33 protein-coding genes and 1 riboswitch are annotated in these 45,010 nt (G+C 71.6%); of the genes, 14 read left to right on the forward strand and 19 right to left on the reverse strand.

Going from position 1 to position 45,010, the window contains the following annotated elements:
- Nucleotides 1-226: 226 nt before the first annotated feature.
- Entirely contained in the window at nt 227-2,818 is a 2,592-nt protein-coding gene (locus tag ABT025_RS29800; RefSeq protein ID WP_351001150.1) for a SpoIIE family protein phosphatase, read from the reverse strand.
- Nucleotides 2,819-3,436: 618 nt separating this feature from the next.
- On the opposite strand from ABT025_RS29800, the gene ABT025_RS29805 reads away from it, so the two are divergent.
- On the forward strand, nt 3,437-4,762 hold the full coding sequence (locus ABT025_RS29805; protein ID WP_351001153.1) for a geranylgeranyl reductase family protein: 1,326 nt from the start codon (nt 3,437-3,439) through the stop codon (nt 4,760-4,762).
- A gap of 102 nt (nt 4,763-4,864) precedes the next feature.
- Here the strand turns inward: ABT025_RS29805 and ABT025_RS29810 are convergent, their stop codons facing one another.
- Nucleotides 4,865-5,578 (reverse strand): TetR/AcrR family transcriptional regulator, encoded by a 714-nt coding sequence (locus ABT025_RS29810; protein ID WP_351001156.1) that lies wholly within the window; start codon nt 5,576-5,578, stop codon nt 4,865-4,867.
- Between the two features lie 79 nt (nt 5,579-5,657).
- On the opposite strand from ABT025_RS29810, the gene ABT025_RS29815 reads away from it, so the two are divergent.
- Entirely contained in the window at nt 5,658-7,115 is a 1,458-nt protein-coding gene (locus ABT025_RS29815) for a DHA2 family efflux MFS transporter permease subunit (RefSeq protein ID WP_351001159.1), read from the forward strand.
- 375 nt (nt 7,116-7,490) lie between these two features.
- On the opposite strand, the gene ABT025_RS29820 is transcribed toward ABT025_RS29815, so the two are convergent.
- Nucleotides 7,491-10,058: a SpoIIE family protein phosphatase gene (locus ABT025_RS29820; RefSeq protein ID WP_351001235.1), complete on the reverse strand. Its 2,568-nt coding sequence runs from the start codon at nt 10,056-10,058 to the stop codon at nt 7,491-7,493.
- A gap of 98 nt (nt 10,059-10,156) precedes the next feature.
- Between ABT025_RS29820 and ABT025_RS29825 the strand changes: the two genes are divergently transcribed.
- The gene (locus tag ABT025_RS29825; RefSeq protein ID WP_351001160.1) at nt 10,157-10,327 is read left to right on the forward strand and encodes a hypothetical protein; all 171 of its coding nucleotides are present in this window, start codon (nt 10,157-10,159) and stop codon (nt 10,325-10,327) included.
- A 192-nt stretch (nt 10,328-10,519) separates the two neighbouring features.
- Here the strand turns inward: ABT025_RS29825 and ABT025_RS29830 are convergent, their stop codons facing one another.
- Complete coding sequence (locus ABT025_RS29830; RefSeq protein WP_351001163.1) at nt 10,520-10,708, reverse strand: antitoxin; 189 nt, start codon at nt 10,706-10,708, stop codon at nt 10,520-10,522.
- A 193-nt stretch (nt 10,709-10,901) separates the two neighbouring features.
- Here ABT025_RS29830 and ABT025_RS29835 point away from each other — a divergent pair, with 193 nt between their 5' ends.
- A complete protein-coding gene (locus ABT025_RS29835) occupies nt 10,902-12,545 on the forward strand; it encodes a GMC oxidoreductase (protein WP_351001165.1) in 1,644 nt (547 codons plus the stop codon).
- A gap of 96 nt (nt 12,546-12,641) precedes the next feature.
- Here ABT025_RS29835 and ABT025_RS29840 read toward each other — a convergent pair whose 3' ends face one another.
- The 7 genes from ABT025_RS29840 to ABT025_RS29870 all read right to left on the reverse strand — a co-directional run bounded on the left by ABT025_RS29840 (nt 12,642) and on the right by ABT025_RS29870 (nt 20,367).
- Nucleotides 12,642-13,121, reverse strand: coding sequence for a carboxymuconolactone decarboxylase family protein (locus ABT025_RS29840; RefSeq protein WP_351001168.1), 480 nt, complete (start codon nt 13,119-13,121; stop codon nt 12,642-12,644).
- A complete protein-coding gene (locus ABT025_RS29845) occupies nt 13,118-14,197 on the reverse strand; it encodes an NAD(P)H-dependent amine dehydrogenase family protein (RefSeq protein WP_351001170.1) in 1,080 nt (359 codons plus the stop codon). Before ABT025_RS29845 ends, ABT025_RS29840 begins: the two co-directional genes overlap by 4 nt.
- A 113-nt stretch (nt 14,198-14,310) precedes the next feature.
- Nucleotides 14,311-15,804, reverse strand: coding sequence for an FG-GAP repeat protein (locus ABT025_RS29850; protein ID WP_351001172.1), 1,494 nt, complete (start codon nt 15,802-15,804; stop codon nt 14,311-14,313).
- A gap of 232 nt (nt 15,805-16,036) precedes the next feature.
- Nucleotides 16,037-16,915 (reverse strand): LysM peptidoglycan-binding domain-containing protein, encoded by an 879-nt coding sequence (locus ABT025_RS29855; protein ID WP_351001175.1) that lies wholly within the window; start codon nt 16,913-16,915, stop codon nt 16,037-16,039.
- 3 nt (nt 16,916-16,918) lie between these two features.
- A riboswitch (cyclic di-AMP (ydaO/yuaA leader) is annotated at nt 16,919-17,104 on the reverse strand.
- A 284-nt stretch (nt 17,105-17,388) separates the two neighbouring features.
- Nucleotides 17,389-18,234, reverse strand: coding sequence for an ABC transporter ATP-binding protein (locus ABT025_RS29860; RefSeq protein WP_351001178.1), 846 nt, complete (start codon nt 18,232-18,234; stop codon nt 17,389-17,391).
- A gap of 7 nt (nt 18,235-18,241) precedes the next feature.
- Nucleotides 18,242-19,291 carry a FecCD family ABC transporter permease gene (locus ABT025_RS29865; RefSeq protein ID WP_351001181.1) on the reverse strand — a complete coding sequence of 350 codons (1,050 nt, stop codon included), beginning with the start codon at nt 19,289-19,291 and terminating at the stop codon, nt 18,242-18,244.
- Nucleotides 19,288-20,367 (reverse strand): FecCD family ABC transporter permease, encoded by a 1,080-nt coding sequence (locus ABT025_RS29870; protein ID WP_351001184.1) that lies wholly within the window; start codon nt 20,365-20,367, stop codon nt 19,288-19,290. Before ABT025_RS29870 ends, ABT025_RS29865 begins: the two co-directional genes overlap by 4 nt.
- A 160-nt stretch (nt 20,368-20,527) precedes the next feature.
- Between ABT025_RS29870 and ABT025_RS29875 the strand changes: the two genes are divergently transcribed.
- The 7 genes from ABT025_RS29875 to ABT025_RS29905 all read left to right on the forward strand — a co-directional run bounded on the left by ABT025_RS29875 (nt 20,528) and on the right by ABT025_RS29905 (nt 30,346).
- A complete protein-coding gene (locus ABT025_RS29875) occupies nt 20,528-21,523 on the forward strand; it encodes an ABC transporter substrate-binding protein (RefSeq protein WP_351001187.1) in 996 nt (331 codons plus the stop codon).
- The gene (locus ABT025_RS29880) at nt 21,520-22,317 is read left to right on the forward strand and encodes a 2,3-dihydro-2,3-dihydroxybenzoate dehydrogenase (protein WP_351001189.1); all 798 of its coding nucleotides are present in this window, start codon (nt 21,520-21,522) and stop codon (nt 22,315-22,317) included. The genes ABT025_RS29875 and ABT025_RS29880 overlap by 4 nt, the downstream gene beginning before the upstream one ends.
- A gap of 169 nt (nt 22,318-22,486) precedes the next feature.
- The gene (locus ABT025_RS29885) at nt 22,487-23,704 is read left to right on the forward strand and encodes an isochorismate synthase (RefSeq protein ID WP_351001191.1); all 1,218 of its coding nucleotides are present in this window, start codon (nt 22,487-22,489) and stop codon (nt 23,702-23,704) included.
- Nucleotides 23,701-25,545, forward strand: coding sequence for a (2,3-dihydroxybenzoyl)adenylate synthase (locus ABT025_RS29890; RefSeq protein ID WP_351001194.1), 1,845 nt, complete (start codon nt 23,701-23,703; stop codon nt 25,543-25,545). The genes ABT025_RS29885 and ABT025_RS29890 overlap by 4 nt, the downstream gene beginning before the upstream one ends.
- Nucleotides 25,546-25,557: 12 nt before the next feature.
- Nucleotides 25,558-26,190 (forward strand): isochorismatase family protein, encoded by a 633-nt coding sequence (locus tag ABT025_RS29895; RefSeq protein WP_351001197.1) that lies wholly within the window; start codon nt 25,558-25,560, stop codon nt 26,188-26,190.
- 5 nt (nt 26,191-26,195) lie between these two features.
- Entirely contained in the window at nt 26,196-26,423 is a 228-nt protein-coding gene (locus tag ABT025_RS29900) for a phosphopantetheine-binding protein (protein WP_351001200.1), read from the forward strand.
- Nucleotides 26,420-30,346, forward strand: coding sequence for a non-ribosomal peptide synthetase (locus ABT025_RS29905; RefSeq protein WP_351001202.1), 3,927 nt, complete (start codon nt 26,420-26,422; stop codon nt 30,344-30,346). Before ABT025_RS29900 ends, ABT025_RS29905 begins: the two co-directional genes overlap by 4 nt.
- A gap of 27 nt (nt 30,347-30,373) precedes the next feature.
- Here ABT025_RS29905 and fes read toward each other — a convergent pair whose 3' ends face one another.
- Nucleotides 30,374-31,642, reverse strand: coding sequence for an enterochelin esterase (gene fes / locus ABT025_RS29910; RefSeq protein WP_351001205.1), 1,269 nt, complete (start codon nt 31,640-31,642; stop codon nt 30,374-30,376).
- A 368-nt stretch (nt 31,643-32,010) separates the two neighbouring features.
- Here fes and ABT025_RS29915 point away from each other — a divergent pair, with 368 nt between their 5' ends.
- Together ABT025_RS29915 and ABT025_RS29920 are read left to right on the forward strand one after the other, a co-directional pair.
- A complete protein-coding gene (locus tag ABT025_RS29915) occupies nt 32,011-33,735 on the forward strand; it encodes a hypothetical protein (RefSeq protein ID WP_351001208.1) in 1,725 nt (574 codons plus the stop codon).
- 136 nt (nt 33,736-33,871) lie between these two features.
- The gene (locus ABT025_RS29920) at nt 33,872-34,933 is read left to right on the forward strand and encodes a YncE family protein (protein ID WP_351001211.1); all 1,062 of its coding nucleotides are present in this window, start codon (nt 33,872-33,874) and stop codon (nt 34,931-34,933) included.
- A gap of 76 nt (nt 34,934-35,009) precedes the next feature.
- On the opposite strand, the gene ABT025_RS29925 is transcribed toward ABT025_RS29920, so the two are convergent.
- Genes ABT025_RS29925 through ABT025_RS29945 form a run of 5 tightly spaced genes read right to left on the reverse strand, consistent with a single transcriptional unit; the run spans nt 35,010 to nt 42,308 of the window.
- Nucleotides 35,010-37,808, reverse strand: a complete 2,799-nt coding sequence (locus tag ABT025_RS29925) for a hypothetical protein (RefSeq protein ID WP_351001213.1) — start codon at nt 37,806-37,808, stop codon at nt 35,010-35,012.
- Entirely contained in the window at nt 37,805-38,917 is a 1,113-nt protein-coding gene (locus ABT025_RS29930; RefSeq protein ID WP_351001216.1) for an ATP-binding protein, read from the reverse strand. Before ABT025_RS29930 ends, ABT025_RS29925 begins: the two co-directional genes overlap by 4 nt.
- Nucleotides 38,918-38,929: 12 nt before the next feature.
- Complete coding sequence (locus tag ABT025_RS29935) at nt 38,930-40,450, reverse strand: VWA domain-containing protein (protein ID WP_351001219.1); 1,521 nt, start codon at nt 40,448-40,450, stop codon at nt 38,930-38,932.
- A complete protein-coding gene (locus ABT025_RS29940; protein ID WP_502972060.1) occupies nt 40,447-41,838 on the reverse strand; it encodes a hypothetical protein in 1,392 nt (463 codons plus the stop codon). The genes ABT025_RS29935 and ABT025_RS29940 overlap by 4 nt, the downstream gene beginning before the upstream one ends.
- On the reverse strand, nt 41,838-42,308 hold the full coding sequence (locus ABT025_RS29945; protein ID WP_351001225.1) for a hypothetical protein: 471 nt from the start codon (nt 42,306-42,308) through the stop codon (nt 41,838-41,840). The genes ABT025_RS29940 and ABT025_RS29945 overlap by 1 nt, the downstream gene beginning before the upstream one ends.
- A gap of 299 nt (nt 42,309-42,607) precedes the next feature.
- Between ABT025_RS29945 and ABT025_RS29950 the strand changes: the two genes are divergently transcribed.
- Nucleotides 42,608-43,039 carry a DUF6083 domain-containing protein gene (locus ABT025_RS29950; protein WP_351001228.1) on the forward strand — a complete coding sequence of 144 codons (432 nt, stop codon included), beginning with the start codon at nt 42,608-42,610 and terminating at the stop codon, nt 43,037-43,039.
- A gap of 87 nt (nt 43,040-43,126) precedes the next feature.
- Here ABT025_RS29950 and ABT025_RS29955 read toward each other — a convergent pair whose 3' ends face one another.
- Together ABT025_RS29955 and ABT025_RS29960 are read right to left on the reverse strand one after the other, a co-directional pair.
- The gene (locus tag ABT025_RS29955; protein WP_351001230.1) at nt 43,127-43,909 is read right to left on the reverse strand and encodes an SGNH/GDSL hydrolase family protein; all 783 of its coding nucleotides are present in this window, start codon (nt 43,907-43,909) and stop codon (nt 43,127-43,129) included.
- Nucleotides 43,896-44,465 carry a PadR family transcriptional regulator gene (locus tag ABT025_RS29960; protein WP_351001233.1) on the reverse strand — a complete coding sequence of 190 codons (570 nt, stop codon included), beginning with the start codon at nt 44,463-44,465 and terminating at the stop codon, nt 43,896-43,898. Before ABT025_RS29960 ends, ABT025_RS29955 begins: the two co-directional genes overlap by 14 nt.
- Between the last annotated feature and the right edge of the window lie 545 nt (nt 44,466-45,010).

Consider the following 45,010-nt stretch of genomic DNA (forward strand, 5'->3'; position numbering starts at 1 on the left):
TTCGAAGCACCGGTGAAGCCCGGCGTGAAGTTCCACGACCTGCTCGTCGTCTCACTCGGCGGCCAGGGCCAGTACGAACACGTCATCAACAACACCGGATCCCCCACGTCCGGTACGTCCACCGTCCCGTCGAACGTGGTGTCGTTCCCCTGACGCATCGCGTGAAGCGAACGAACACGTCGGGGCCCGGCAGTTGCTGCCGGGCCCCGGCCCGTCGTGCGTGCGACTACTCGGACGGCGGCCCGTCGAGCGCCTGCTCGGACCAGATGACCTTGCCGCGCTCGGTGTAGCGGGTGCCCCAGCGCTCGGCGAACTGGGCGACCAGGAACAGGCCACGTCCGCCCTCGTCCGTCGTCGCGGCATAGCGCAGGTGCGGGGAGGTGCTGCTGCAGTCCGACACCTCGCAGATCAGGGCCCGGTCGTACAGCAGCCGCACACTGATCGGCTCGGAGCCGTACCGGATCGCGTTGGTGACGAGCTCGCTCAGGATCAGTTCCGTGACGAAGCCCTCCTCGTCGAGGCCCTGCTCGGCGAGCCAGCGCATGGCCTCCTTGCGGACACCGCCGACGGCCGAGGGATCCGGGTCCACCTGCCACTCGACGCGGCGTGCCGGGTCCAGGGTGCGGGTGCGCGCGACGAGCAGGGCGACGTCGTCGCCCGGGCGGGTGGGCAGCAGGGCCTCCAGCACGTCGTCGCAGGTCTCCTCCGGTGTGCGGTCGCGGCCTTCCAGTGCGTTCCGCAGCTGCTCCACACCCTCGTCGACGTCCCGGTCGCGACGCTCCACCAAGCCGTCCGTGTACAGCACCAGACGGCTGCCCTCGGGCACCTCCAGCTCGGTCGCCTCGAAGGGCATGCCGCCGATCCCGAGCGGCAGACCGGCCGGGATCTCGGGGAACTCCACGGTGCCGTCCGGCAGGACGAGGGCGGGCCCGGGGTGACCGGCCCTGGCGACACAGACCCGCCCGGAGACCGCGTCGTAGATCGCGTACAGACAGGTGGCCCCGGTGATCGCCCCGCTGCCCGTCCCCTCCTCCTGGTCCATTCTGAGGACGAGTTCGTCGAGGTAGCCGAGGAGCTCGTCGGGCGGCAGGTCCAGCGTGGAGAAGTTGTGCACCGTGGTGCGCAGCCGGCCCATGGTGGCCGCGGCGTGCAGACCGTGCCCGACCACGTCGCCGACAACGAGCGCGACCCGGGCGCCGGACAACGGGATCACGTCGAACCAGTCCCCGCCCACCCCCGCCTGCGCCGGCAGATAGCGGTAGGCGACGTCCAGGGCGTTCTGCTCGGGCACACCGCTGGGGAGCAGGCTGCGCTGCAGGGTCACCGCCATCTCGTGCTCACGGGTGTAGCGCCGGGCGTTGTCGACGCTGACCGCCGCCCGGGCCACCAGCTCCTCGGCGAAGGACAGGTCCTCGGCGTCGAAGGGGGCCTCGTTCTGCGCGCGCCAGAAGTTGGCCATCCCGAGGATGACGCCGCGCGCGTGCAGTGGCACGGAGAGCAGCGAGTGGAATCCGTACGCCAGGATCCGCTCGGCCTGTTCCGGGTCGGGCAGGCGCCACTGCTGGGACGCGGTCAGGTCCGGCACCAGCCAGGTGTGTCCACTGCTGCTGCCGATGCCTTCGGCACTGGTGGGCACGAAGCCGATGACACGGCCCAGCGGGTAGAGCGGATGGTCCGGGCCGACGCCGCTCACGGCCGTGCGGCGCATGTCCATCACGTCTCCGGAGGGGGGCTCCGGTTCCTCTCCGCGCAGTACGGAGTCGGCGAGGTCGACCGTCACGCAGTCGGCGAATCCGGGCGCGGCGACCTCCGCCAACTCCTGCGCCGTCGTGGTGACGTCGAGTGTCGTCCCCAGGTGGGCCCCCGCCCGGTACAGGAGCAGCAGCCGCTCGCGCACGGTCTCCGCCCGGCCCATCACGGCCTGGAGCTCCGTGGCATCCCGGAGGGTGGCGACCATGCCGGGCGGGCCGCCGCGCTCGCCCGTGGGGCGGAGGTTGACGGCCAGCAGCCGGTTCCCGGCGGTCCGCACCTCGTCCGTGGCACCCCGCCCGGAGGACAGCAGCTCCGCCGTACGGGGGTCCAGCCCCAGGTCCGTCACGGCTCGGCCCTCGGCGTCGGTGGGCAGTTCCAGGAGCCGGCGGGCCTCGTCGTTGGCCAGGACCAGCCGGCCGTCGCCGCCGATGATGAGGACGCCCTCGCGGACCGCGTGCAGCACCGCGTCGTGGTGTTCGTACATCCGGGTCATCTCGGCCGGGCCGAGGCCGCGCGTCTGGCGGCCCAGGCGGCGGCTCACCAGAGCCGCGCCGCCCGCCGTGAGGGCGAGTGCGGCCACCGCGGCGCCCAGGGCGAGCGGGATGCTCGGATAGGCCAGCTTGTTCACGGTTTCGACCTTGATGCCGACGGAGACCAGCCCTGCGGCCGTGCCGTCGGGCCGCTGGACGGGCACCACCGAATTGACCGCGAGTCCGCGGCTGCCGGTGATCGTACGGGTGATGGGCTTGCCCTCCAGGGCCTCCTTGTACGGGCCGAGGATGTGCTTCCCGATCAGTGCGATGTCGGGGTGGGTGTAACGGATGCCGTTGGCGCCGGCCACGACGACGTACTCCACTCCGGTGCTCTGCCGGATCTCCTCGGCGCGGGGCTGCAGGAGGGTGGTCGGGTCCTTGCTGTCCAGGGCCGCCGCGATGCCGGGCGCGTGCGCGAAGGTCTCCGCGACACTCAGCGACCGGGCCCGGGCCACGTTCATCGAGTCGCGTCTGCCCAGCACCACCAGGGCGACGACGGCTGCCACGACGAGCAGCGTCACGATTCCCAGCATGAGGAAGAAGACCTGGCCGGCGACGGTGTGGACCCTGAAGAAGGAGCGCAGCCGACGGCCCGGTGAGGACCGCCCGGGATTCGGGCCGGAAGGCGCAGGCTCGTCACCGCCCGGGCGTCCGTCATCGTGCCGATGCGGCTGCCGGGCGGAGTGGTGAAACCGCGTCCGGAACCGACCTGTACCACCCACATATTCAGGTTTAACACGATTTGGCGGACCCGCCTGTTCGGGGCCGGCTGGGCCCAAGACCGCCGAACGTCCGCCGGACGTGTGAACGGCGCACCGCCAGGGCATATGACGGATTACCGACAGGAGGTGGTGTCAGTGGGCCGCATCAGGATCGTCCGACGTCCCCAGCTTCCGTCCCGGCCGTCGCCGCCGCTGGACCTGCGCACGCCCTCCGGGCGCCCGCTGCCGTACTGATTCACCGCTCAGCCGTTGCCCTCGGGGCCGCACTCCGTGCGGCCCCGAGGCGTGTCCGGGGCGCGTTCCCGGCGCGTTCCGGCGCAGGTGACGACGTGTCGACCGCCCCTGCCGCGGAGCGGCGCGAACCGGCAGGATGTCGGTGTACAGGTCGCCGTCCGCGGGCGGCGCAGGCCGTACCAGGAGAGGGTTCCCATGCGGGAAGCGCACGCAGACCGGTCCACCCCCGATGAGCACTCCGCCCCCGGCCCGGCCGAGGAGGCGGAGGTGATCGTGGTGGGTGCGGGGCCGGCCGGTTCGTCCGCCGCCTTCCATCTCGCCAGGGCGGGCGTCGATGTGCTGCTGCTGGAGAAGTCCGCGTTCCCCCGGGAGAAGGTGTGCGGCGACGGCCTCACCCCGCGCGCGGTGCACCAGCTCATCCGGATGGGCGTCGACATCAAGGCCTCCGGCTGGACGCGGTCACGCGGGATGCGCTGGGTGACCGGGGACCGGCAGGTGGAGATCGACTGGCCCGCGCTGGGCGGCTACCCGGACTTCGGCCTCACCCGCAGCCGGCACGATTTCGACGACATCCTGGCCCGGCACGCGGTCGCTGCCGGGGCCCGGCTGCGCACCGGCGTGAAGGTGACGGAGCCGGTGACCGACCGGACCGGCCGGGTCATCGGTGTCACCGCGCTGTCGGGAACGGCGGAGCCCGTGGTGCACCGCGCTCCGGTCGTCATCGCCGCCGACGGCGCGTCCGCGAGGCTCGCACTGGCGATGGGGCTGCAGCGGGACACGAAGCGGCAGATCGCCACGGCTGCCCGTCGCTACTACCGCAGTCCCGAGCGTTCCCGGGAGGAGTTCCTGGAGCTCTGGGCCGACCTCCGCTTTCCCCGAAGCGACCACTATCTGCCGGGGTACGGCTGGATCTTCCCGATGGGTGACGGCCGGGTCAACGTGGGACTCGGCGCGATCCCCCACCGCCGCCACGGCAAGGCCGACCTGCGGGCCACCCTGGACCGGTGGCTGGCCCGGACGCCGCAGGAGTGGGGGCTGCGCGAGGAGAACGCCGAGGGGCCCGTCCGCAGCGCCGCGCTGCCGCTGGGCTTCAACCGTCACCCGCTGTACACCAGAGGGCTTCTCCTGGTCGGCGACTCAGGGGGCATGATCAGCCCCTGGAACGGCGAGGGCATCGGCCAGGCGCTGGAGGCGGGAGAGGTGGCGGCCGAGGCGACGGCGCTCGCACTGGCCCTGCCGGCCGGCCCGCGGCGGGAGAGGGCGCTCCACCACTACCCGGTCGAGATGAACCGCCGCTGGGGCAGCTACTACCGGCTCGGCAACACGGCAGCCGACCTGGTCTTCAGCCGCTCGGGCTTCCAGCCCGTACTCAACCGCTACGTGATGGGCTCCCCGTTCCTGCTCAACACCCTGGCCCGACTGCTCACCAACCTCACGGACAAGCCCTCGCGCGATGTGATCGACCATGTCCTGAACACCGCGGTGCGTCTCGTCCCCGCTCCGGACGCCCGACGCCGCTGACCGCAACCCCCGGCACAGCACGCACCGGCGGAGCCCGGGGTACGGCGTACTCGCCGGGCCCCGCCACCCCGCCGCCGTTCTTCCGCGGCCTGTACGGGCGGCTCAGACGCCGACGTCACCGGTGCGCGCCTGCGCCGCCCGCCCAGGGGTGGCACCGGCGGACCGCTCCGTGCCGAAGGCGCGCAGAAAGGTGTCGACTCCGGCGGTGACCACCTCCGCCACGTCCACCGGGTCGAGCGGCCGGGTGCCCAGTGCGCTCATCCCCGGCAGCTCCTCGTAGACCAGTGCGATGAACTGGTTGGCTGCCCTGACCGGGTCCTCGACCCGCAGGTGGCCGGCGTTGGCCAGGCGCGCGAGCCGGCCCGCGAGCGCCTCGGTGAACTGATTGGGCCCACTGGCCCGCACCGCGTCGAAGAGGTCGGGGAAGCGCACGGACTCCGCGTACAGCAGCCGGCGCACGGACTCGGACTGCTCGTCGCAGTAGCAGTCGACGAGCTTCGTGGCGAGGTCCTCGAGACCCTCGCGCAGTGCGTCCGGGCCGGTCGGGAAAGCGGTGAGGACATCGAGGGTCTTGGCGTTGGCGCGGGCGGCGGTCTCCGTCATCACATACCGGAACAGCTTCTCCTTCGACCCCAGGTGGTTGTAGATCGTCGGTTTGGACACCCCGGCCTCGGCCGCGATCACGTCCAGGCTCGCCTGTGCGTATCCGACCTGCGCGAAGACCCGCAGGGCGGCCTCCACGATCGCCCGGCGCTTGTCCAGTCGCCCTCGGCCCGCCGGCCCGCCGGCCGTCTGTTCGTTCTCGCCAACGCTCATGCGCCCATGCTACCGTGCCAGCCACCTAATTTAACTACCCAGTAAAACCTTATGGATTGACCAGTCAAAGGGAGCTGCCGTGGCTGTAACAAAAGCGGCGGGGGGCGAGCCTGCCCGGCTCGACGCCGCCCTGCTCACGCTCGTCGGCGTCATGGTGCTCGGCGGGATGATGTCCTACCTGGACGCGACGATCGTCAACGTCGGAATCAGCACGCTGGGCGGCGAGTTCCACGCGACCCTGGCCACCATCGAGTGGGTCACCACCGGCTATCTGCTCGCGGTCGCCCTGGCGATTCCGCCGGCCGGCTGGGCAGTGGTCCGTTTCGGCGCCAAGCGCATGTGGCTGGTGGGCCTGTCGGTCTTCCTGATCGGCTCGACGCTGTGCGCCTTCGCCCCGAACACGGAGAGCCTGATCGCCTTCCGCGTCGTCCAGGGATTCGGCGGCGGCATGGTCGACCCGATCATGATGACCGTCGTCGCAGGCGCCGCGGGACCCGCCAGGGTCGGCCGGGTCATGGGCCTGGTCTCCGTACCGATCACGCTGGGCCCGGTGCTCGGCCCCCTCATCGGAGGCCTGCTGCTGGACAACTTCTCCTGGGAGTGGATGTTCCTGGTCAACATCCCCTTCGCGCTCGCCGCGATCGTGCTGGCGATCCGGGTGCTGCCGGCCGACCCACCGCCGAGCGGCGACCCCGTCCCGTTCGACGCCCTGGGTGGCGCCCTGCTCTCCCCAGGCTTCGCCGCGATCGTCTTCGCCCTGTCCCGGGCAGGCAGCGACGGTTTCGGCAGTACCGAGGTGATCACCGGGCTGGCCGTCGGCGTCGCCCTGTTCGCCGCGTACGCCGTGCACGCGCTGCGCACCACCGTCACCCCGCTGCTCGATCTGCGGCTGTTCAGCAGCAAGGGCTTCAGCGCCGGCGTGACCACGATGTTCCTGCTCGGCGGCGGTCTCTTCTCGCTGCTCTTCCTGCTGCCGCTGTACTACCAGCAGGTGCACGGCCACAGCGTCCTCGAATCCGGTCTGCTGCTCGCCCCGCTGGGCCTCGGCACCCTGATCGGCATGCCGGTCGCGGGCAACCTCGCGGACAGGGCCGGGGCACGCCGGCTGGTGCCCGCCGGGGCCCTTCTCATCGGGGCCGGCGCCCTGGTCTTCACCGGGTCCGGCCCCGGCACCTCACAGGTCGCGCTGACCGCGGCGCAGTTCGCCGCCGGCTTCGGCATGGGCCTGGTGGGCGCGCCCACGATGGGCTCGGTCTACAGGACGGTGCCGGGCGACGCGGTCGCGGGGGCCACCGGCGCGGTGTTCATCCTCAACCAGATCGGTGCCTCGCTCGGCATCGCGGTGGTGGCGCTGATCCTGCAGGGCGGCGGCTCGTACACGACTCCCACCGCAGACACCTTCGCCCATGCCTTCTGGTGGCCGGTCGCCGCGGCCGTCGTGGTCTTCGTCGCGGGTCTGCTGCTGCCCGGCAGACCCGGGCCCGAACCGGCCGTGGGCGCAGCGGCCGGGGCGGAGCCGGCCGCCGACCACGCCTGAGCCACCCGTCCCGCCACGGATGCGCCCGGACGGTCACGCCCTGGCCGCCACCGCCGACGACGGCGTAACCACGCTCTGGAACCTGAGCGCCGAGCCCGCCATTACCCGAAGGTGCCGCAACAGCCGGCGTCGTACCCCGTGACCGCAATAGCTGTACAGGGAAGCCAATCACGCGGACCGCTCCCCCCTTAACGGAGTTGGCACTGGCGCGGACGAACTCGTCGAACCTTGGGCACCCGTTCACCGATCCCGCGTCCACTGCGAGCGCAGGGGCGCGCTTCCAGGCGGATCCACCTGGGGATCCGACTCCGGAATTCGTCGTTCCGGGCCGGTCAAGGAGTTCGCAAGTCGTCCGCCGGGCGGGCGCCGTCGCCCTCAGGGGTTGGTAAGGGCACCGTCGTCAGGGGTGGCCCACCGGGCGGCAAGAAGCAGGGCGATGTCGTCGGGGCGGTCCGCGGCCTGCCTGGCCCGGCCGATCACGTGGTCCGCCGTTTCGGCCAGGGAGGCCGGGCCGAATCCGGCGATCGTGCTGCGCAGCCGCTCGACGCCCACGTCGATGTCCGTACCCGACTCCTCGACCATGCCGTCGGTGTACAGCGCGAGCATCGCTCCAGGGGCGAGGTGCAGTTCGGTGACGGGGTAGGACGCTTCGGCGTCGATACCGAGCACGATGCCGCCCGGCAGGTCCATGACCTCGGCCGTGCCGTCGGGGCGGCGCAGGACGGGCTGCGGATGACCGGCCCGCACGGCAAGTGTGAGGCCGGTGGCCGGGTCCAGGACGATGTAGCAACAGCTCGCGAACTGACCGGGATCGAGATCGATGAGCAGCCGGTTGGTGCCGCTCACCACCTCCTGCGGATCGTGTCCGCTGAGCGCGAAGGCCCGCACTGCGCTGCGCAGTTGGCCCATGGTCGCCGCGGCCGCGACACCATGTCCCTGTACGTCCCCGATGACCAGGGCGAGCTTCCCGCCGGTCTCGATGACGTCGTACCAGTCGCCGCCGACGTCCATGCCCTGGGTGCCGGCGAGGTAGCGGCCGGCGGTGTCGACGCCCTCCACGACGACGGGCAGCCCGTGCGGAAGCAGGACGTCCTGCAGTCCGCGGGCCAGGGCGGCCTCGGTGTCGTACCGCTGGGCTCGTTGAAGTGCCTGCCCGATGAGGCCGGCGAGGGCCGTCAGGACCGTGCGCTCCTCCGGGCTGAAGCCGCGCGGCTGGTCGAAGCCGAGGATGCAGGAGCCGACGTGCCGTCCGGAGGCGATCAGGGGCAGGAAGGCCCGCGCGCCGACATCGGTCTCCATGGGGATTCCGGGGTACGCGGCGGCCAGTCGCTGCATGGATTCGAAGAAGATGGGGCGCCCGGTGGTCAGTGTCTCCACGCCGGGAATGCGGGCGTCCAGGGCTACGCCGTCGAACCGGTCCAGGAAGCCGTGGGGGAAGCCGGTCTCCCACTCCAGGTAGAGGTGGTTCTCCTTCAGCAGGTAGATCGCCAGCTGGCGGCCGCCGAAGGCGGGGAGCAGTTCCTCGGTGACGACGGCGGACACCTGCCGGGCGGTGACGGCCTCGGTGAGGGCGATGGCCAGCGCGACCGGCCGGTAGAGCGCGGCGGAGCGGTCGGCCGGCGAGCCGAGGCCCAGCCCGGGCGAGACGACGGACCCCGGCGCGTAGATGGGCTGCTCGGTGGGGGTGAGCACGGCGGTCAGGCCGTCATGACCGGGATACAGGGAAACGGAGAGCCAGGGCGGAGGGGTTCGCCGGGCCAGGAAGTGGACCGGGGCGTCGGAGAGCATCGCGGCGCGGTAGTGGTCCTCGTAGGCGGGGTTCGCGAACCACGGCAGGGCCTCCCAGAGCACCCGTCCGACCAGCTCCGACCGGGGACTGCCGAGGATCTCCTCGGCCAGGCCGTTGATGTAGGTGATCCGGGCGAAGCGGTCGAGGGAGAAGATGCCGCGCGGCAGCCGGTCGGCAGCCTCGGCGACGACCGGGCCGATGCCCAGGTCCACCAGGAAGCCGGTCAGGTGGGGGGCCGCGCCGGTGACCCCGCCCTTGTCCCGGCGGCCGGAGACCTCCAGCAGATGCGAGCGTCCGTCGGGACCGCGCAGCCGCATGCGGCGGACGACCGGTCCGCCCGAGGCCGCCGCCCGGCGGGCCAGGGCCCACAGCCCGTACACGTCCTCCGGTGCCAGCCGTGCCGCCAGCGCGTCGATGGTTCCGGGGAACGCCTCCTGCTCGGTGCCGAGGATGGCGCACAGCTCGTCGTCCGCCTCGACCGCTCCGCTGTCGAGGTCCCAGTCGAAGCGGCCGATCCGTACGGGGGGTGAACTGCCCGCCGGAAGCTGTACGGGAAGCGGCTCCTCGTCCCAATCCACCGCCGTCCCCGCGGACTGCAGGCCGGCCAGCGCGGAGCCGAGCCCTTCGGCGGTGCTCCGCAGCCTGCGCAGGTCGGCGGTCTCCACCGGCTTGTCGGGGGTCGCCGCGCGCAGCACGACCAGGACCCCGACCGGCTTGCCGCCGCTCACGACCGGCATGTACAGGGAGCCGAAGGGGAACGGCAGTCCCGCCATCAGCTGCGGGAAGCGGCGCATCGCCTCCTCCGCGTCGGCGAGGTGCACGGCCTGGCCGGACCGGAACGCCTCGGCGACCGGGAACGGCCGGTTCACATGCATCCGCCACCAGGGGCGGAACAGCGGCCCGGGCAGTCCTGCCAGCACCGCGAGCCGCAGGAGACCGGGGGTGGGGGAGCGCAGGTAGACGCCGCCGGCTTGTCCACCGGTGGATTCGATCGCGTTCACGACAGCCTGGGCGAGCGCCAGCGACAGTTCGTCCGGCGCCCGGCCGGTCCCGAATCTCCCGGACACACCGCCACCCTCACTGAGCGGCTTACGCCGGACCGCGCCGTACCAGGTCACACAGTCAGCATGCTCCCCGGCCGCCGTGCCGCGCACTTCGGAGCGTGCGAGACGGTGGCCGAAATGCACCCTTCGTACTTGTATGCAACTCTGAAGTCGGCCCATCGTCCGACATCCGCACAGGAGGCACGATCATGGGCAAGAAGCAGAGCCGGCAGAACCGCGGCGCCCGCAGCGGAGGTCACGAGCACTCCGCGACCACGGAGGCCAAGGAGCAGACGAGCGCGGCACCCGCGCCCGACGCGGTGAAGGCGATCTCCGAGCAGGTCTCCCACAAGCGCGAACGGAAGTTCGGCCACAACTGAGCTCTCTCGGCACCCCGGCGCCACCGCGTGGCGACATGAGGAGCGGCAGTCACCGTGAGGACGGCGGCTGCCGCTCCTTCGTACGGCCGCTGCCGCACTTTCGTCACATCACCACTCCCCGATCGACGCGCAGGCCCTCCGCCCGAACGGGTGGAGGTCCTGCGCGAGTGGCCGGGCAAAGGGTGCGGCGCGCTATCGCCCGTCGGAGGGCGGCCGGCGGTCACCGAGCTGGTCATTGAGCTTCTGCTGGGCGGAATCGACCTGGCCGCTGTACTTGTCGCCCGTCTTCTTGTCGACGAAGTCGCCACCCTTCTCGACTCCCTTGCGGGCCTGGTCAGGATGCCCCTTGATCAGGTCCTTGATCTTGTCGAGCATGCTCATGACTTCCTCCTCATGGAACGCTGGCCCTCCCAGCATCCATGCGATACCCCGGCGCCGCACGCCGGGGCGACACCCCATCCCCGTCGGCGGCAGACGGCCGGGGGCCGGGCAAATTACCCATAGGTATGTAGTGACTTCTCACGCCACGGCCAGTAGAACTCGTTCCCATTCGATCGAGAGTGAGGAACGTCACATGACGGATTCGAGCTTACCCCACAAGGGATCGAGCGGTGTCTCACGTCGCAGGTTCATGGCTAGAACAGGTTTCATACTGGGGGCCGCCGCGCTCTCCGGTCACGCCACCGCCGCCCAGGCACGTACCACCGGCGCAGCCGCCGTGATCGGCAGCGGGGACCATGTCCCCGTTCTGGTGATCGGCACCGGGTACGGAGGTTCCGTCGCGGCCCTGCGGCTCGCGCGCGCAGGGGTCCACGTCCACATGGTCGAGATGGGAATGGCCTGGGACACTCCGGGGGCGGACGGCAAGATCTTCGCCAACACGACAAAGCCCGACGGCCGTTCGTACTGGCTGCGCACGAAGAGCAAGCAGCCCCTCAGCAACTTCCTCGGGTTCCCCATCGACAGGGCGATCCCCCGCTACACCGGCATCCTGGACGCCGAGGACTTCAGCGGCATCACGGTGTACCAGGGACGCGGCGTCGGTGGCGGGTCCCTGGTCAACGGCGGCATGGCGGTGACGCCCAGACGCGAGAACTTCGGTGCCGTACTCCCGTCCGTCAACGCCGACGAGATGTACTCCACCTACTACCCGCGCGCCAACGCCGGGCTGGGGGTCGGCACCGTCGACCCGGCATGGTTCGACAGCGTGGACTGCTACCAGTACGCCCGGGTCGGCCGCAAGCACGCCCAGCGCTCCGGTTTCCCGTTCGTCTTCGTGCCCGATGTGTACGACTGGGACTACATGGAACAGGAGGCGGCGGGCACGGTACCGAAGTCGGCCCTGGACGGTGAGATCCTCTACGGCAACAACTACGGCAAGAAGTCACTGCAGAAGACCTACCTCGCCCAGGCCACGGCGACGGGCAACGTCACCATCTCGCCGCTGCACCAGGTGACTTCGGTCGCTCCGGCGTCGGGCGGCGGCTATACGGCCGTCATCGACGAACTCCGCACCGACGGGAGCGTCGCGACCACCAAGACGGTCATCGCGGACAAGGTGTTCTTCGCCGCGGGCAGTGTCGGCACGAGCAAGCTGCTGACCCGGCTGAAGGCCACGGGAGCGCTGTCCGGTCTGAACGACGAGATCGGCAAGGGCTGGGGCGACAACGGCAACGTCATGTGCGGCCGCGCCAATCACGTGTGGGACGCGACCGGCGCGGTCCAGTCGAGCATTCCGTGCGGCGGCATCGACAACTGGGCCGCCGGGGGCGCGTTCGCCGAGGTCGCACCGCTGCCGACCGGGATCGAGACGTTCGCCTCGTTCTATCTGTCGATCACGAAGAACCCGAACCGCGCCCAGTTCTCCTGGAACGCCGCCACGGGCAAGGTCGACCTGAACTGGCAGACCGCCTGGAAGCAGCCCTCCATCGACATGGCGAAGACGATCTTCGACAAGATCAACGCCAGGGAGGGGACGATCTACCGGACCGACCTCTTCGGCGTCTACAAGATCTGGGGCGACCACCTCACCTACCACCCGCTCGGCGGCGCGGTCCTCGACAGGGCCACCGACAACTACGGCCGTCTGCACGGCTACACGGGCCTGTACGTCATCGACGGCTCGCTGATCCCCGGCAACACCAGCGTCAATCCGTTCGTCACCATCACGGCGCTCGCCGAACGGAACATCGAGAAGATCATCGCCACGGACCTGTGACAGCGGGTCAGAACGGGCGGGACTTCCAGTAGGAGGCGACGGGCAGGCCTCCTACTGGACACGCGCGCTGCCGGGCCTGCCCCGCGGAATGCCCGTTCAGTGCCCCGGCAGCACGCACACGGCGTCGAGACCCAGCACATGGTTGAGCCGGCCGAACGCAAGCCATGAGCCGATGCTCATGCTCAGTTCGACGATCTCGTGCTGGCTGTAGTGCGCGGTCATCCGGGTCCAGAACGCGTCGTCCAGGCCGTGATGGTCCAGGGCGTACCGCTCGGCGTACTCGGCCGCCAGCCGGGTCCGGTCGTCGAAGGCATCGGTGCCGCGCCAGTCGCTCACCGCACCGGCGAACTCCTCCTCGACCTTCCGGCCGTCGCGCTCGGTGCGCCAGTCCAGGCAGAAGAGGCAGCCGTTGATCTGCGCGATGCGCAGCCTCGCCGCCTCGAACTCGCGGAGCCCGAGCGTCGTGTGCTGGTACACCGACAGCGAGAAGTTCGCGGCGGCCATGCCGATGCCGGGGACCATGTCGCCCCATACGTAGCCGATCGGTTCCTGGCCCTCGGGGATGTCGATGATCATGGCTGCTTCCTTCCGAGTCGGCCGGCTGCGGGACGCAGGGGTACGTCGAGGGCGTCGTAGAGTCCGGGGTCCGCTTCCACCAGCCAGTCGATGGCGTTCACCAGCCGGCCGACCGCGGTGGCGTTGCCGCCCGCGGACCGGTTCTCGCCCTCGTCCGTGGCCTCGACGGTGACCTCGATGCGCGGGCGCCCCTCGATGATCACCCGGTGGGCGCCGGCACCGTCCGGCGGCGACGGCCAGTCCGGGGCGCACGACGGATGGATGCGGGTGATGTGCTCGATGACGATGCGGGGCTCGCCCTCGACGATGCCCTGGACCTCGAAGCGGACCGCGCCCTGGGTGCCGGCCGCGAACTCGCCCATGGTCCTGGTCGTGACGGTGGTTTCGAGCGGCCGCCGGGCCATGGTCTCGCGGATGTCGTCGAGCTCCACGCCCAGGGCCCTGGCCATCAGGCGTATCTGCCCGCCCCACACCATGGTCGGCACGGAGGACGCGAGCATGAGCGGCTCGTACTCCATGGGATGACCCATGCCGATCAGGTGGCGGACGGAATCGGGCTGGTCGTAGGTGGAGTAGTCGAAGATCTCCTGGCAGCGGATCACGTCCACCGTGGTGCCGAGTCCGCTGATCAGCAGGGGCAGTACGTCATTGCCCCAGCCGGGATCGACGCCGGAGACGAAGAGTGATCCGCCACCGCCGGCGACGGCGGCGAGCACCGGTTCACGCAGTTCGGGCGGGGCACCGCGCTGGTCGTAGAGCGCGTACAGCGCCGGGGTGACGACGACGGCTCCCCCGGCCACCGCCCTGGTGATGTCGGCCAGCGCCTCGTCGGGGCGGATGTCGCCGGAGGCCGCGTAGACGACGGCCCGGGGAGCGGTGGCCAGCACCGCGTCGATGTCGTCGGTCGCGGCGACGCCCAGATCGCGGTCGAGGCCGGCGAGGGCGCCGGCGTCGCGGCCCACCTTGCCGGGGTCGTGGACGAGTACGTGCGCGAGTTTCAGGGCCGGATGGGACTCGACCGCGCGGATGGCCGCGCGGCCGACATTGCCGGTACCCCAGACCACCGTGGAAATCATGCGGCGGAGGGTAGCGCGCGGGATGAAAGGTTCATAGTGGCATCGCGCACCGGGTTGGACGGGTCCCGGGACAGGCCCGTCGGGCACGCCCCGGTCGGCTCCGCCGGGTGTCGCTACTCGTCGATCGTGGCCCCGTATCCGGCGCCCGTCTCCGGGCCGCCGAACGGCCGGGCGTCGAACGTCCACGAGCCGGAGGCCGTCACGCCGCCCGTACCGGCAGAGAACACCCAGGCGACGCCGTTGCCGGCGTTCTCTCCGGGCGCGGCGGACAGCAGGCCGAACCGCCCGTCCTTGTCGGGATCGGTCAGCCGCACCTGACCGCCCCAGCGGTCGCCCTTCTCGGGCGCGCCCGGCACGTTCGCCGAGTCCTGGTCCCATGAGGCGGCGCGGGTGGCGGTCAGTCCGCCGGCCGCACCCCGCAGCACCCACACGGCGCCCGCGTCGGCGACCGTACCGATGTCCTCGCCTGGGGCGCCGACCGCCACGTCCGCGTACCCGTCGCCGTCGGTGTCCGCCACGGAGAGGTCGGCGCCCCACCCGTCGCCGGCCTCCGCGGCTCCGGGGACGCCCGCGGTGTCCTGCGTCCACCACACGGGCGGGGTGCCAGGGCCCTCGGAACCGACGGGTCCGTCGCCCAGGCTGCCGTAGTACACACCGACCACACCGCCGGTCATCGAGTCGCCGCCGTCGTCGGGGCTGCCGGGCTCCCCGGTGACGAGGTCGTCGTAGCCGTCGTTGTCGATGTCACCGGAGGCGACGGCGGGGCCCCCGCGCAGATCGTGGTCGTACCGGAGTCCCTGGACCTCGCCGAGGAAGAGCGCGGACCAGCCGTGCCCCGGTTCCCCGCCGACGGTGACGCCGGAGATGACGAGGTCGGCGAGACCGTTGCCGTCGTAGTCGCCGGTCGTCATGGCCCGGGGCACGATCTCCCGCCCCGGGGTGCCGGGGATGAGGCTGCTGCGTGCTGCGGGCGCCGGCGACGCGGGCATGCGCCGGGCCGCAGCGTCGTATTGGTAGAGGCTGAGGTCGGTGCGGTCGGTCACGGCCAGCTGGTCGCCGGGGATGTCGGGGCTGAAGTGTGCCGCGGCGAGCGCGCTGCCGAACCTGGCACCGGCGGCGGGCTCCTCGGCCTGCAGCCAGTCGCTGTCCACGCCGGAGAGCCCCTTGGCGGAGCCCCAGAGGACGACGACGCCGCCGGCGTCGGTCACCGGTTCGAGGTTCTCGCCGGGGAGGCCGACGACCGCGTCGTCGTACCCGTCCCCGTCCAGGTCGCCCGAGGCCAGGGCGCGGCCGAAGCCGTCCCCCGCCTCGGCGGCGCCCGGCACCCCGGTGGTGTTCTGGCTGAGGACGGCGCCCCGGGTGGTACCGATGCCGCCCGGCCCGCCGTACTGCACGGTCACATAGCCCGCGCCCTTCTTGCCGCCGATGGTCCCGCCGGGCGCGCCGATGAGCACGTCCTCGTAGCCGTCGCCGTTGAAATCGGAGTTGCGGTCGTCCGCGTGTGTTCCGCCGGGGGTGCCGGCGTGGGCGGAGGGCGCGACGGCGGCGGCCCCTGCCATCAGGAGAAATGAGGCCGCGACAACGACGGCCGGACGGTGGGCGCGCACGAGCGGCTCCTCGGTTCAAGGATGACCGGGCGAGGGCCTGCCGGACCGCGATCTGCCCCCAGGCCCCTGATCCGGGGGACGCCGGAAGGAGCCCGTTGTCCTCCCGGCGCCCTGTTGGACAGGCTCTGCGGCACAAGGGTTGTACGGCATCGCGAAAGGGGTGGAGGGGAGCAGTTCAGCTCCCTTCCACCCCTGTTCACGGTTCCGCCCGGAGGCGGGGGACCGCAGTGGCTCAGTAGGCCCCGAAGACGTTGTCGATCGAGCCGTACGTGGCGGCCGCGTAGTTGCACGCGGCGGTGATGTTGGCGACGGGGTCCAGGATGTCCAGCGAGGTGCCGGGCACGTGGTAGGCGTCGAACGTGGGCTGGATGACCTGGAGGAGGCCCTTGGACGGGGTGCCGGCGGCGGCGTTCGAGTCCCAGTTGTTGACGATCTGGGGGTTGCCCGAGGACTCGCGCATGATGTTGCGGTGGATGCTGTCGTAGCTGCCGGGAATGCCGTTCTCGGCCATGACGGCGAGGGACTCCTTGATCCAGCCGTCGAGGTCGTCGGTGTACGCCGTCGCGGTCTGCGCGGGGGTGGTCGCGGCGGTCTCCACGGCGACGGGCGTCGCCGTCCGCTGGGAACGGTCGGCGCGGTCGGTGCTCTCGGCCCGGTCGGCCGACGGCTGCGAGGCGCTGCCGGAAGTGTTCTCCGCCTTGAACTCGCTCTTGGTCGCGGCCTCGGGGGCTGCGGCCGCGGACTTGGCGCCGATGGTCAGCTTCAGGCCCGGGTGAATGAGGTCGGGGTTGCCGCCCACCACACTCCGGTTGTCCTGGTAGAGACGCTCCCAGCCGCCACTGAGGGAATGCCCTCGGGCGATCTTGGAAAGCGAATCACCGGAGACCACTGAATAGGTGGTGGATTCGGTCTTCTGTGCGGCAATTTCCTTGCCGGTCACGGAAGTCGGGGCTGCGGCCTTTTCCGCGACGACTGCCTGAGCGGGGGAGGCAGAAGCCGATCCGGCCGCGATCAGGGGGAGTGCGAGGACGACTCCTCCTGCGCTCACGGCGATGAAACCGCGGGTCAGGGAAGTGGACTTGGAACGACGGTGCTGACCCTTGAAGGGCATGGCGCTTTTCCTCTCCGCCGCCTGCGAGGTGAGCTGTCGGGTTCGGACTGGAGATGTCCGGCCGCACATGGCGACTTCACCCCTAGCCGCTCCGGATTCCGGACCGGCGGCAAACCTGGGTCCCCCGCTCCTGCCGCACGTGATGTGGTCGGGTTACCGGACGGCGGCAGGATTCGGCGTTCCATCCGGATTGACGGTGACCGTAAGCGAGAAAGGGCAGGCGAAACAAGCCCGGAATTCCTGATCACAATTGATTCGCAAGATCAATCAAAGGAAATATGGGACGCCGGTCACATGCGAGCGGGTCAACTTTCTTGGCGCGACAGGGAACCGAAGCCTCCGGCCGCGCGTCCGGGACGGGAAACGTGACGCTGGCCACTGCGCCCGAAAGGGGTGATTTGCCGGATATTCAAGAGGTGTGCCCCATGGAAAAGCGACCCCGCCAGGCATTCTCGACAGTTCCGAAGAATCGCTCAATTAGGACAATAAGGGGCAGGTATCGGCTGTGCGGCCACGCCGGTCCGGCTGCGCGCCACCACGACCGGTGAGCCGTCTCCCGGGGCGCGGAGGATGTCCGCGTCGAGCGCGTACAGCTCCTTCACCAGGGCCTCGTCGACCGTCTCGCGGGGGGCACCCCGAGCGATGACCCGGCCGCCCTTCATCGCGACGAGCAGATCGGCGTAACGGGCCGCGGCGGCGAGGTCGTGCTGGACCATGACGACGGTACGGCCGGTGGCCGCGACCTCGCGGACGAGTTCCAGGACCTCGACGGCATGCCCGAGATCGAGGGCACTGGTGGGTTCGTCGAGCAGGACGACCGGGGTCTGCTGGGCGAGGACCATCGCGAGCCAGCAGCGCTGGCGCTGGCCGCCGGACAGCCGGTCGATGCGCTCGCCGGCCAGTGCGGTGGTGCCGGTGGCGTCGAGTGCGTCGCGTACCGCCTGCTCGTCCTCGCGCGACCACTGGCGCAGCAGCCCCTGGTGCGGGCTGCGGCCGTAGCGGACCAGACCGGCCACGGTGACCGCCTCGGGGGCGCGCGGCGACTGCGGCAGCAGGGCGACATGGTGGGCGGCCCTGCGCCGGCCGGTCTGCCAGATGTCCGTCCCGCCGATCAGTACCGTGCCGGACTCCGGCCGGTGGAGCCGGGCGACGGTGCGCAGCAGGGTCGACTTCCCGCAGCCGTTGGGACCCACGATCGCGACGACCTGTCCGGCGGGGACGGTGAGGCCGACGTTCTCGACGACGGGGCGGCCCGGGTATCCGGCGTGCAGGCCACGGACTTCGAGGCCCGCCTTCGTACCGGTCGGATTCTCGGTCATGTGCGGTTCACGCCTTTCCGGCGGCCGGGTCCGGCCGCAGCAGTACCCACAGGAGGAAGGGGCCGCCGAGGACGCTGGTGACGACCCCGACGGGAAGTTCGACCGGAGCGGCGACGCGTCCGATCGCGTCGGCCGCTGCGATCAGGGCTGCCCCGGTCAGCGCCGAGCCGGTGACCGGCACCCGGGTGGGGCCGGTCAGCCGCTGCGCGAGGATCGGCGCCGCCAGTGCCACGAAGGCGATGGGGCCGCCGACCCCGACGGCCGTACCCGCCAGAAGTACCGCGAGGACGAGAGCGACGGTACGCACCCGACGCAGATCGACTCCGAGAGAACTCGCCACCTCATCGCCGAAGCGCAGCAGTTGGAGGCGGTGCCCGGCCGCCAGCGAGAGCGGGACGAGGAGGAGCAGGGCCACGGCAAGCGGCATACCGGCATCCCAGTCACGCCCGTTGAGGCTGCCGACGGCCCAGAGGAACACTCCGCCCGCCGTGTTGTCGTTCTCGCGCGACATGATCAGATCGCTCACCGCGCCGATGAACGTGGAGACGCCGATCCCCGCCACCAGCAGCCGGTAGCCGGCGCTGCCCGCTCCCCCGGCGCACAGGACGACCAGGACCGCGGCGGCTACGGCACCGAGCGGCCCGAGCCACCAGTTGCCGACCATGCCGGTGGCGGACCCCGCGGCGGCCGCGACCACGGCGGCGGTGGCGCCCTCGTTGACCCCGACGAGGTCCGGCGTGGCGAGGCGGTTGCCGGCCAGGGTCTGGGTGAGACAGCCCGCGATGCCGAGCGCGGCACCGACCAGCAGCCCGGTGAGGATACGGGGAAGCCGGAACTCCCGCACGATCATGACGGTGCCTGCATCGCCGGTTCCGAGCAGTCCCGAAAGGGTCTCCGACAGGCTCATTCCGGTCGAACTCGCCATTACCGCAAGAGTGATGAGGACTGCCAGCAGCGGAAGGAGTACCGCGGCGGCGAGCGCGCTGCGCCTCGGCAGGAGCCAGGACAGCGTTCCGGTGCGGAGCACGACGCTGTCGGGAGGGGTCACGTCCGTCACGCCGGGACCCCCGCGGACAAGCGGGAGGAGCGGGCGATCCACACGAGCAGGGGGCCGCCGACGAAGGCGAGCAGCACACTGACCGGGGTCTCCCAGGGGCGGATCACGATCCGGGCGAGAATGTCCGCGACGATCATGATGTCGGCCGCGATCAGGGCGGACAGGACGAGCCCCGCGGTCATCCGCGCTCCGGCCAGCGCCCGGGCGGCGTAGGGGGCGAAGAGTCCGAGGAACGCGATGGGCCCGGCCACGGCGACGGCGCATCCGGCGAGCAGCGAGACGGCCCCGGCGACGACGAGGCGGATCCGGCCGGGGTGGTGGCCGAGCGAGCGGGCACCGTCGTCCCCCAGCCCGAGCGCCGCCAGCGGGCGGGAGCAGCCGAGCGCGGTGAGCAGGCCCACCGCGATCAGGGGCAGCAAGGGCAGCAGGTCGGAGATCTCGATGCCCGCGAGCGAGCCGATCGTCCAGTAGCGGTAGGTGTCGAAGGTGGACTGAGTACCCAGCAGAACGTAAGAGGTGAGGCCGTGGAAGGTGGCGCCCAGCGCCGATCCGGCCAGGACGAGCCGCAGCGGGGAGCCGCCGCCGCGTCCCGAAGCGGCGAACAGGAGGACTGCCGCGCTGGCGACCATGCCTCCGGCCAGGGCCCACACCAGCAACGAGGCGGGCGAGTCCGCGCCGAAGTAGGTCAGTCCCAGCACCACGGCGAAGGCGGCCCCCGAGTTGACGCCGAGGAGTCCCGTCTCGGCGAGGGGGTTGCGGGTGGCGGCCTGCAGGAGGCACCCGGCCGTCCCCAGGCACGCCCCCACCAGGACCGCGGCGAGCGTGCGCGGCAGGCGCACGTCCACGACGGCGAGGCGCAGTTGAGCATCAGCGCGGGCAGCCGGATCGCCGACGAGATAGTCCCAGGCGCCTCCCGCCGAACTGGACCCGGTGCCGATGAGCAGGGACAGCAGGACGAGGGCCGGCAGCAGGAGTACGAGACCTGCGGCCGACCACGCGGCCGCACGTCCCTCCCGTGGCGGGGTTTCGGTGGGGCGGGCTTCGGTTTCGGGCCGTCCCCCTTGCGCGATCGACATATGGTTAGCCTAACCTAAGTAAACCGGCCGGACGGCGGCGGTCCCCAGGGCTCTCCATGTCCTGAAACCGCGTCAATCGCCCTGCCCTGCCCCCCTTCGGTGCGGCGGAGCAGACCCAGAACCGGCCTCAATCACTCGAACGCAACGGAGATTCCAGGCCATGGCCCCGCATTCGCCCCTCTCTTCCCGCGGCCGCGTCCGCCCCTCGGTGGCGGTCTCCCTGATCGGCATCTGTGCCCTCGCGTTGACCGCCTGCGGGTCCTCCGAGGCTTCGGAGGGATCTGACGATTCGGGCGCGTCCAAGTCCTCGGCGACGACTCAGGTGACGGACGCCACCGGGACGTCGGTGAAGGTGCCCTCGGCACCCCGGCGTGTGGTCGTCCTCAGTGAGATGGACCTGGACGCGGCTCTCGCACTGGGCGTGAAGCCGGTGGGTCTGACCGCCGGCCGCGGCCAGAAGGGCGCTCCCGCCTACCTCGCGGACCAGGCGAAGGACATCCCCGTGGTGGGCGCTGTCACCGGACCGGACATCGAGAAGGTCGTCCAGGCCAAGCCGGACGTGATCCTCGCCGGCCAGCTCGCCGACGAACAGGTCCTCCAGCAACTGCGCAAGGTCGCCCCCACGGTCGTCACGATCGACGGCACCAAGGACTGGAAGAAGGCGCTCTCGCTCACCGGGAAGACGCTCGGCAAGGGCAACCGGGCCGAGGAGTTCCTCGCGGACTACGAGACCCGGGCCGCCGCCCTGAAGAAGGACCTGGGCGCGGAGGCCGGCGCGAGCGTGTCCGTCGCCCGCTACTCGGCCAAGGGCTCGGCCGTCATGCAGCAGGGCGTGTTCATCAGTGACGTCCTGAAGGACCTGGGCTTCACCCGCCCCGGCATCCAGAACGAGAAGGGCGAGGGCCACTCCACACCGATCAGCGACGAGAGCCTCAAGGAAATCGACGGGGACTGGCTCTTCATCGGCACCCTCACCTCCACCGGATCGGACCAGGACCTCGTGGACGAGCTCTCCAGGAAGCCCGCGTACAAGCAGCTCAAGGCCGTGAGCAGCGGTCGTTCGACCGTGATCGACGGCACCAAGTGGACGAGCCTCGGCGGCGCGCAGGCGGCCGTCTCGGTGCTCGACGACATCCGCAAGGCCATGGTCAAGTGAATCCCGCCCCGGAACTCACCGGCCGGCTCGCCCTCGTGACGGGGGCGGGCCGCGGGATCGGCGAGGCGGTGGTGCACGCCCTCGTCGAGCGCGGCGCCCGCGTCCTGGCCACCGACGTCGCCCCCGACGGCGTGGGCGCGCTCGCCCGGAAGTACGGCCGGCAGGTCGCGGCCCGCACGCTCGACGTCACGGACTCCGCAGCCGTGGAGGCACTCGTCGCGGAGGCCGAGGACACACTCGGCCCGCTGGACATCGCGGTCAACGTCGCCGGAGTGCTGCGGTGTTCGGCCGTCGCCGACCTGACGGACGAGGACTGGGCGGCCACCTTCGCGGTCAACACCAACGGGGTGTTCCACGTCTCACGGTCGGTCTCGCGCCGGATGGCCGACCGTGGAGCGGGAAGCATCGTCACCGTCGCGTCCAACGCCGCGGGCATCCCCCGCACGGACATGGCCGCGTACGCGGCCTCGAAGGCCGCCGCCGTCATGTTCACCAAGTGCCTCGGCCTCGAACTGGCGCCCCTGGGAATCCGCTGCAACACCGTCTCACCCGGTTCGACCCTCACCGACATGCAGCGTGGCATGTGGCCGTCCGGCGACGCTCAGGACGAGGAGGCCGCTGCCCGACGGGTCATCGAAGGGGACGGGGCGAGCTACCGAACGGGCATACCGCTCGGCCGGATCGCCGACCCGTCCGACATCGCCGAGGCCGTCGCCTTCCTCGTGTCCGACCGCGCGCGCCACATCACCCTGCACGACCTCTACGTGGACGGCGGCGCCACCCTGCGGGCCTGACCGCCCGCCCGGCACCACCTCCACATGAACGGCGGCGCCACACCGCGGACCAGACCGCCCGCCCGTGCACCGCCTCCACGTGAACGGCGGCGCCACCCTGCGGGCCTGACCGCCCGCCCGGCACCCTCGACAGCGGATCGCAGCCCTCCCCCACTGGAGACAAGAAGACATGTCTGCCTCACTGCGCGTACCCACCGCCCCGCACCGGACCGCCCCCCGCACCGCCCCTCCCTCCTCACCCGGCGCGGCCACCGCGCTGCTGGACGCCTACCGGCCCGGCGCGGACCGCTTCCTCGCCTCGTCGCGCCGGACCCTGCTCGTGTCCGGCCTCGCAGCAGAAGTCCCCTACGACTCAAGGCCGTTGACCACCCGCGTACGCGAGGTGCTCGATGCCCGGCGGCGCGCCGGGGACCCGGCACCGATCGTCGTGGGCGCACTGCCCTTCACGCCGGGCGCCCCCCACTCACTGGCGGTCCCTCAGTCCGTCCGCCGGACAACGGCCCTCTGCGAGGACCCGCTCATCGCGCTCCCCGGCCCTTCGGCCGAGCCCGGCACCTGGCAGACCCGCGAGGTCCCCGAGGCCGGCGCGTACACCGCGGCGGTCGCCGCGGCGGTGGGGCGGATGCGCGCCGGGGAGTTCGACAAGGTCGTCCTCGCCCGCACCCTGGAACTGACCTCCTCGCAAGAACTCGACCTCCCTGGCATGCTGCGCCGGCTCGCGCAGCACGACCCGAGGGGCTACACCTTCGCCGTCCCCAGCGGACCGGGCCGCACCCTGATCGGTGCCAGCCCCGAACTCCTGGTCGCCCGCACCGGAAACGTGCTCACGGCCAATCCGCTGGCCGGCTCCGCTCCGCGCAGCGAGGATCTGGCCGAGGACGTGCGGCGCGCGGCCGCGCTGCTGGAGTCCCCCAAGGACCTGCACGAGCACGCCGTGGTCGTCGCCGCCGTGCGGGAGGCTCTCGCTCCCTTCTGCGTGAGCCTCGACGTACCCGAACGCCCCACGCTCGTACGGACCGCGGCCATGTGGCACCTGTCGACGACCGTCACCGGAACACTCACGAACCCCGCCACCTCCTCGCTCGACCTCGCTTCGGCGCTGCACCCCACGCCCGCGGTGTGCGGCACCCCGACCGATACCGCCCGCGCCGTCATCGCCGAGTCGGAACCCTTCGACCGCGGCGCCTACACCGGCATGGTCGGCTGGCAGGACGTGGACGGCGACGGCGAGTGGGTCGTGACGATCCGCTGTGCCGAGGCCGAGGGCCGCTCGCTGCGACTGTTCGCCGGTGCCGGCGTGGTGGCCGCTTCCTCGCCCGAGGCGGAGACGGCGGAGACCGCTGCCAAGTTCCGCACCTTCCTCAGCGCCGTGGGCACCACGCTGTGAGCGCCGCCCCGCAGGACGACGCCCCCACCTGGCCGGCCGGCTTCGCCGAGCGATACCGCGCGGCCGGCCACTGGCGCGGCGAGACGTTCACCGGCGTACTCCGGGCGCGCGCCGCTGCCCACCCCGACCGTGTGGCGGTCGTCGACCCCGCGGACGGGCGCCGCACCCGGACGTACGGCGAACTCGACGAGCACGCGGCCCGGCTGGCGGCGGGGTTCGCGGCCCGGGGCATCGTCAGGGGCGACCGGGTCGTCGTCCAACTGCCCAACGTCGCCGAGTTCATCGAGGTCGTCTTCGCCCTCTTCCGGATCGGTGCACTGCCCGTCTTCGCCCTGCCCGCCCACCGGGAGACGGAGATCGGCTACTTCTGCTCGTTCACCGAGGCCGTCGCCTACGTGATCCCGGACCGGCACGCCGGCTTCGATCACCGTGCGCTGGCGGCCACGGTGAAGGCGCGGGCTCCCGGACTGAAGCACGTGTTCGTCGTCGGTGACCCGGGTGAGCACACCGCACTGTCCGACGTGCCGTGCGAGGACTCCGGTCCGGTGGACGGGCCCGAGCCGCACGACCTGGCCTTCCTCCAGCTTTCGGGCGGCACCACCGGGGTGCCGAAACTCATTCCGCGCACACACGACGACTACATCTACTCGCTGCGCGGCTCCAACGAGATCTGCGGCGTCGACGAGGACACCCGCTTCCTCGTGGTGCTGCCGGCCGCGCACAACTTCCCGATGAGTTCACCGGGCTGGCTCGGTGCGCTGTACGCCGGCGGCACGGTCGTCCTGTGTCCGCGCCCCGACCCGGCGACGGCCTTCCCGATCGTCGAGCAGGAGCGCGTCACCATGACGGGGATGGTGCCGCCGCTCGCCCTGGTGTGGACCGAGGCCGCGCCGGACGCGGAGCAGGACCTGTCCAGTCTGGAGCTGGTCCTGGTCGGAGGCGCCAAGTACAGCGAGGCCGCGGCCCGCCGGCTGGAGCCGGCGCTCGGCTGCCGGCTCATGCAGGTGTTCGGCATGGCCGAGGGTCTCGTCAACTACACCCGGCTGGACGACCCTCCGGAGACCGTGGTCACCACGCAGGGCCGGCCGATCTCCGAGGACGACGAGATCCGGATCGTGGACGACGCCGGACAGGACGTCGCCGAGGGGGACTTCGGGCATCTGCTCACCCGCGGCCCCTACACGATCCGGGGCTACTGGCGCGCCCCCGAACACAACCGGACGGCGTTCACCGAGGACGGCTTCTACCGCACGGGCGACATCGTGCGCCGCACCGCGAGCGGCAGTCTCGTGGTCGAGGGACGGGCGAAGGACCAGATCAACCGGGGCGGCGAGAAGGTCGCGCCGGAGGAGATCGAGAACATCATCCTCGCCCACCCCTCCGTGCACGACGTATCGGTGGTCGGCGTCGCCGACGCGTATCTGGGCGAACGCACGCTCGCGTACGTGATCCTGCGCGCCGGTGCCGAACCGCTCAGGCCGGTTGCGGTGAAGCGGCACGTGCGCGAGTGCGGAGTCGCCGCGTACAAGGTTCCCGACCTCGTCGAGTTCGTAGACGTCTTCCCGCAGACCGGGATCGGCAAGGTCAGCAAGAACGGACTGCGCTCCGGGTCGGCCCCCGGCTCTCCCGGCACCGCGTCCAGGTCCTCACCCGGCTCTCCCGGCTCCCCTACCTCCTCCGGCACCGCGTCCGGGTCCTCCCCCGGCTCCCCCGGCTCCCCCGGCTCCCCCGGCTCCCCCGGCTCCCCCGGCTCCCCCGGCTCCGCTCCTGGCCCGGGATCCGCCTCCCGGGCGGGCTCCGCTCCCGCCGAACAGCACCGAGGCCGCTCCGCGCGGCACTGAAAGGCCCTCCCCGTGGCACTTCCCGCCATCACCCCCTATCCCCTGCCCCGCGCGGACGAGCTTCCCGTGAACCGGGTCGCGTGGACCGTCGATCCGGCGCGCGCCGTGCTGCTCGTCCACGATCTCCAGAACCACTTCCTCGGTGCGTTCCGCTCCGGCGAACAGCCCCTGACCGGGATGCTCGACAACACGGCCCGCATCATCGAGCAGTGCCGCGGCGCCGGCGTCCCGGTGGTCTACTCGGCACAGCGCGGTGACCAGACCGCCGAGGAACGCGGGCTCCAGCTCGACTTCTGGGGCCCCGGCGCGGCCGACGACGCCGAGGCCCTCGCCGTGCCGGACTCCGTCGCACCGGCGGCCGGTGACACGGTGCTCACCAAGTGGAAGTACAGCGCGTTCGTCCGTACCGAACTCGAGGCCCTGATCCGGGAGTCGGGCCGGGACCAGCTGGTGATCACGGGTGTGTACGCGCACATCGGAGTGCTCATGAGCGCCGCGGACGCATGGATGCGGGACATCCGGGCGTTCGTCGTGGCCGACGCCGTCGCCGACTTCTCGCGCGAGGACCACGACATGGCGCTGCGCTGGGCAGCGGGCCGCTGCGCGGCCGTGACCACCACCGACGCCCTCCTGAAGGAGATCTGAGCACCGTGGCCCTCACCCTGGAACAGATCCGCAACGACGTCGCCGAGTCCCTGGGCGAGGAACCCGCGGACATCCCCCTCGACGAGAACCTCCTCGACTACGGCCTCGACTCGGTCCGCATCATGGCGCTGCTCGGACGATGGCGTCGCGACCACGACGTGCGGGCCGACTTCGCCGATCTCGCCGAACAGCCCTCCATCGAGGCCTGGTCCCCGCTCCTGGGGGTCTCATGACGGTCCTGCTCACCGATACGACCGGCGCCACGACGGACGGGCCGGGCACCGAACTGCCCTTGACGGCGGCCCAGTCGGGCATGTGGTTCGCGCAGTCGCTGGATCCGCTCAGCCCGGCGCAGAACACCGCGGAGTGCCTGGAGATCGACGGTCCCCTCGACCCGGAGGTGTTCGCCGCCGCGCTGCGCCGGGTCACCGCCGAGGCGGACGCACTGCGCGTCCGGATCGAGGAAGGGCCGGAGGGCCCGCGCCAGATGGTCGCGGCCTCGGTCGAACTCCCGTTCACCGTGCACGACCTGCGGGACGTGCGCGACGCGGGCCGGCAGGCGGAGGCGTGGATGCGCGCCGACCTCGCCGAGCCGTGCGACCTGGCGGCCGGACCGTTGTTCCGGCATGCGCTGTTCCGCGTCGGACCGGAGCGCTGGCTCTGGTACCAGCGGATCCATCACCTCGTCATGGACGGCTTCGGCTACTCGCTGCTCGTCCGGCGCACGGCCGAGATCTACTCGGCACTCGTCCGGGGCGGGGATCCCGGGCCCCGGGCCTTCGGAACGCTCACCGACCTCGTCGCGCAGGACGCCGGATACCGGGCGTCGGCGGCGTTCGCGGCAGACCGCGCCCACTGGTCCGAGGCCTTCGCCGACCGGCCGGAGGTCCCGAGACTCGCGGGCCGTGGCGCGCTGCCGTCGCGTACGTTCCTGCGCCGCACCGCTCACCTGGGCCCGCAGGCCACCGAGGGCGTGCGGGAACTCGCGACGCGGCTCCGGGCGACCTGGCCGGAGGTGCTGATCGCCGCGCAGGCGCTCTACACCTCGCGGGCCACCGCCCGCTCCGAGGTGGTGCTCGGACTGCCCATGATGGGCCGGGTGGGTTCGGTCGCGCTGCGCGTGCCGGGCATGGTGATGAACGTGCTCCCGCTGCGACTGACCGTCACCCCGGGCACGACCTTCGCCGAACTGGTGCGCCAGGTCGTGGTGGGCATCCGCACGGTCCGCCGCCATCAGCGCTACCGCTACGAGGACATCCGCCGCGATCTGCGGCTGCTCGCCGAGAGCCGGGGCCTGGTGGGCCCGCTCGTCAACGTGATGCCCTTCGACTACGACGTGGACTTCGCGGGTGCGCCGGCCCGGGCCCGCAACCTGTCCGCGGGCCCGGTGGACGACCTGACCGTGAACATCTACGACCGCGCGGACGGCCGCGGGCTGCGCATCGACCACGACGGCAATCCGGCCCTGTACGACGAGGGCGCGCTCGCCGCCCATCAGGAGCGTTTCCTGAACCTCGTGGAACGGCTGACCGCGACGGACCCGCACACCGCGCTCGCCGCACACGGCATCGCGGTCCCCGCCGAACACGACCTGGTCGTCCAACAGTTCAACCGCACGGAACGCGCACTGCCGCCGACGACGCTGATCGGACCGATCGAGGCGCAGACCGCCCGCACCCCCGACGCGACCGCACTCGTGTACGGGGACGTCTCCCTCACGTATGCGGAGCTGAACACCCGCGCCAACCGGCTGGCCCGGCATCTGCGGACGCTCGGCGCCCGGCCGGGTGCGGTGGTGGCGGTGGCGGTACCGCGCTCGGTGGAACTGATCGTCTCGCTGCTCGCCGTGCTGAAGGCGGGAGCCGCCTATCTGCCGCTCGATCCCGAGTACCCGGCGGAGCGGATCACCTACATGCTGCGGGACGCGGCGCCCGTCTGTGTCGTCACCGACCGTGCGGACCGCCTCCCCGACGGCGCGGGCACGAAGCGGGTCGTCCTGGACGGTCTCGACGTCTCCGGGTACCCGTGGTGCGATCCGTCGCGCCCGCTGACGCCCGCACACCCCGCGTACGTCATCTACACCTCGGGATCCACCGGCCGCCCCAAGGGCGTCGTCGTGTCGCACGGCGCGATCGACAACCGGCTTCGCTGGATGCAGGACACCTACGGGCTGACGGCGGACGACCGGGTACTGCAGAAGACGCCCTCGTCGTTCGACGTGTCCGTATGGGAGTTCTTCTGGCCGCTGCGCGAGGGTGCGGCGCTGGTCGTCGCGGAGCCGGGCGGTCACAGGGACCCAGGCCACCTGGCCCGGCTGATCCGCGAACACGCAGTCACCACCTGCCACTTCGTGCCCTCGATGCTCCAGGTATTCCTCGCGGAGGCGGACCCCGGCGCGTGCGCAGGACTGCGCCGCGTGTTCTGCAGCGGGGAGGCGCTCCCCAGGGAGACCGCGCAAGCCTTCGGGCGTGGACTGCCGCATGTGGAGCTGCACAATCTGTACGGACCGACGGAAGCGGCCGTCGACGTCACCTTCCACGCGTGCGCGACGCACGACACCGGGCCCGTGCCGATCGGGCAGCCCGTGTGGAACACCCGGCTCCATGTGCTCGACGCCGCGCTGCGGCCCTGTCCTCCTGGGGTGCCGGGCGAGCTGTACCTGGCGGGCCGCCAGTTGGCCGACGGCTACCTGAACCGCCCGGAGCTGACCGCCGCCCGGTTCGTCGCCGACCCCTTCGGGGCCCCGGCTCAGCGCATGTACCGCACCGGGGATCTGGCTCGCTGGACGGAGCAGGGCGAGGTCGAGTACCTCGGGCGTACCGACCACCAGGTCAAACTGCGCGGGCAGCGCATCGAGCTCGGCGAGATCGAGGCAGCACTGGCCGCCGTGACGGGGGTGGACGGGGCCTGCGCCCTGGTGCGTGAGGACCGGCCCGGCGAACAGCGGCTCGTCGGATATGTGACGGGAGCCGCCGACCCCGCGACGGTGCGCACCGCACTGGCCCGAGAGCTTCCTGAGCACATGGTGCCGTCGGCGGTGGTGGCACTCGACGCCTTCCCCCTCAGCCCCAACGGAAAGCTGGACCGCCGCGAACTGCCCGCCCCGGTCTTCACCGGCGGCGCGGACGGGCAGCGGGCGTTGAGCGCCGCGGAGGAGGCGCTGACGCGGCTGTTCGCGGAGGTGCTCGGGGCTGCCGCGGTGGGCCCCGAGGACGCGTTCTTCGATCTGGGCGGGACCTCGCTGCTCGCGGTCCGGCTCGTGGCACGGGTGCGGGAGGAGTTCGGTACCGAGCTGACGATCGGTTCGCTGTTCGAGGCGTCCACACCTGCCGCGCTCGCCGCCCGGATCGACGACGCCACAACCGCGTCCGCGGACGCCCTGGACGTGGTCCTCCGACTGCGTGGCGGGAGCGCGCGGACACCGCTGTTCGCCATCCACCCGGCGGGCGGCATCGCCTGGTGCTACGCCGGGCTGTCCGCCCGGCTCGGCCCGGACCAGCCGTTGTACGGCATCCAGGCACGCGGCCTGGTCCGCGACGAACCGCTGCCGCGAACGCTGGAGGACGAGGCCGCCGACTACGTCCTGCGCATCCGGGAGGTGCAGGCGCACGGCCCCTACCGTCTGATGGGCTGGTCGGTGGGCGGGGTCCTCGCGCACACGGTGGCGGTACTGCTCCAGGAGAGCGGCGAGAAGGTGGAACTCCTGGCGCTGCTCGACTCCTTCCCCGCCGAGCAGTGGCGGGAGCGCCCCGCGCCGGAGGAGGGCGACGCCCTCACCGCGGTGCTGCGCATGGCGGGCTTCGAGCGCACCGGCGAACGTACCCGCGAGGACGTGCTCGCCACGCTGCGCCGGGCGGGCAGTCCACTCGCCGGTCTGGAGGACCGGACGCTGTCGAAGATCGTCGACATCGTGCCCAACCATGCCCGCATGATGCGTGAGCACGTGCACCGGGGTTACGACGGCGACCTGTTGTTCTTCACCGCGGCCGCCCCGCGGGCGGAGGACTGGCTCACGCGTGAGGCGTGGCGAAACCATGTGACGGGCGCCGTCGTCAACCACGATCTCGACTGCACGCACCCGCAGTTGATGCAGGACCGCTTCCTCGACACCATCGCGGCCGTGCTCGCGGACCGGCTGAAGGAGCTGGGCACCTGACCGGCGCACCGCCTCCGCCCGCGCAGGTCAGGCGGAGGCGGTGCCCGGGGTCAGCAGGTCGGTCAGACCGTCCGCGAGTTCCGTACGCCAGCAGAGGTAGTCGTGGCCGCCGTTGAACTCCCGGTAGGAGGCGTCCTCGTAGCCGGCGGACGCGAGCGTGTCGCGCAGTCTGCGCGCAGCGGGAAGGGCCACCCACTCCTGCTCGCCGAAGGAGAGCCAGAACCGGACCGGCAGACGCGGGGATTCGGCGACCCGCGCGGTGAGCCACTCGGCTTCCGGGCCGTCCGGCCACCAGAACGAACCCGACTGCGCCAGTACGTTGCCGAACCGGCCGGGCGCGGTGAGCGCCGCGTAGGCGGCGGTGAGTCCGCCCAGGCTCTGCCCGGCGACGACGGTGCGTGCGGGGTCGTCAGTGACCGGCAGACGCGCGGCCGTCCAGGGCAGCAGTTCATCCGTGAGGAACGCGACGAAGTCCGGACTGCAGGCAAGATCCGACCAGCGCGTGTCCGCGTCGACGGACTCGGGCAGCAGGGCGACGAGCGGGGGGATCCGTCCGTCGGCGATGAGGTTGTCCAGCAGATGCGCGAGACCGAGGTGCGGCTGCCAGTGCTCCCCGTCCAGGACGACGAGCACCGGCAGTTCCGTCGCCCCGTGGGCACCGGCGGGACGGTACGTCCATACGCGCCGGCTGCTGCCGAGATGGCCGGAGGGGACCTCGTGCGCGGACACCTCCCCCCGGGCGACGTCCGGTCGCGGCAGCCAGTCCCGGGCGCTCGGGGCAGCGGGGAGCTCGGCGTAGGAGACCGGGTCACCACCCCAACGGCGAGGCAGCGAACGGTGGTTGAGTGGATCGTGGCGGCGCAGGGTGCGCAGCCGGCGCCAGTAGTCGGCCGCTTCGGGGCCCGGGCCCTCACCCTCGTCGACGTAGAAGTCGTACGTGCCCCGCCAGTCGTGCCGCAGCCGCAGTGTCCAGTGCCAGACGTCCGTGCCGGGCACGTGCTCCATCAGGTTGCCCTCGGGGGCACGCGGGTCGCCGAGCTTGTTCGGCAGCACCTGCACGGCGCGGGTGCCGGGGGCGCCGCGCCAGAGGAACGTCACGGCGACGTGGTCGTCGCCGCCCAGCGGGTCCGGTCCGACGAGCGGCGTGCCGGAACCGGCCACCCGAGCCCAGAACTCCTCGACTTCACCGGGGCCCGGCAGGGCGCACACGGGATCCATGAGCCGGGTCAGCGGATCCGGCCGCACCGTCCTGGGCGGTCGCTTCGGGGCGTCCTGGGGCGGCAGGGACGTGATCATGAAGAGTGGCTCCGAATGACGAGACTTTTCAACTTAGGGTCACCTTACCTTTCCGGTGCCACAAGCCCGCCGCGGGCCCACCCCGGGCCCACCGGGAACCCATCGCGGTCGCGCACCGCGGGCACGCACCACCTCGCGGCCACACGCGGACCCTCAATCCTTTTCTCACATTATTAGGTTAGGCTCACCTAACTTGGTGCTCAACGCGGGCTTGTCCCGCCGTCGTTGGCTTCGCACCCTCAGCCACCCCTTCCCCCTCACTCTCCGCCTGCCAGGAGCAGCCCACCATGAACCCCGAAAGACCCTCCCGGACCCCCGCGATTGTGCCCGCGACCGCATCCCGCGCCTCCCGCGCCAGAATCAGCCGCATGGCCGCGCTGGCAGCCGGTGCGACGCTCGGCCTCGGCGCCCTGGCCGTCCCCCTGGCCACCGCGAGCAGCAGCGGCACGCAGACCGGGAGCGCACTCGCCCTCGTGGCCGACACGACCGCACCCACGGTCGTGCTGGGCGCGGCAACGGTGAAGCCGGGCGGCGAAGTACCGTTCACCGCCTCCGGATTCCCCGCCGGCGCCACGCTCAGCGTGAAGTTCGACGACAAGACGCTCCTCAAGCAGTTCCCCGTCGGCGACGACGGCAGCGTCGCGGGCGCCGTCACCGTGCCTGCCGACGCCACCGTGGGCGGCGAACACTGGCTGCGGTTCCTGGCGCCACAGACGAGCGTCAGAAGCGAGAACCTGTCGGTGACGGGCGATGCGCCGTCACCGACGCCCACACCGACACCGACCCCCACACCGACGACGGAGCCCACACCGAAGCCCACGGCCACCGCGACCCCGCCGGCCGCGCGGCCCACGGTCCGGCTGAGCGGTTCCGAGGCCACGGCGGGCGGCAAGGTCTCCTTCACCCTTTCCGGGTTCACCAAGGGCCAGAACGTCACGGTCAAGCTGGACGACAGCGAGATCATCGGGCAGTGGACGGGCGCAGTGAACGCCTCAGGCACGTTCTCCGGCACTGTGACCCTCCCCAAGTCGACCTCGGCCGGGGCACATTGGCTGCGCTTCCTCGCCCCGAACCCGTCCACGAGCCTGCGCGCCGACTTCTCGGTGAAGGCCACGGGCACGGGCGGCGCCGGCAGCTCGGGCACGGGTGGTGGATCCGGCGGCACGACTGACACCACCGGCACGACGGGCGGCACCGTCGGCGGCTCCGGCACCACGGGCGGCGGCTCCGGGGGCAGCGCCGTAGCGTCCGCCTCGATCACGGCGGGCTCGCAGGTAGCCGCCGGCGGCAAGGTCTCCTTCCGGGTGACCGGATTTCCCGCCGGCGAACAGCTCACCGTCAAGCTCGACGACTCCGAGATCATCGGGCAGTGGCCGGACGGCATCGGTGCCGACGGCACCCTTTCCGGCACCGTGACGATTCCGGCCTCGGCGACGAAGGGTGCCCACTGGCTGCGCTTCCTCGCCCCGAATCCGTCGACGAGCGTCCGGGCGGACTTCACTGTCACCACCGGCACTTCGGCAGACCCTTCGGCCACGGGTGCCACCAGCGCGTCCGGCGGCGCGGCCGCCCCGGTACCGGCGGCCTCGGGCGCACCGGCGGCCGCCTCCAACTCCCGTGGGGCCAAGGCCGAGATCACCGCCGACCAGGTACAGGCGGGCGGAACGCTGCACTTCGCGGTGACCAAGTTCCCGGCCGGCCGCACGGTCACCGTCAAGCTCGACGACGACGCGATCCTGGGCCAGTGGAAGACCGACGCGAAGGGTTCGTACGAGGGCGACGTGACCGTCCCGGCCGGCACGTCGACAGGGGCGCACTGGCTGCGCTTCCTCGCGCCGGAGCCGGCCACCACGCTCAAGGTCGACTTCGAGGTGACCGGAGCGGACGGCATCCCGGGCAGCGCCCCGGCATCGGACGGCGCCGCACCGGACACCGCACCTCTCACCACCACGGCCGCGTCCCTGGGGAGTTCCGTCTCGTACGCGACCATCGCCTGGTCGGCCGCGGCCGCGGCGGTGGGCGGAGCGGCCGGCGCAGCGGGCACGACCCTGTTCCTGGTCCGCCGTCGGCGTCCCGCCGCCGACCAGGGCTGACGCTTCCCGAACACCCCTCACAGCCAGTCGAGTTGTTAGTCAGATCACATACCTGAAAGAGTGTTACTTAGGTAAGCCTAAGCTAAGTTTCAGGAGTACAGATCCTCATGCACCGCACTCAGGAGTTGACCCCAGCATGACCTCACCCACCCGCAGCCTGCGTCGCACCGGAACCTCCGCGGCCATCGCCGTCGTGCTCGCCGCAGGCAGCACCGCGGCACTGACGGGCACCGCGACCGCACAGAGCCGGCCGGCGGCCTCGGCGGTCACCACCGCACCGGTCGCTGCCGGTCTCTACCAGTCCTCCTACTCGGAGCGGAACCACGTCCTGTGGACCACCTCCTCGGTGGGACGGCCCCCGGTGACGAACTCCGCCCTGACGAAGGTGGACCCGCTGACGCTCAAGGTGAAGGCGACCTACACGCCGCCGGTCACCGACGCGGCCACCGGCGCGGTCGAGGCGGTCTACGGGGTGGCGGTCGACGACGAGCACAACACCGTCTGGACCACCAACACCCGCAACAACTCGGTCGCCGTCTACAGCCAGCGCACCGGCGAGCACCTCGCCACGCTCCCGGACGTGGCCCACGCCCGGGAGATCGTCGTCGACGAGCGTCACGACACCGTGTGGGCGAGCTCCTACGGGGACGGCACGCTCGTCGCCTTCGACAGCCGCACCCTCAAGGAGAAGAAGCGCGTCACGGTCGACGGTTCGGGCCCGACCGGCCTGGCCCTGGACGAGAAGTCCGGGACCGTCTACGCCGCCGACCTCACCAACGACCAGATCATCCAGGTCACCACCCGCTCCACGGCCCCGCGGCTCATCCCCACCGGTGACGGCCCGATCTCCGTCTCCCTGTCCAAGGACGGCCGCACCGCCTACACCGCCAACCAGACCGGCGGGGACGTCTCGGTCGTGGACCTCCGCAAGGGCCTCGTCACCAAGTCCGTCGCCACCGGTGCGGGCCCGCTGTCCGTGGCCACGGACACCCGCTCGGGCAACGTGCTCGTGGTCAACCGCACCGACGCCACCGTCTCGGTCGTCGACCCCCGCAAGGGCAGCGTCGTGGAGACCGTGGCCACCGGAGCCAACCCCAACCACATCGAGATCGCCGGCGGCTCCGCGTACGTCGTCGACAAGTCCGGCGCGGGCGCCGACGGCAAGGACCAGCTGCACCGCATCCGCCTCGCACGCTGATCCCTCAGCACCTTCCGAAGGGGTCCGGCCCGCCGTGTCACGCGGTGGGCCGGACCCCTTCGGCATCATCCGGCCCTCAGCCGGCCAGCAGCGCCTCCAGAGCCACCGCGGTGTCCGGATGTGCACCGGCCAGGGCCACGCCTGCCCGGCCGGAACCGGGGCTCTCCCATGTCCCTTCGCAGCCCAGCAGAGCTGCCACCGCATCGCAGGTCCCGGGGTGCGCGGCGAGCAGCGCGCAGCCACGGGCGGTCTCCCGACGGCCGGCCACCGGCAGCTCCGGCTGCGCCCGCCACGGCGGTATCCACGTGTCAAGCGCCCCGAGACGGCCGGGGAAGGTCCGTCCGGCCTCGCGGATGAGCAGCGGGGCCAGGTCGGCGCCGCCCGCGCGCAAGGTGGTGACCAGGGTCGGCAGCCAGGGCAGGAGCACCGGGTCGGGCAGCCGTCCGAACGCCTGCGACACCGCCTCCACCACGAAGTCCGTGAGCCCCGGGACGGGTTCCAGCGCGTGGACCAGACCGCTCAGGTAGCGCGGATACGCGGGCACCACCAGGGGGTTCCCCAGCAGTTCGTCGCACCGCGACCGCAGCTCCGCACGGGAGAGGTGCCCGAGCTGCACCTGCGCCGCCCACAGCAGCGCCGTCCTCGACGGCTCCTGCGGATGCGACTGGGCAAGGGCAAGCTGGAGCTGGGCGCGGTCGCATCCCAGCGACAGGGCCAGGTTCTCCATGCTGAAGAGGAAACCGAGCATCGCCGCCACCTGCCGGACGGTGGCGTCGTCGTCGGTGAACGACATCGGCAGCAGGGTGCAGTAATGCGCGTACCCGGTCTTGACGAAGGACTCGATCCACGGCGGCAGGACCGGCTCATTGGTGCGGTAGTAGGCCAGCAGCCGTCGTACCCGACGCAGCACCTCCGGTGCACCGTCGACGCTGCGTTCGGACGCCAGCACGTCCAGCGCCCGGGTGCCCAGCTCGTCGGCCAGGCGGCGGCTGCGCAGGTACAGCGTCGCGTCCTCGACGGCTTCCAGGACGCTCGCCGCGGTGGCCTGCGGGGCGTACGCCGTGCGGCGCAGCCTCTGCTCCAGGACCTGTTCGATGCTGACGCCCTCGTAGCCGAGCTCGATGAGGGCCCGCTGGTGGGTGCCGAGCGCCAGGTCCCAGGACTCCTGGATCGACCGCTCCCCCAGGCTCCGCTCGCCCATGATCGGCCGCGCGACGCCCGGTGGCAGCAGCCTGCGCAGCATCCACAGGACGTCGGAGCACCTCTCCAGCTCGGGCCGGGAGGCGATGTCGAGGAGCGCCCGCTGCACACCGCGCTGTTCGAGCCGCAGATTCAGGACCGCGAGCCGGTCGTGCACGTCACGGGCCAGCGGCGGCAGGGCGTCGTAGCCGACCTGGCCGACCCGGTCGCCGCCCATCATGATCTCCACCAGGCGGCGCACATCGCGCCGTCCCGGCACGGTGTCCTTCTCGATGCAGGTGACGGCCGCGTCCTGGAAGTCGTACGGCGTCGGCCTGGCCCGGTCGCGCATACCGGCCAGCAGGATCGACGTCTCGAACACCGCGATGGCGTCGGCGGTGGAGGCGAGATAGCCGTTGCGGCGGGCGGCGCGCACGATCTCCACGCACCAGCCGAGCAGTTCGGCCTCGTCCAGCCGGTCCAGGACGGGTGGGCGCCGGAGGAAACCGGACAGCTTGTCCGAGGGTTCGGCCGGCGGTCCGGGCACCGGCGCGGCCAGGGCCTTCCTGGCCCGTGGCTTCTTCCCGCCGGCCTGCCCCGCCAGGCGGTACGGCTCCACGCGGGTGCGCCGGACGTTGTTCGCCCAGACCGTCGCGGCGATCGACACGGAGCCGGCGGCGAGACCGAACTGCGCCTCGATCGCCGCGTGGCTGGACGGGATCAGTCCGTGCTGCCACTTCGTGGCGGTGCGCGGGGAGATCTCGAAGGTGTCGCTGCCGTGGACGCCGAACTCCGCGACGCGGCTGGCAGCGTGGAAGGCACCGCAGACGTAGAGTCCGTCGGCGGGGTCGGTACCGGTCGCGGCCAGATGGGCGCGCATCCGCGTCCACATGTGGCGTTCGCGGTCCTCGTCCACGCGTACCCGGTGCGGGTCGCCCGGCGCGAGGTGCCGGAAGAGGCTGCCGATCAGCAGCATGACCTGGCGGTAGGTGTCGTGGTCGCCTTCCCCGAGAGGGAGTTCCACGTACTGGTGCCACCACTCCGACCAGTGCCGAACCTTGCCGTGGCGGAGCAGGTGCTCCTCCAGTTCGGCGAAGCGGGGCCGCAGGTCGCCGATCCCCACGCCGACCGCGTCGCCGTGCAGGGCGGCCTCCTCCTCGGCGGGCGGTGCGTCGGAACCGGGTGCCGCCGGGTCGTCATCGAGGTGTTCCGCCCGGGCGTCCCACTGGTAGACGTGGTCCGATGAGCGGTCGACGAGGACCAGTTCGACGCCCGGTGTGTCCAGTGCGTAGGCGATCGCCTGGTACTCGGCCGAGGCCTCGGTGACCGGGGCGACCACCGAAAGCGGGGCCCATTCGGCCGGGAAGCCGTCGGTCTCGGTCGCGAACGCCTGCACCGCCACGGGGAGCCTGCAGTTGCGCAGCTCGGACAGGAGCGGAGCCATGTCCTCGCACAGCTCCAGGTAGACCACCTTCGGCTGCTTCTCCCGCAGCCGGCGCGCCATCGCGATCGCCGAGGCGGGTGAGTGGTGGCAGACGGGAAAGATCTCCAGGGGCTCACGCACGGCACGGTCCACGTCGTCGACGATGCCGAGGAGGATGGACTCCAGGGCGTCGGGTCCGTCGGCGAAGGTCGCGGCGGCCTCCTGCAACTGCGTGCGCAGCTCTTCGAAGCTCCGCTCGTGCGCGCCGGTCATGACAGGGTGGCGATCGTCTCGCGGCCGCCCTCCAGGAACTCGGGCCAGGATCCGCCCTCTTCCTTGCTGCGGGGCTCGACGACACCGTGCAGGTACTTGTTGAGAATGGCCAGGTCCTCGGGGTCCCGCCGGGCCAGCGAGCCCACGAGCGAGGATGCCAGCGTGCGGGCGGTCAGGTCGCGCTCACCGAAGAAGTTGCCGTGCAGGATCGCGTCCTCCAGCACGCCGATCTGTTCGGCTGTGGACAGGGCCGACTCCAGCTTCTCGTCGTCGCTGCCGGCCGCGGCAGCGGAGGCGCGCAGGTCTGCGAAGCTCTGCAGCAGCACGTCGAGGAGCGTCGGGGGCACGTCGAGCTCGATGCTGTGGCGACGCAGCAGTTCCTCGGTACGGAAGCGGACGATCTCCGCCTCGCTCTTCTTGTTCGTCACCACCGGGATGCGTACGAAGTTGAAGCGGCGCTTGAGCGCCGAGGACAGGTCGTTGACGCCCCGGTCACGGCTGTTGGCCGTGGCGATGACCGAGAAGCCGGGTTTGGCGAAGACGATGTTGTCGCTGTCCAGCTCGGGCACCGAGATGTACTTCTCGGACAGGATCGAGATCAGCGCGTCCTGGACGTCGCTGGTGGAACGGGTCAGTTCCTCGAAGCGGCCGATCGCACCGGCCTCCATCGCCGTCATGATCGGTGAGGGGATCATGGACTCCCGCGACTGTCCCTTGGCGATGACCATGGAGACGTTCCAGGAGTACTTGATGTGGTCCTCGGTGGTGCCGGCCGTGCCCTGCACGACCAGCGTGGAGTTCCGGCAGATCGCGGCGGACAGCAGCTCGGCCAGCCAGCTCTTGCCGGTGCCGGGGTCACCGATGAGCAGGAGACCGCGGTCGGAGGCCAGGGTGACGATGGAGCGCTCGACGAAACTGCGGTCGCCGTACCACTTCTGCGTGATCTCCCGGTCGAGGCCGTCGGCACGCTCGGAGCCCAGGATGAAGAGGCGCACCATCTTCGGCGAGAGCCGCCAGGAGAACGGTTTGGGGTTGTCGTCGACGGACTCGAGCCACGCCAGTTCCTCGGCGTACTTGATCTCGGCGGGGGCGCGCAACAGGTCTGACATGAGAGGCCCTTTCTAGGCGAGGAACGTCTTGAGCTCGTGGACGAGCTTGCGGATGTGACCGGAGAGCACCGGCGTGCCGAGGGCCTTGAAGCGTTCGCGGAACCAGGGGTTGACCTCCTGGCGGCCGGAGCTGGTGACCGACCCGACGGGGATGAACTTCACTCCGGAACGGTGGACGGCCTCGATGCCCTCGAACAGCGGCTGGGAGCGGTCGAACTCGTAGAAGTCGGAGATCCACACCATCACGGTGTCCTTGGGATCGGTGATCTTCGGGCGGGCCATCGCCATCGCGACGGGACCGTCGTTGCCCCCGCCGAGCTTGGTGCGGAGCAGGGTCTCGAAGGGGTCGTGCACCCACGGCGTGAGGTCGAGCGCCTGCGTGTCGTACGCGATCAGGTGGACGTCGACCTTCGGAAGTCCGGCGAAGACCGACGCCAGGATGGTGCAGTTCACCATCGAGTCGACCATCGAGCCCGACTGGTCCACGACGACGATCAGCCGCTGGGGTGTCGTCTTGCGCGCGGTGTGCCGGTAGTAGAGGCGGTCGACGTACAACCGCTCCTCCTCCGGGCTCCAGTTGGTGAGGTTCTTCCAGATCGTGCGGTCGAGGTCGAGATTGCGGAACACCCGCTTGGGCGGGACGGAACGGTCCACGGCGCCCACCGTGGACTTCTCCACCTGGGTGCGCAGCACTTCGGCGACCTCGTCGACGAAGCGGCGGATCAGGGACTTGGCGTTGGCCAGGGCGATACCCGAGAGGTTGCTCTTGTCCCGCAGCAGCTGCTCGATCAGCGACATGCTGGGGGTCAGCTGCGCCGCCAGTACGGGGTCGGCCAGCACCTCCCGCAGGTGCATCCGCCGGACGAGGTCGGCTTCGAGGGCGCCGAGCTCCGGCCCGATCGTGGGAATCAGCCGGGCAAGGCCGAGGTGCGCACCACCTCCGGATCCTCCTCCCCCGGTGCGGCCGCCCCGCAGTTCGCCGGGCGCGCAGCCGAGCGCACGCTCCAGCCACCCCGCGTCGGACTGCCAGCGCGCCAACTGCCCGGCGGTGACGGTGCCGGAGCCGGAGGAGAAGACGTTGAGGAGCACCTTCGAGACCAGCGCCGCCCGCCGCACCTCGGCGGCCCGGTCCCGTACGCCGTCGTCGGGCCCCGGGGTCATCAGGCCGTCGAACTCGTCGGCAAGCGCGGGGTGGCGCTGCACGACCGAGTCGACCGAGGCCTGCGGGTCCAGCAGTGCGGACGGCAACCGGAGGTCCTCGACGACGGCGAGGCTCGCCGACTCCAGCGCGGGCTGCTCCTCGGGGTCGAAGAGCCGGGCGAGGAGGCGCCAGTACAGGACCTGACGGCGGTTCTCGTGCGGGTCGGCCTCGGGCGTGCGCGGAGACACCGACGGGTGCGGTGCGGACGCGGGCGGTGCGTGGGGTGCGGACGGGGCCGACACGGACGCGGGCGGTGCCTGCAGTGCGGAGGTCGCCGGCACGGACACGTGCGGTGCGGACGGCTCCGGCAGGTCGGTCATGTGCTCCGTCATTTCCGCAGCAGCCTTCCCGCGCGCTCCCTGAGGACGGCGACGGCGTCGGTGGCGGCCTTCTCGGCCCTGGCACCGGCCTTGTCGGTCGTGCCGCCGGCCCAGCCGCCGGCATGCAGTGCGACGCTCTTCTTGCGCACAGTCGTCTCCACGGCCAGGGGCTGGAGGCGGTAGCGCCCGGCATCCCAGCGGAGCAGGGCGATGCACGCGCCGGACCCGGCGACGGCTTCCGGTGTGAGCGGCCCGGCGGCCGGAATGCGGTCGGTGTCGACCTCCAGCGGATGGCCGGCCACGGTGAAGGTCAGTACGTCGTCGCTCTGTTGGGCGGCGTATCCCTCCAGGAACACGGGCACGGCGATACGCGCCGGATGGCGGTCCAACGGCGCCGTGACCGCGTCGGTCGCGGTGGGCAGGGCGACGCGGGCCGTGACGAAGGCGTCGGCGCTCTCGCCCGGACGCGCGTGTGCGTCGCACCAGATCAGGTCGCCCTCCCCGGTGACCGGCATGGCGTCGAGGACCATCGAGCGGCCTTCGCCGACGGCTGCCAGAAGGGACATGTGCGGACGGAGCAGCTGCCAGATGCCGGCTCCGACCACCGTGTCGGGCTTCGGCACCGCCATGCCGGCCCGCACCAGCCGGGGTGCGGTGCCGTCGGCGGGCTCGAACACCGCGTGCACCTGGGCCTGTACGGCGGTGGCGTGTTCGTGCAGATCGACGCCGAGGGACAGGAGCCGGCCGGTGGCCGTGCCCGTCACGGGCACCTCGGCGGCGCCCGGCAGCGTCAGCAGCATCGCCCGGGACCACAGGTCGGCCCATCGACGCGCGGGCACGCGTTCCAGAGCCGCACCCGGGCAGGACGCGGCGAGTTCGGCCGCGAATCCGTCGAGCAGGGTCGCAAGCCTGCGCAGGACGGGGTCCGGGAGCATCGCGGAGACGACCGGCGCCGCCCCCGAGACGACGTCGTGGTCCATTCCCTGCCAGCCGGCACGCGCCAGATCGGCAAGCCAGGAGCGGGCTGCGGCTTGCAGATTCGCCGTCGGCCGGCTCTCGGCCGCCGGTATCTCCGCCGCCACGCCACGCGGTCTGCCGGTCGCTTCCCCGACGCGGCTCATCAGGGCGTCGTGTACGGAGCCGAGCAGCGCGGTACGGGCCGCGGCGAGGGCCGTGAAGTCGTCCTCGTCCGCCGATCCGTCGGCAGTCCGGCCGGCCGCGTCGGCAACCCTCGCGGCCAGTGGTGTACCCGCGACGGCGAGGCCGAACTCGGCCAGGGCGGCGGCCCGGTCGGGCCGGGGACGGAGCAGACCGTCGACGAGCGCCTGGTCGAAGGAGTCGACGGCCGCCAAGGCCTCGTCGAGCCCCGGGACGGTTTCGACAAGCGGATCCGTGCGCATCACGCCACCGTCCTGGTCGGCGGGAACCACTGCATCTCCGGCAACGGTGCCGCGCTCGGCGCGAGTTCCAGATACGCCAGGTGGCGCAGGAACCGGCTGAAGACGGGGGCGGCGTCCTTGGTGTCCGCCTGGGAGGGGCGGGTGCCGCTCATGCAGGTCTCGACGGTCGACGCGCTCGGCTCCCCGCTCGCCGTCTCCACCTTCAGGTAGCGGGCCACGCGCTCGGCGCCGTACTGCAGCACCGCCTCGTTGATCAGGGCCCGGATGTGATTGCAGAACGATCCCCGCGCGCCGCCGCAGGGCCGGTTGTTGTTGGTGCTGCAGGCGAACGCGTACGTGCCGGACGCTACCGACGAGACGTACACCCGACCGATGTCCGAACCACTCGACACCACACCCTGCAGCCGCCCGCCGGCCAGCTCGACGAACGGGACCTTGGCCAGTTTGCGTGGCCGCGCGGGTGCTGTCACCCGTGCCGTGCTCGACCTCTCCCAGTCCGACACCGCACCATCTCCTATGCACCGAGGGGGCGTCCACGCCTCAGTGGCGGAACACGGCTCAACCTACGTGCGACCACTGACAACGCAGGTCGCTCACGTGCTCGGAGCAGGCCGCTCACGTACTCGGGTCAGAACGCGTGGACCACCGCCGACGCGTCCGGCTGCCTCCTCGGGCGGTGCGTGGCAGCGCGGTGAGCGGGTTCTCGGGACCGGGGTGCGGCCGGATTGCGGCCTACCGGACCCGACGGCCCGTATGGACCCTGACGTGTATGGGGGACAACGAGAATTCCGCCACCGGTCAGGACCGACCCGACGACGCATCGCAGGCGGCCCTCGAAGGTGCCACCGCGCCGCCTCCGCCCGCCCCGCCCGAGTGCCCGCACTGCGGACTCACCCTGGACCGCCGCCCGACCCACTACGACGGGCACTGGGTCTTCCTCGAACCCGGAGTCGTCGTCGCCGCCCACACCGTCCCGCCGCGCCGACGCTGGATCCTCACCCCGGACGGCAGAGCCATGAACCTGTGGGACGCCGAACCGCTGCCCGGCGCACACTGCCGCATAGCGCACCGAGCCGTCTGCCCCTTCCTGGCCCGCGAGGACGCCCCCGCATGGATCACCGCCCTCCGGCGGAGGAACGGCCACCGGGCACAGCGGCTGTTCGACGTCCCGGAGGCACGGGGCCGGCCCGACGCCGGCTGACGGCCGTCCGGCCCGTACGGGGCGGCGCTCACGTCAGCCGGCGGACGAACGGCTTCCGGCCCGTCTCCGCCTGTGCGCCCCAGGTCGTCAGGAACCGACACCGAAGGGCAGGAGCTGCGGGCGCTTGGCGGTACGTCCGTCGCCCGAGGAACGACCGCGCAGCCGACGGCCCAGCCAGGGGCCGAGGAAGGCGGCCGCCCACCGCAGTTCGGCCCCCGCGGACCGCAGCCCCTTGGGAAGCACCTGGGGCGGAAGGGGATGCGTCCAGGCGTCGTCGCTTCCCGGCAGGTCGACGGCCTGGGCGACGGCAGCAGCGATCCGCGCGTGGCCGAGGGGGCTGGTGTGGAGCCGGTCCACGCTCCACAGACGCGCATCGGTGGCCACCGGGTGCAGGTCGATCTCGGCGACCGCGACGCCGTGGCGCGCGGCCGCGGCACGGATACGGGCGTTGAGGTCCGACACCCGGGACATGAGCGGCCGGGCGGCGGGCGCCACCTTCCCCACATCGGGGAAGGTCATGGTCGCCACCTGGGCCCCGGCGGCCGTCAGCGCGGCGAACATCGCCTCCATGTGCCCGACCACCTCCGCGGCGTCGAACCGAGGCCGGAGCACATCGTTGACCCCGGCGACGACGGTGGCCAGGTCGGGGCGCATGGCCAGCGCGGGCCCCAGCTGTTCCCTGTGGACCTGACCGGCGACACGTCCTCGGACGGCCAGATTCGCGTACTGAAGACCCGGGTTGGATACCGCGACATGCTCGGCGAACCGGTCCGCCCAGCCCCGTAGGCCCACGGTGTCGTCCCCGTCGCCGATCCCCTCGGTCTGGCTGTCGCCCAGCGCGACGTACCGCAGGTACTCACCGCTCGGCATGGGCTGCCTGCCTCTCCCGCAGCACGGCCGTGGTCCGCAGGCACCAGTCCCGGTGGCCCTGCTCGAAGGCCACCCCGCGCAGACACGTCAGGTACGGCCCGATCCGGTCCCCGTGGCGGAGGAACTCCGCCTCGTCCGCGTCCCCGCGCATCTGCCTCAGCAGCTTGTCGAGAAGCCCGATCTTCGCTTCGGCCGCGGACACGCGCTCTTCCAGCTGTTCGATCACCTGCGCGGTGCCGACGCGGTCGGCGGACTGGACCTTGACGAGCAGGTCGTCACGGATGAACGACGGCTTCGACGGAGTCGCGGCGAATTTCTCCAGCTCGTCACGACCGGCATCCGTGACGTGGAAGAGACGTTTGTTGGGCCGGGTCTCCTGAACCACCTGCCGCCCGGCGACCAGCCCTTCCCTCTCCAGCCTGGCCAGCTCCGTGTACAACTGCTGGGGCAGGGCGTGCCAGAAGTTCGCGACGCCGACGTCGAACGCCTTCGCCAGTTGGTATCCGCTGTACTCGCCGTCCAGCAGCGCCGCCAGCACGGCATGTCGCAAGGCCATCGAAGCAGCCCCTCCTTCTCCTCGCCGGTCAGCCCGGTGGCACCGGCCGCGATGCATCGTACTCAAGGATATGACTAGTCATATCCTTGAGTACTTCGGTCGGCACATCACGGTCCACCACGACCGGCCCGCCTAGGAATGCGCGATCGCCCCGCGCCCAGTCCCCGCCGAACCCCGCCCTCGGCCGACGGCGGGGTTCGGCGGGTGGCCGCGCATCCCGGGGAGCGCTGCCGCGCGAGCGTGGCGAGGAGAGGCGGAGCGGGCCCTACGGGGCCGGGGCGTCACTTCGTGAGTTCCACAGGGACGCACGGCTTCCGTGCCATGACCTGCGGCATCCATGAAATGCAGCCCGCGACCGCCGTGGTGGAGAACGGTCCCGCCCTGCTGTTCGAGGTGCGGACCGGCCTAGCCCGGGACACTGAACCGCCGCCGGTTCACAGCCTGTGCGCGCGGGGGATGTCGACTGTGGTGGGGGTCAGTCCCATTGGTCCTGGTTGATGAAGCGGCTGAAGCCTCGCCAGGAGTTGGGGCCCATCGCGCCGTCG

Source organism: Streptomyces sp. NPDC002809, from assembly GCF_040295435.1.
GTDB lineage: Bacteria > Actinomycetota > Actinomycetes > Streptomycetales > Streptomycetaceae > Streptomyces.

Bases quoted from the DNA above. Each gene is read 5' to 3' on its own strand.
- ABT025_RS29940 (WP_502972060.1), bottom strand. From the start codon at position 41,838: ATGCGCACGGATCCGCTTGTCGAAACCGTCCCGGGGCTCGACGAGGCC.
- ABT025_RS29875 (WP_351001187.1), top strand. From the start codon at position 20,528: ATGGCCCCGCATTCGCCCCTCTCTTCCCGCGGCCGCGTCCGCCCCTCG.
- ABT025_RS29960 (WP_351001233.1), bottom strand. From the start codon at position 44,465: ATGGCCTTGCGACATGCCGTGCTGGCGGCGCTGCTGGACGGCGAGTAC.
- ABT025_RS29930 (WP_351001216.1), bottom strand. From the start codon at position 38,917: ATGTCAGACCTGTTGCGCGCCCCCGCCGAGATCAAGTACGCCGAGGAA.
- ABT025_RS29805 (WP_351001153.1), top strand. From the start codon at position 3,437: ATGCGGGAAGCGCACGCAGACCGGTCCACCCCCGATGAGCACTCCGCC.
- ABT025_RS29855 (WP_351001175.1), bottom strand. From the start codon at position 16,915: ATGCCCTTCAAGGGTCAGCACCGTCGTTCCAAGTCCACTTCCCTGACC.
- ABT025_RS29870 (WP_351001184.1), bottom strand. From the start codon at position 20,367: ATGTCGATCGCGCAAGGGGGACGGCCCGAAACCGAAGCCCGCCCCACC.
- ABT025_RS29935 (WP_351001219.1), bottom strand. From the start codon at position 40,450: ATGACGGAGCACATGACCGACCTGCCGGAGCCGTCCGCACCGCACGTG.
- ABT025_RS29925 (WP_351001213.1), bottom strand. From the start codon at position 37,808: ATGACCGGCGCGCACGAGCGGAGCTTCGAAGAGCTGCGCACGCAGTTG.
- ABT025_RS29830 (WP_351001163.1), bottom strand. From the start codon at position 10,708: ATGAGCATGCTCGACAAGATCAAGGACCTGATCAAGGGGCATCCTGAC.
- ABT025_RS29825 (WP_351001160.1), top strand. From the start codon at position 10,157: ATGGGCAAGAAGCAGAGCCGGCAGAACCGCGGCGCCCGCAGCGGAGGT.
- ABT025_RS29840 (WP_351001168.1), bottom strand. From the start codon at position 13,121: ATGATCATCGACATCCCCGAGGGCCAGGAACCGATCGGCTACGTATGG.
- ABT025_RS29915 (WP_351001208.1), top strand. From the start codon at position 32,011: ATGGCCGCGCTGGCAGCCGGTGCGACGCTCGGCCTCGGCGCCCTGGCC.
- ABT025_RS29860 (WP_351001178.1), bottom strand. From the start codon at position 18,234: ATGACCGAGAATCCGACCGGTACGAAGGCGGGCCTCGAAGTCCGTGGC.
- ABT025_RS29845 (WP_351001170.1), bottom strand. From the start codon at position 14,197: ATGATTTCCACGGTGGTCTGGGGTACCGGCAATGTCGGCCGCGCGGCC.
- ABT025_RS29885 (WP_351001191.1), top strand. From the start codon at position 22,487: ATGTCTGCCTCACTGCGCGTACCCACCGCCCCGCACCGGACCGCCCCC.
- ABT025_RS29950 (WP_351001228.1), top strand. From the start codon at position 42,608: ATGGGGGACAACGAGAATTCCGCCACCGGTCAGGACCGACCCGACGAC.
- ABT025_RS29955 (WP_351001230.1), bottom strand. From the start codon at position 43,909: ATGCCGAGCGGTGAGTACCTGCGGTACGTCGCGCTGGGCGACAGCCAG.
- ABT025_RS29920 (WP_351001211.1), top strand. From the start codon at position 33,872: ATGACCTCACCCACCCGCAGCCTGCGTCGCACCGGAACCTCCGCGGCC.
- fes (WP_351001205.1), bottom strand. From the start codon at position 31,642: ATGATCACGTCCCTGCCGCCCCAGGACGCCCCGAAGCGACCGCCCAGG.
- ABT025_RS29905 (WP_351001202.1), top strand. From the start codon at position 26,420: ATGACGGTCCTGCTCACCGATACGACCGGCGCCACGACGGACGGGCCG.
- ABT025_RS29835 (WP_351001165.1), top strand. From the start codon at position 10,902: ATGACGGATTCGAGCTTACCCCACAAGGGATCGAGCGGTGTCTCACGT.
- ABT025_RS29810 (WP_351001156.1), bottom strand. From the start codon at position 5,578: ATGAGCGTTGGCGAGAACGAACAGACGGCCGGCGGGCCGGCGGGCCGA.
- ABT025_RS29800 (WP_351001150.1), bottom strand. From the start codon at position 2,818: ATGCTGGGAATCGTGACGCTGCTCGTCGTGGCAGCCGTCGTCGCCCTG.